The following is a 54,840-nucleotide window of genomic DNA, read 5'->3' on the forward strand; positions in this document are numbered from 1 at the left end:
ATGTTGGGGAGACACGGATCGTAGCTGGCGGATTCCAGCCCTCCGCGAGGGTTCTGCGGCATGCAGCAGGCTTTCGTCGCATCCGCCTCGCGCTTCGGGGCGAACCAGTCGGACGTCCACTCCCAGACGTTCCCGATCATGTCGTAGAGACCGTATCCGTTGGGCGGAAAGGCCCTGACGGGCGACGTGCGGGCGTATCCGTCGAGCTTGTGATTGACGGTCGGAAACGATCCTTGCCCGTCCATTGCCCATAGTCCCGCTGGTCGGGCACGAACTCGGCAAATGTGCGATGCCCGATCGCCGCCACGAACTCGGCAAACTGTGCGTTGGTGACAGGGGTCTCGTCGATGAAGAAGCCCTCGACGCTGACACGATGGGCCGGCTTTTCTTCGGGGTAGCGATGATCCGAGCCCATCCAGAAGATTCCGGCTCGCACGAAGATCATGCCATCTCGCGCACGCTCCGATGACGCATCCGTCTGAGCCGTCTCTGCCTGCATAGCCAGCCTTCCCGTCAACCTACATCAAGAACGCCAGCACACTCGTGAGCCGACCGGACGACGCCGTCACTGCCCGGATAGAGCTGCGGCCTCGGCTGGGCGCGCATCGGTCGCTGCAGACACGATCGCGGCCCGATCGGCAGGCGGATTCCGTTGCGCGCATTTCGTGCATGGGCAGCCTGCTCGTCTTGCCATTTCGCGCCAATCGGGACCGGCTACGCTCCGCCTCCGCCGGTCGCGAATCCCCCCGACGTTCGGCCCTGTGAAAAGCGTCGATCCGGTGATCGCAGCGAGGTCCGATGGCTGATATCCCTTTGACGCGCGGCCAGTTCCTGCTGCCCTTCGTCAGCATCCTCGACGATATCGGCGCTCCGACGGAGACGCTTCTGGAGAGGTCGCGGCTGCCATCGTCCCTGGCCGAAAAGAGCGATCTCTGCCTGCCGCTCCTGCCGGCGCTGCGCTTCGTCGAGACGGCCCAGAGAAGCCAGGGCATCGAGGATAAACGCACATGTCCCGGCACGCCGCGCAGGATGAAGAGGTCCGAGAGGACGTCGATGACATCGCTCGACCTGAGCCTGCGATCGATGCGGATCGCCAGGCATTCCCGGGTGAACTCGTCGATCACGCCTGCGAAAACGCGAAGCGTTTGTCGCGAGCATGCGAAACTTCCGGCCATTGTGCGTGCGATCCTCGACAAAGTCGGACGACCAGACATGCATTGGCCGCGGCCGCACACAGGATCCGTCGTTCAGCCAGAGGCGCCCCTTCTTCGGCTGCTTCTGAGGCGCTTTGAGCCCTTCTCGCCGCCAGATCCGCTCGACGCGCTTGACGTTCACCGCCCAGCCCGCCGCGTGCAGCAGGGCTGCGACCCGCTGATAGCCGTAGCGCCCATATGAGGTGGCGAGCGCGACGAGCAGCCTCCGCGAGGATCGGTTTCTCAAGCGTCAGGTCCGAGACGGGCTTGCGCAGCCGCTCGTTCTCCTTCTCGAGGTCCTTCAATCGCTTCAACTGGTTGCTCTTCAGGCTGCCGTACTCCTTGCGCTAGCGGTCGTCAGTATGGCCCGGGTCGCTTGTGCTATCGGGCACCCCCGGGACAACAGCCTATCGACCTGCCCAAGCTTCGCGACGATCGCTTCCGGCTTGTGCTTCCTCTGCGCCGTCGCGGCATCTGGTCCTGTCCTGGAAACCCATCGAGGCCACGTGCCATTCTTGGGACATCCGGAGCCGCGAGAAGGACGGATGTCGTGCCGAAAAAAACGACGATGCATCGAGCGAACCCGGGCCACTCAACGCGGCAAGCCAATCCTTGCCCGCTCTGCGACGACGTCTCGCAACGCTGCCATGACAGACTGGGCCGGAAAGGAAGGCTCCGTATCCGTGCGGATCGTCAATCCTACGGGTCCGTTCGTGTCGTCGGTATCGACTGGCAGGACCGCGAGGGTGCCACTTGCGGCATCCTCCGCAACAACGCCCTCGGAAATGACCCAGATCGCATCCGTTCCGAGAAGGTAATTGCGGGCGAAGGCGTCGGAGACGGTCTCGATGACGCCGCCGGAAGGGTTGATCGTCCGGGCAATAAAATAGCGTTCGACGATCGGGTGAATGACGGAGCCCGGGGGAGGGACCAGCAGCTGGTAATGTCCGACATCCGCGATGTCGAACTGCTCATCTGCCAATAACGGATGCCCGGGGCGAACCGCCAAGGCAATGCGCTCTGAATAGAGATACTCGAATGCCAGGCCACCCATCGCTTCGGGGGAGGCCATTCGCCCGACCACGAGGTCGATGTCGCCCAGACGCAGTTGCGAGATCAGGACATCGTTCGATCCAGTAACGATGCGAAGCCTCAGGTTTGGGAGATGTTGCGACAGCTTCGCCAATGCTGCAGGCAGAATCCGTGCAGACACGGTCGGCAGCGCGCCGAGCGTGAACGCGGCTTGCTCTCCGCCGGCACCCTGGGCGACGGTCCGGATGCCTTGCTTCAATGCAACCAGGCTCGAGGTTGCGTAGCGCAGGAAGATGTCGCCGACCGGCGTGAGCACCATCGAACGACGTTTCGGCTCGAACAAGGCGGCGCCAAGAGCATCTTCCAATTCATGGATCGTTTTCGAGACCGCCGGCTGGCTCAAGCCCAGAACGGAGGCCGCCTTCACGGCGCTTTTCAGGCGGGCGACCTCGATAAAGCAGGAAAGGTGGCGAAGCTTGACGCGCCCATCGAGCTGAAGCGATCGACTCTGGCTCATTACAATAACCTGTGGGTTATCTAAGGATTTAAAAATGCCATTTAACATAATCAATCAAATGACGCATGATATTGAGACTGTCGAAACGCAATCAGCTTCGGGCGCGTCGATGATCGTGGCCGCGTCCCGCCGATTGCGTTGCCGGCACGTTCGCTGAAGCTTGTTTCCCAGCATTTGAAGGAGCACGTCCATGCCTGACGGGCCAGACAGGTTTGCCAAGGGCATGGCGACCCGTCGATCTGTTCTCGGCGATCGATATGTCGATGCTGCGGTGGCAGGCACGGATGCGTTTACGGCCGATTTTCAGGCTCTGATCACCGAAGCTGCGTGGGGCACCGTTTGGTCGCGCGACACGATCAGCAAGCGCGAACGTTCGATGCTGACGATCGCCTTGCTGGCCGCCCTCGGCCATCACGACGAGGTCGCGATGCATGTCAGGGCGACACGCAATACCGGCGCCAGCATTGAGGATATCAAGGAAGCGCTGCTGCATGTCGCGATCTATGCCGGCGTGCCGGCAGCCAACCATGCTTTCAAGATCGCAAGGGCGACGCTCGCCGAGATGGCCGAAGAAGCTGCGAGATGAACCGCGCCGGGTCTTGCCTCCGGGCTCGAAACGGCGGTCCCTGAATTGAGCAGGATCAAGATAAGCGAGCGGGAATTGTCGCAGGATGACGACGTGCTGCGGCAGCAGCTCATAGGGAGGGGGCGCTCGGATGCGCAATGAGAATTCGACCTATCAGGGAGGTTCCTTCTACCAGAGGGACCGCAGTTGGCATCCGCCGGCTTTCACCCCGGAATACAAGACCTCGGTGTTGCGGTCGCCCAAGCATGCTCTGCTCTCGCTCGGCAATACGCTCTCCGAGATGACCGGGCCGGTCTTCGGTCACAATATGCTTGGGCCGCTCGATAACGACCTGATCCTCAACTACGTCCAGACTGGTGAGCCGATCGGGCCTCGCATCATCGTGCACGGCCAGGTTCTGGATGAAGATGCGCGTCCCGTGCGCGGCGCGCTGGTCGAGTTCTGGCAGGCCAATGCCGGCGGCCGCTACCGCCATAAGAAGGAAAGCTACCTAGCCGCGATCGATCAGAATTTCGGGGGATGCGGGCGCACGATTACGGATGACGAAGGGCGCTATTGGCTCCGAACCATCAAGCCCGGCCCTTATCCCTGGCCGAACGGCGTCAACGACTGGCGCCCGGCACATATCCACTTCTCGATCTTCGGCCACGCCTTTGCCCAGCGCCTTATCACCCAAATGTACTTCGAAGGCGACCCGATGATCTGGCAGTGCCCAATCGTGATGGGGATTCCGAGCCGGGAAGCCGTCGAACAGCTGGTTGCGGCGCTTGACCGGCAGGCGACGCTGCCGATGGATACCATGGCTTACAAGTTCGACATCGTTCTGCGCGGACGGCGCTCGACGCTGTTCGAGAACCGGATGGAGGGCAACTGATGGTCCAGCCGTTTCGCCGCCTGAAGGAAAGCCCCTCGCAGACCGCCGGCCCTTACGTTCAGATCGGAGCGACTCCGAACTTTTGCGGCATTGAAGGGGTCTTCCCGCACGATCTCGGCTCGCAGCAACTTTCGCCCAAGGTAAGGGGGCAGCGCATCGTCGTCACCGGGCGCGTGCTCGATGGATCGGGGACTCCGGTCAAGGATGCCCTCATCGAGATTTGGCAGGCCGACGCGCGGGGGATTTATGCTGGGCCTGGGGAGTGCAGAGGTGAAGCCGATCCCGAATTCCCCGGCTGGTTTCGCCAGCCCGTCGATGGCGCGACGGGCGTTTATCGCTTCGAGACGATCAAGCCCGGTATCGTGCCCTATTTCGATGGCCGCCCGATGGCGCCGCACATCACCTTCTGGATCGTAGCGCGCGGCATCAATATCGGTCTGCATACCCGGCTCTATTTCGGCGACGAGGCCGAGGCTAACGCCGCCGACCCGATCCTCGCACGCATCGAGCATCGTTTCCGGGTGCCGACATTGATTGCGACTCTCGATGATGCAGATGCCGTCCCGACTTACAGGTTCGATATTTGCCTTCAGGGAGAGAACGAGACCGTTTTCTTCGACATCTGAGGCGGCCGCCATTGCCCGGTGCCTCAGTGAGCAGAGATGGAATGAGCGAGGCGGAGGGCAGGCCACCTTGCTCCACGCGCTCTGGCAAGCACGGCAGCGCTCCCCGGGAGGGATCTGCCATGGCGCTGCGCACCATGGGGCGCGCTGATGCTCGTGCTATCGTGCCTGCGTCGGCGGCTCTGGCCGCCGCATGACGGAGCTGTAGAGCTCGTCGTCGAGTGGCGCTCGGCTATAGACGTTGTTCACGCGCACGACCTGGCTGAGCATCTCCAGGAACTTCTCCCGCTCCTCATGGGGGAGGGGCGCCAGGATGCGCTTCTCGCAGCGGTCTATGAGGGGAATGACCTTCTTGAGGGTCGCCTTGCCTTCCGGGGTGGCATTGAGCAGCTGTTTGCGCCGGTCGGTTTCGGAGCGTTGACGGGTAATGAGGCCCTTCTCTTCCAGCCGGTCCAATACCTTGACGAGCGTGGTCCGGTCGAATGCGATCATGCTCGATAGCGTCGCCTGATCGATGCCGGGCACTTCGGCGATGATGTCGAGGGCAGCGTACTGCACCGTGGTCAAGCCCAGCTCCTTCGTCTCCTCCAGAAAGATGGCGACCGCGATCTGGTTGAGGCGCCGGATCAGGTGCCCCGCCCGGGAGTAGAAGACTTCAAGCGACATGTTTGCCTCAGCCCCATCGGCTCGGTGGGCAATCCTTGCCCCGTTTGCATCTCAACCGATAGCAGACGCAGTTCGGGCCGGGCAATGATATTTAGGTCGTGTACATATAATTCGTATGCATATACAATTTCATTGCGCCAAGGACCCTCCGTGCCTATGGCGGTGGAGGAAACGAACATGAAAATCTGCCGTTTCAATGAGGGGCGCATCGGCCTGGTGAGGGACGATGCCATCCATGACATCACCGCCGAGGCAGCGGCCCTGATGGCTCAGGTCGAGGGTGTAGGCGACCCGTTCATCCGCTGCCTGGATGCGCTTGCAAGGGAGATCGCGCCCAAGGCCGACCAGTTTCCCGTGCTGCGGCTCCAGGATGTCGCGCTTCGCGCGCCGGTTGCCGCGCCCGGCAAGATTGTGGCCGCTCCCGTGAACTACCAGGCCCATATCTTCGAGATGCAGGCATCGAACATCTCGCCTGGTCACAACATCCCCGATATCGCGCGCGCCGGGCTCTTCCTGAAGGCGACGTCTTCGCTGGTGGGGGCGGGCGATGGCATTGCCATACGCTTCCCCCAGCGCCGGACCGATCATGAGATCGAGCTTGTCGCGATCATCGGCGCAACGGCCTCAAATGTCACAGAAGAGCGGGCGCTGGATCATGTTGCCGGCTATTGCATGGGGCTCGACATCACGCTGCGCGGAACCGAGGACCGCAGTTTCCGCAAATCCATCGACAGCTACTCGGTTCTGGGTCCCTGGCTGACGACGCGTGACGAGATTGCCGATCCAGATGCCTTGACCATCACCCTTCAGAACAACGGCGACCATCGCCAGACGGCGGAAACGTCGGATCTCCTGTTCGGCGTCCGTCGGTTGATCGCCTTCGCATCGAGCTTCTACACGCTCTACCCGGGCGATGTCCTCTATACCGGTACCCCCCAGGGCGTCGGTCCGATCGTCCCCGGAGACCGCTTGCTCGCCAGCTGCCCGGAACTCGGGACGATGAGCGTGGCTGTTCGCGCCTTTGCTGCTTGAGCGCGGCGCGCCGCTTGTCAGATGCGGTAGGCCTCTGCCGTTGCAGGATGAAACAATTCCTCGACTGTCACGCGGCGCGCCGAAAGTCCCTGGCGGTGATGGTGGTCCAGGAAATTCTCGAGCACATGCCGGTTCGCCGCGACGCCATAGGACCAGAAATCGCTGCCGAGGAGATCGCGCGCCGCTTGCAACTGCTCTTCGACGAAGGGCAGGGTGATTTTGGTGGCCGAAGTGTCTGAAAGCTGGCCAAGGGCCATTGCCTTCGACTGTTCAAACGCCTTGAGGCAGGCGGCCGGCAGCCAATCGTGATGCTCCACGATATCGCGGCGGATTCCGAGCAGGTGCATGATCGGAAAGATTCGGGTGCGGCGATAGAAATCCGACGCAGCGGCGACGGGATCGGCGAACAGCCGGGCGACATTCGGGTGGCCGCGGTCGAAGCAGGATGGTGCTCGCGGGCCGATGAAGGCATCGATCTCGCCGGCTTCGAGCATCGCATTGAGCGATTTGCCCTCTGGCGCGGCATCGATTCTGATCTCGGGCGGCAGCTCGATCTTGATCTTCTCCGGACGGCCCGACGTTTCGATGCCACCGCGTATCCAGTGGATGTCGGCCGGCTTCACGCCGTAGTCATCCTCCAGCAAGGCACGTGCCCAAACGCAGGCCGAGAGCTGGTATTCCGGCAGCCCGATCCTGCGCCCTTTCAGATCCTCGGGCGCGGCGATGCCGCGGTCGGTGCGGATGTAGATCGAGGTATGACGAAAGGCGCGCGACAGGAACGCCGGCACGGCGACATAGGGACTCTCGCCCCGTGAAACTTTCACGACATAGCTCGAAAACGACATCTCGCTGATGTCGAACTCGGCATGTCGGAAGGCCCGAAAGAAGATCTCTTCCGGCGACAGCGTCATGAAGACGGGGTCTACCCCATCGATCTGCACGCGGCCGTCGATCAGGGGCCGATTTCGGTCGTAATCTCCGATCGCGACGGAGAGTTTGAGTTTTGCCATAACGTTCCTCCGGGATTTTGTGCGCTGGTCAGGCGAGCGGGCGGGCAAGCCGGTAGGCGTCGTCGATGAGCTTGACGGAGCGCCAGCAGTCTCGCACCGAGACCAGCGGTGGTTTGCCCGCTCGCCAACGCGCGAGCGCGTCCTCGAGCGCTGTGTAGGAGGGGTTGCGCGGGGGCATGCCGTCCAAGCTCTCCTCGGAATCGCCCAGCACGAGCCGCATCGCTCCGTCCTTCGACATCAGCAGCGCATTGCGGCCGCAGATTTTCCACTCGCCATCAGCGCCATCGAGAAAGCGGTCGCGGCTGGGAAGCGCCGACGCGCCTTCCGCCGTGCGGCGCGGATAGGCGTTTCCGGTTTCAAGCGTACCGAGGATGCCGCTCGTCGAGCGGAACGTCACCGAGGCATAATCCTCGACCTTCTCGCCAAGGGCGCGGTTGCTGAGCTGGGCGGATTCGATCTCAAACTCTTCGCCGAGCAGGTCGAGAAAGACATCGAAGCCGTGAGTCGCGAGGTTTCGCAGGCAGCCGCCGCCCGATTGAGCCGGGTCGAGCATCCATGACGAGTTCCACCGTCGGTAGCGCTCGGACGAAAAGCGGTTCATGCGCACATAGACGTGGGAGAGCGGGCCGAACGCGCCGGCATCCAGCAATGCGCGTGCTTTCGAGTGAAACGGCGCGAAACGCTGGACCATGGGAACGGTGGCGAAAACGCCATTGGCCTCGGTCTTGTCCGCGATGCGCTCGACTTCGATGGCATTGAGGCCCATTGGCTTTTCCATGAGGAACGGAATCCGCTCCTCGGCGAGAAACAGGGCCACCGCGGCCATGTCGCAATGGCGTCCCAGCGCGAGCACGAAGTCCGGCCGCGTCTCCGCGATCATCGCCTTGTAGTCGGCGAATACGGGGGCGCCTCCGATCTCGCCGGCGCGATGTGCGGCGATTGACTGATCGGCATCCTGGACGCCGACAATGCTCACGCCCGGCATCGCCGCGAACTGGCGCAGATAGGCCGGGTCGTAGATGGCGTGCCAATGGCTCACCCCAATGGCAGCAATGCGAGTTGTCATCCGTTCCTCCATATGCGTCGATTTGCGCTTATTAATGGGATGTGTACCAATCACTTTTCATCAGCGCAAGCCCACGAATTTTCCGTTCTACGTTATTTTGCCTTTTGATTTCAGCGCATTGGAACAAAATTGGCACGCGGACAGGGGACTCTTGACATATAGGATGTATGCTGATGATCTGTGCGCAACATCAAGAGTCGACGAGCGGCCTGGTTCAGATTTTGGAGGATCTTCGGATGGCACATGAAGCTGAAGCGAAGCGCGACGCACGAGAGACGGCGATCGGTGACGCGGCCGATCTCGTCGCGACGCTCGAAGCGTCGAATGTTCAGCCGCTTTGGGACCGCTACAAGCGGCTGAACACGCGCGAGCCGCAATATTACGAGCCGATGATCTGGCACTGGGAGATGATGGAGAAGTTTGCCGACCGCGCGGCGAACGAGATCAGCATGGAGGAGGCCGAGCGCCGCGCCCTGCTGCTGACGCATCCCGCGTTTCCCGGCACGGTTTTCACCACTCCCACGCTCGCCGGCGGCGTGCAGATTCTCGAACCCGGCGAGGCCGCTCCGGCCCATCGCCACACGCTTGCTGCGCTCAGGCTCGCCATGATCGGCGACGAGGCAGTGACCGTCGTCGACGGCAAGCCGTGCCCGATGAAGCCCGGCGACCTGATCCTGACGCCGGCCTGGAGCTGGCACGAGCATCATCACAACGGCAAGAACCGCGCGGTCTGGTTCGACGGTCTCGATTACCCGCTCGCGCGCCAGCTCGGCACTGTATTCTTCGAGGTCGGCCCCGGCCCGGTGCCGGAGCGCGGTCTTGCCCATATGGATGACGGCTCGCTCGCCGAAGGCGGCATCCTGCCCGAAGGTGACGGCAAATGCGTGCCGTATTCGCCGCTCTACCGCTATGCGTGGGAGCGGGTCTCCAAGGCGCTTGAAGCAATGACGCCCTTTGCCGACGGCTCGCGCAAGATCCGCTATCTCAATCCAGTCGACGGCGGCCCGGTGATGCCAACCATCGACTGCTTCGCCCAGCGCCTTGAGCCCGGCCGCAAGACGACGGCCATGCGCACCACGGCCACGGCGATCGTCGTGGTCATCGAGGGCGAGGGCGAGAGCAAGATCGGCGACAAGACGTTCCACTGGAAGCAGCACGACTGCTTCACCCTGCCGCGCTGGCTCTGGATCGAGCATCTCGCGACGCAGGGCCCGGCCACCTTGTTCCTGATGACGGATCGTGAACTCACCTCGCGCATCGGCCATCTGCGCGAGGAAACGCGTGACTGAGCCCTTGGGCCGGCGCTGCCAAGGAGATGGATGCATGACCGACACCACGCCTGAAGTCCTGATCATCGGCGCCGGCATCGGCGGGCTGACCTTTGCGCTCGCGCTGCACAGAGCCGGCATCTCATGCCGGCTCTATGAGGCGGCGCCGGAGTTCAAGCCGCTGGGCGTCGGGCTCAATCTACTCCCGCATGCGATCCGCGATCTGGCGGAGCTCGGCCTGCTCGATCAGCTCCTGGCCAAAGGCATCGCGACGCGCGAATACTGCTTTTACACCAAGCATGGCCAGCTTGTTTACGAAGAGCCGCGCGGCCGGCAAGCTGGCTACGACGTCCCGCAGGTGTCGATCCATCGAGCCGATCTGCATGATGTTCTCGTGGGCGCCGTCCGCGAACGGCTTGGGGACGATGCGATCGTGATGGGCCGCAAATGCGTCGCGGTCGACCAGGATGACGACAGCGCCATCATCAGCTTTCTGGACGGAGCCACGGGCCAGCCGCTGCCGCCGGTGCGGGCTCCGATCGCGGTGGCCTGCGATGGCGTTCACTCGGCCGCCCGCAAGCAGTTTCACCCGGAGGAAGCAAAACCACGCTACCAGGGCACGACGCAGTATCGCGGCGCAACCCGGTGGACGCCGTTCAAGACTGGCGCCAGCATGGCCTATGTCGGCACTTACGAAACCGGAAAGCTGATCACCTATCCGGTGCGCGACAATATCGACGGCAAGGGCGGCCAGCTGATCAACTGGGTCATCGAGGTCGCCCGTGACGACGAGCCGACCCGTGACTGGAACCGCCAGAGCCGGGCCGAGGAGTTCATCGACGGCTTCGAGCATGCGACGTTCGACTGGCTCGACATTCCCGCGATGCTGCGTGGTGCCGACGTCATCCTCGAGTATCCGATGCTCGATCAGGACCCGCTGTCATTCTGGACTGTGGGCCGGATCACGCTGCTCGGGGATGCGGCGCATCCGATGATGCCGCGTGGTTCCAATGGCGCCGCTCAAGCGATCATCGACGCCAACACGCTCGCAGAACTCCTGGAGAAGCGTTCCGACCGGCTGGAAGCTCTGAAGGAATACGAAGCGATCCGCCTCGGAGCCACGTCGAAGGTCGTGCTCGCCAATCGCGAGGTCGCGCCCGACGCAATCCTGCGCGTCATCGAGGAGCGCACGGGCGGCAAGCGGTTCGACAGAATCGAGGACGTTATTTCACATGACGAACTGGTTGCGTGGCAGGAGCGCTACCGCAAGGTCGCAGGATTCAGCACCGAGGATATGAAGAAGCCGCGGCAGCTGGTTTAGACGCGCAAGGCGCGACAAGACGCCGGCGAGTTGGAGGAACGATCCCATGTCCTTGTTGGGCAATGCCGCCGTGGCGATCTGGTGCGACCTGGAGCCGGGCACGGAGGCCGCACATGACGTCTGGCATTCGCAGGAACATGTCCCGGAACGTCTCGGAGTACCGGGCTTCCTGCGTGCGCGGCGTGGAATTTCCGCTGCGGCGGGCTCTGGCCAGCGCTTCGTGCTCTACGAGATCGACACGCTGCAGACCCTGACGTCCCCCGCCTATCTCCAGTGCCTCAACAATCCGTCCGCCTGGACGACGCGCACCATGCCGACCGTGCGCAAGCTCAGCCGCACCGCCTGTCGCGTGTCGGCGAGCCTCGGTACAGGCGCGGGGAGCTTCCTGCTCACAGGCAGATTTGCGGGGCGGGAAGGGATAGAGGCGGACATTGCTCGGCTCGCCGAACGGCTGCCTGCCATCGCCAACCTGCCCGGCATTTCAGGAGCACATCTGCTCGCATGCGAGGCTGCCGGCACGCGCATGGATACCGCCGAGCAAAGGCTGCGGCGGGGGGCGGATGATCAAGCCGATTGGATCCTGGTCGTTGAGGCCTATGATCGCGCGGCCCTGGACATGGTGCAGGCGGGGGAGACCCGCGCAGCAGCACCGCACGCTGGAGAAGCCGGCAGCAAAGCTGCCTTCAGCCGCTTCGAGATCAGCTTCGTCATGGTGCCCGGCGATCTGCCGGTCAGCGAGGTAATCAAGGAGGCGGCCGTAAGTCACGCCTGAACGGTTCGCCTGCAGTTCAAGAATCGGCAAAAGCCGCCAATCCTCGGGAGGGTATAATGAAGATCAATCGACGCGCTGCGCTCATCGCGGCCGGATGCGCACTCATGCCAGGCTGGGCTGCCAGCCAGTCGTTTCCGTCTCGTCCCATAATCGTCATCGTGCCGTTTCCGCCGGGCGGCATTGCAGATCAGACGATCCGGCTCGCGGCCGAGAGGGTATCGCTCAGCATTGGCCAGCCCGTGATCGTCGACAACAAGCCGGGCGGGGGCGGGCAGGTGGGGGCGGCGGCCGTCAAGTCAGCGGCGCACGACGGCCATACGCTGTTCCTCGCCAATGTCGGCACCCACGCGATCAACGCTTCGCTGTACAAGAAGCTGTCATATGATCCGGTCGCGGACTTCACGCCGGTGGTCCAGATGTTCTCCTTCCCGCACCTTCTCGCGGTGCCGGTCAACAGCCCCTACAAATCCGTCGCGGACCTTGTGGCGAAGGCCAAGGCGGATCCCGGCAAGGTGACCTTCGCGTCTCAGGGCGTCGGCTCGGGAGGACATCTGCTCGGCGAGATGTTCAAGTCCGGGAACAAGATCGACATCGTGCACGTGCCTTACAGGGGAACGGCGCAAGCCATGCCGGATCTGGTAGCCGGCCGTGTCACCTTTATGTTCGACGGGATTCCGGGAGCCGGGCCGCAGGTTCTGGACGGCAAGCTGCGCGCGCTCGCCATCACCGATTTCAAGCGCTCTCCCTTGATGCCCGACGTGCCCACCGTGGCGGAAGCGGGCTATCCGGGCTTGGAACTCAATGCCTGGTTCGGTCTGGTCGCGCCGACGGGAACACCCGAGCCGGTTGTGGCCAGGCTCAGGGAAGAGTTCTCCAAGGCGATGAACGATCCGTCCGTCTCCGAGAAGATCGGCAAGTTCGGCGTGAACATCGAAACCGGTACGCCGAGCGAGTTTGCGGCCTTCATGGCGGCGGAAACCAAACGCCTCGGCGTGATCGTCAGGGAATCCGGCGCGCAGGCCGAGTAGCCGCGACGCGGGTCCGGGGAGATTCGGGCACGTCTCGCAGCAAGCTCTTGGAGTGTGAAACATGCGGATAGCAATCACGCAAAGCTGCGTCGCCGGCCTGCTTTTCGCGTTGTTCGGCGTGGCAGGGCTTTGGTTCATTCGTGATCTCGGCGTCGGCTCGGCGCTGCGCATGGGGCCAGGGTATCTGCCCAAGCTCATGTGTTGGCTCCTGATCGCATCCGGGGCGATTATCGCGGCAAACGGTCTTGTCAGGGGCAGCCCCACAATCGGGCGCCTTCAGCTTCGGCCGGCTGCCTGCATCGTCGGCAGCATCGTCGCCTTCGCCCTGCTGATCGATCGCGCGGGCCTCGTTTCTGCGACTTTCGCGGGTGTCACCATCGGCGCGCTGGGCGGGCACGAGTTCCGTCTGCGCGAGGCACTGCTTCTGTCGGCCGGTCTGGCGGCGTTGTTTTCGCTCGTGTTCGTCTACGTGCTCGGTCTGACAATCAAGATCTTCCCGTTCTGAAGGGCGTGGCGATGGAAATCTTCGATAATCTGGTGCTTGGGCTCGGCGTCGCGATGACGCTGGAGAACCTCCTGTTCTGCTTCATCGGAGCTCTGCTCGGCACGTTGATCGGCGTACTGCCTGGCATTGGTCCAGTCGCGACCATGGCGATGCTCCTGCCGATTACCTTCTACCTGTCGCCGACCGCCGCCCTGATCATGCTGGCGGGAATCTATTACGGCGCGCAGTACGGCGGATCGACCACGGCCATCCTGGTGAATATTCCGGGAGAGGCGACCTCCGTCGTCACTGCGCTCGATGGCCATGCGATGGCGCGTAACGGGAGGGCCGGCGCGGCATTGGCGGTCGCGGCGCTCGGTTCCTTCTTCGCCGGCACGGTCTCGACGCTGCTGATCGCTATCGCCAGTCCGCCGCTGGCCCGGGTCGCTCTGGAGTTCGGGCCGGCCGAGTACTTTTCGCTGATGATCCTGGGCCTTGTCGGTGCTGTCGTTCTTGCCCAGGGCTCTATCCTCAACGCCATCGCGATGACGATCCTCGGATTGCTGCTCGGGCTGGTCGGTACGGACCTCAATACCGGCGACCCCCGCATGACTTTCGGCGTGCCGGAGCTCATGGACGGCATCGGCTTCATGCCGATTGCGATGGGCATGTTCGCCGTCGCCGAGATCATCATCAATCTCGAAAAGAAGCAGAGCGCGACGCCGAGCAGCGTCATTGGCAGCCTGATGCCGACGAAGGAGGAGTTCCGGGCCTCTGTCGGACCGGTTCTCCGAGGCACGGCGCTCGGTTCGGCGCTCGGCGTGCTTCCCGGCGGCGGCGCGCTGCTCGCTTCCTTTGCTGCCTACTCGCTTGAAAAGAAACTGGCCAAGGACCCTTCACGTTTTGGCAAGGGGGCGATCGAGGGGGTGGCGTCGCCCGAATCGGCGAATAACGCCGGAGCGCAGACGTCCTTCATCCCGATGTTGACGCTGGGGATTCCGTCCAATCCGGTCATGGCGATGATGCTCGGCGCGCTGATGATCCACGGCATCGCGCCGGGGCCTGGAGTGATGACGAGCCAGCCCGCGCTATTTTGGGGCCTCATCGCCTCGATGTGGGTCGGCAATCTGATGTTGCTCGTCATCAATCTGCCGCTGGTCGGCATTTGGGTCAGGCTGGTGATGGTGCCCTACCGGCTGCTCTTTCCATCGATCCTGCTGCTCTGCGCGGTCGGCGTCTACGGCGTGAACAATTCGGCGTTCGAGGCGGGCTTGACCGCGCTGTTCGGCATCCTCGGTTACGTCTTCCACAAGCTCGGCTGCGAGCCGGCACCACTGTTGCTTGGCTTCATCCTCGGACCGATGATGGAGGAGAACCTGCGGCGCGCGCTCATCCTCTCGGCAGGCGATCCCGTCGTGTTCCTCACCCAGCCGATCAGCCTGGTGCTCCTGCTGATTGCGGCGGTCCTGCTCGCCCTTGTGATCCTGCCAAACTTCCGGACAGGCCGGGAGAAGGTGTTCCAGGACGCCTGACAGTCCTGGCTGCGGCCTGTGCAGGCCAGTCGAGCGCTCGATGTTCCCCGTCTGCCGCGATGTGCAACGATCTCTCTGGGCGTGTGGCGGCTCCGCGACATGCCCCTGCCATCGTGACGGTTACCGATCGTCCGCGCCGGCTCCCCTGCATAGGCGAGCACTGCGGTTCGGCGGGCATGACATGCTGATCGGAGGGCCGCTCGTAGCCGGCTGCTGGCGGCTTGGTCGCCGGTGTCCATCGCCGCGTTCGCAGCGCGGGCGTCTCCGGCGGAACTGTCGTGATTGAGGCTGCGGGCAGCGACATCGATGTCGCTACTCGCAGTCGATTCCGACGCGACATGCAGGATCCCCGTGCCACGAGCCGCTTGGCTCATGCGGGCGTCCGGTGTTCGCATCATGTCCGTGATGCCGCATGCCAGCCGTTCCACCGGCGAAGGCATGTTGCCGACTTCGGGCATTCCGGGATGCCCGACGCCGTCGAGCATGACGAGGATGCTCGTCTCCTATCGGCATCGAGGCGGGGCCGTCGATGTGCCGGCGAAAATCCCGGAGGTGTTCGAAGATGACGGGCAGCCCTTTCCATTTGAGGAAGGCGGCCAGGGGCCGACGCTTCGATGACCGCGCCGGCCGGGTGCGAGATTACCCCGCAGACGATGACAAGGAGCAGGTGACTGCCGACTTTGTCGATGTCGTTCGCTGCCCTGGCCGTAATGGATCGCGCCAGATCGGGGCGGAGGTGCGGGGCCCCGTCGAATGGTTATTTCAGGGCGGCCAAGCCGGCAGCGGCAATCTTGCCGTCTTCGTCAGACTGCGCGCCCGATACGCCGATTGCTCCAATCGTAACGCCGTCCTTGACGATGACGAGGCCGCCTTCGAGCGGAACGATGCCGCGCAAGGCGAGTAGCCGGACACCCAGCCCGCCCTTGGCCAATGCGTCTTCCGAACCCTTGGTGTTGCCGCGATAGAGGCAAGCGGAGCGCGCCTTATCCTCTGCGACGGCGATGCCTCCGAGGTTGGCATTGTCGATCCGATGCAAGGCAACAAGATTGCAGCCGGAATCGACGATCGCCACCGACACCAGCCAGCTATTCTTTTTGGCTTCTGCCTCGGCTCCGGAGATCATTACCTTGGCCTGTTCGAGGGAGATTGGCGCTCCATAGGGTGCGCGCTGCGCTTGGGCCGCACAGGGAACAGCCAGCGCGAGGGCTAGGGACGCAGCGAGGGTGAACTTCATTGTAGGCTCCTGGACGGAAGGTCGGATAACGAAGAGCGCGCGCTCACTGCCGCTCCGCTCGGTCGACCAGGATTTGTCCGCTCCTGACCGCAACTCGACGGTACTGAGGGGCGGAATCGCCGACAATCGTCGGAACTGGAACGCATTGTTCCAAATATGGGTGGATGAGGGTGTGAATGCTTGATCTCAACGACCTGTATTTCTTCGCGCAAGTCGTCGACCATAAGGGCTTCACGACTGCCTCGCGGGCGCTGGGTGTACCGAAATCGAATCTCAGCAGGCGTATCCTCAGGCTCGAAGAGGCCCTCGGGGTTAGGCTGATCAATCGCGGCTCGCGCCATTTCGTGGTGACGCAGATCGGCGCCGAATTCTATCAGCGCTGTCGCGCAGTTGTGATCGAGGCCGAGGAAGCGCAACAGGTCGTCACGAGGAGGCTGGCTGAACCCGCTGGCCGGGTGAGGTTCAGTTGCCCCACACTGCTCGCGCAACATGTGATCGCGGGGCTCCTGCCGCGCTTCATGCGCGATCATCCCAAGGTTGAAATCGTGGAGCGCCTTGTCGGCGTCGATTCAGATCTGATTGACGAGGGTTTCGATCTGGCACTCCGGGCGCATGGCGAAGCGTTGCCGAGCTCCGAACTGATCCAGCGGGTCGTCTGCGAAATTCAACTCATTCTTGTTGCAAGCCCGGCTTTCCTGACGCGGACCGGCCGACCGCGGGAACCGGAAGACCTGGAGGGCCGGGATGGGTTGGCCCGCAACGTGCTCTTCGAGGGACAGTCGTGGCGCCTCGAGCATCGCGATGGGCGCATTGCGACGGTCGGCTATCGCCCGGTCTTCTTCAGCAATGATTGGCTGACGCTTCGCGAAATCGCCGGCCAAGACTTTGGCGTCGCAGCAATCCCGGCTTATGCCTGCCGCGAAGCGATCGCGAGCGGATTGCTCGAACGCGTACTTCCCGACTGGCGCGCAGATCGCGCCACGCTCTCCATCCTGACACCGTCGCGTCGCGGCACTCTGCCGGCGGTGCGCGCGTTCTTGGATTTTCTGCTGAAGAACATACCCGCGGAGATCACGGTGTGATCGCGCTACGGCGTCGTCCTGCCCCCGGAAATCGATCCGGGCCGCGTGCCATTTCTCGGGCATCCTGAGCCGCAAGAAGGACGGATGTCGTGCCTCGGCCCCGATTTACGGACAGGCGAACCGCCTTTGCCCATCGCCAGGCTATTATTCTCAAATCAGTTTCATAACGTCCTTATAGAGACTGTCGACCGCGTAGCGTTCAGACGTAATTCCCTGTCGAAGGCAGTATGCCATCATCTTTTCAAGGGATGATTGCATTGTTGCGGCTCCATTGATGTTCGGTGTATCCGGGTCTCCCGGAGCGGCATCTGCGCTCCGCGCGAGGAGCCTCAGGATCTCCCGAACCGCGTCCGGCTCATCCGCGACGAGCTGGTCGGATACGACCGCGACATGGTTGATCTGGTAATAGCCGAAGCGCCGATGCCAGGCCTCGGGATCGCGAGGCAGGCCATCGTCGATGACGGAGTTGAGCCCGGCACGTTCGTTGGGCACGAGGAGCGCGGCATCGAGCTCTCCCGTCAGCAGCATCTCTCGAAGTCCGGGTGCGGCCGGAGCGCGCCGGACCGTCGCCGGAGGATTGGCCGAGGGCAGATGCGGCTCCTCGACCGTGACCCATTCGATGGCGTCCGCCGGGACGTCCCAAAGTTCATCAAGCAGGCCGCGGACCCAGGCGGGGCTGGTTTGCGCATAGGCTCTGACGCCGATGCGCTTGCCGGCGAGCTGCGTGGGAGAAAGGTTCCCCCGGCGCTGGTCGTGGACGAGGGCGGGGTGCTGAACGCGGTGGTTGAGCGTGACCGGCAGCAGGCTGAGAGGCAAACCGGCCTCATACGCCTGCAGGAAGGTCACCAGGGCGAGTTCGCCGAATGCGAAACCGGGGTCGTTGAGGAATTGCTTGAAGCCGTCCTGGATCGGCCGGGCCTGGACATAGGAAATGTCGAACATGTCGGAGCGCAGCGCGCCGCTCTTGAGCGCCTTGGTGCGCGGCGTGTCATCCAACAGCGCTTTCAGCACGGGCCGCGACCGCGATGATGTGGAGATCATGATTGTCTGGACTCCCGTTTGAACGCTGGGTTGCTAGGTCGAGCTGCGCGCGTGCACGAGGCTGGTTTCGCGATCGATCCTATGCCGCGAACAACACGGCTCCGTCCGAGGGGACCCAGAGATAAACTTTCGAGGACGCGACGTCGGCGTGCGATTCCACCTTCGCGATCGATCCGGCGACCTCGAGCTCGTATTGGAAGCGGGCGCCCAGATAGCTGCAGGACAGCACGCGCGCCGACAGAACTGCACCATCCTCGTCCGGTCGCTGTTCCTTCGATTGCAGCAACCGCATCCTGTCCGGGCGAACCGAAATGCGAACCGAACTTTCGAGCGGCAGATTCCTGTGGCTCTTCAGGCGCAGGAACTGGTCCTCGCCGATGCTTACGACGTTGCCGTTGGCGGTGTCGTTCCCGACGATCCGGCCCGGGAAGAAGCTGCTGGTGCCGATGAAGTCTGCCACGAACGGGTCGGCGGGGCTGGCGTAGATCTCCTGCGGGGTGCCGATCTGGACGATGCGGCCCTTGTTCATGACCACGATCCGGTCGCTGAGCGCCAGCGCCTCGCTCTGGTCATGGGTGACATAGATCGTGGTCAGCCGGACCTGATCCTTGAGTTGGCCGAGCCAGACGCGAGCGCGTTCGCGCAGCTTGGCGTCAAGATTGGAGAGCGGTTCGTCGAGGAGCAGGACGTCCGGCTTGTAGACCAGCGTGCGGGCGAGGGCGACGCGCTGCTGCTGTCCGCCGGAAAGCTCATGCGGATAGCGATCGGCATAGCTTTCCATTTCCACGAGGGAGAGCGCCTGGGAAACCCGCTGATCCCGCTCGGCGCCCCTGACTCTCCTGAGCTTGAGCGGAAAGGCGACATTGTCGCGCACGCTCATATGGGGCCACAACGCATAGGACTGGAAGACGAGCCCAAAATTGCGCTGCTCCGCCGGCAGGGAAAAGCCGTTTTGCCCATCGAACAGCACAGTCTCGCTGGTGCTGATCGAGCCCTCCGTTGGCTGGTCGAGTCCCGCAACCGCTGCAAGGGTCGTCGACTTGCCGCAGCCCGATGGGCCGAGAAGGGTCACGAACTCGCCATCGGCGATGTGAAGATTGAAGTCGCTGAGGGCCGTGACGTCGCCGAAGCGCTTGGTCAGTCCTTGGATGATGAGCTCAGTCATAAAGCTTGACCTTGAAGAGCGTCCGCGCAGCGAAGATGAACAGCACTGTCAGCAGGATCTGGACCGTCGCCAGAGCCGACAATGTGCCCATCTCGCCGAGGACCCAGTATTGCAGGAGCGTCGTTCCGATGACCTCGCTGCCGGGCGCGATCAGGAAGATGGCGATCGAGTATTCTTTCAGGAAATGGATGAAGAGGATCGCGAAGCCCGAGAATATCGCCGGCTTGATGAGGCGCAGGATGATCGCCCGGACCGCCGTCAGCCAGTCCGCGCCGACGACGCGGGCAGCGCGGTCCAGGTCCGGGCCGATCTGCAGGAGGGCAGGCGAGAGGCTCGCGAAGGCAGTGGGGATATAGCGCATCGTATAGGCCACCATCAGGACGACGATGCTGTTGCGGAGCCAGCCGAGCGGCGGGATGAAGACCATCGCATAGAAGAAGCCGATGCCGGCGATCAGGCCCGGGATCGCGCGCGGGAACAGTGCGACATATTCAAGCGCGCGCCGGAATTGGAAGTCGGAGCGGTGAACGACGAGGGTCAAGGCGGCGATGAAGGCAATCGCGACAGCGCTGCCGACGATCGCGATGACGAGGGTATTGCCGATTGCCCGGAGATTGGCCTCCGATGAGAAGACCGCGCCGAAATTGTCGAGCGTCAGGACGTCCGCGAGCGGTACGAGCGGGCTGAGGAAGCGCGTAAAGGCGCGCAGCACGAGCACCCCGAGGGGAAGCACGATGAACAGAGTCGTGTAGGTGAAGAGGAAGCCGAAGGCGATCCAGCGCATCGCGCCGAGATCGAAGAGCCGCTTGCGCGATGCCTTGCCGCCGACGGTGACGTAACGGCGCGCATTGCGCAGCATCCGTCCTTGCAGGAAGACGAGGATGGACACGATGATCAGGAGAAGCGTCGCGGCCGTCGCAACCAGGCCGTAGTTCGGGCGCGGGGCCGCCACTCCCTGCGAATAGAGATAGGTCGTCAGAAGCGTGATGCCGCCCGGCTCGCCGAAGATGAGGGGGATCGACAGCATCTCCAGGGAGCTGGTGAAGCTGAGCACGCTGCCATAGAGGATCGCCGGCGTGAGCAGCGGCAAGGTGATCGAGACAAGCGTGCGCACCGCACCCGCGCCGCAGCTGCGTGCTGCGTCTTCGAGGGCGGGATCGGCGAGCTTGGTCGAGCCCAGGCAATAGAGCGCCGCCAGCGGTGATTGCGAGATGCCGGCGACGAGCGCCATGCCGCCCAGCGAATACAGGTTCCAAGGCTGCTCGCCGACAATCCCCTGCACCCACAGGGTGATGTAACCGGCCGGTCCGTACATCAGGAACCATCCGAACGACAGGATGAGATGGGAGATGAACAAGGGCCAAAGCAGCATGCTGCCGAAGAGGCGCCTCCCCGGCACGTTCGTGCGGCCGATCAGGACGGCGCTGACGACGCCCAAGAACTGCGACACGACCGTCGAAATGAAGGCGAAGACCAGCGTGTTGTAGATGATCGTGCCGAAGCCTTCCGAGCCGAACAGGTCAAAGTAGTTCTTGATGCTGAGCTGCGCCTGATCGTCGTAGAGCGGCCGGTCCAGCACGGACTGGTACAACAGCGGCAGGATCGGCCCTGCGACCAGGACCAACGCCATGACGGCGATGACATATTGCAGGATGACGCTGCGCGCGGGGTGGTTCGCCAGTCCCGATGCGAGTCCGGTCCGGCGCTGCATCGCGCGTGCGTCGAACACGGGGATGTCTAGGTGGCTCATGACGGTTCCATTCGTTTCGTACCGTCGGTCAAGCGCGGTTGGCTTCGCGCCATTTCCGCACGAAGGATTCGTGATCGCTCACCAGACCGCGGTCGTAGTTGACCAGGATCGTATTTCCCGAGCCGATTTCCCTTTCGATCTGCGAGAAGGTCTCGGCGCCGCCGACGCTCTCTGACGTGACAGACGGTCTGACGGGCGTGCGCGAGCCTGCCGCCAGCGCCCTCTGCCCGGTCTCCGACAGCATGAAGTCGAGGAGCAGCTTCGCCGAATTTGGACGGGCCGACTTGATGGGAATGCCGAGGCCGCGGAAGACCATCGGCGTGCCATCGCTGATGTAGCTCATGCCGACAATGCGCGCGCGTGCCGGATCGCGGACCGCGGTGCGGGCGGCCGACGATCCGCAGAAATAGGCCAGGACGTATTCGCCGGTGGTCACCTTCTCGACCATCGGACCAGCCGAGCGTTCGAACCGCGTCTCCGGCCCGAGCGTGCGGTACCAGTCCCAGACCTTGTCGCCATGATGCTTGGCGAAAAAGTAGTGGGCATTGTAGCCGTAGGACGTCAGGTTGGCGCTGTAGCTCGTCAGCTTGCGGCGAAATATGCCCGGGTTGGCCTTCACCTTCTCGACAAGGTCGGCGAAACTGGTCGGCCAGAGCTTCTCGGGCAGAAGCGCCTTGTTCCAGAGGAAGACGAGCGGGTCGAGCGCGGCGGTATAGAGCCCCGGGCTCGGCAGACTCCAGACCGGATAGGCACTGGCCTCGGGCGACGCGTAGGCCAGGATCTGCTTGCGATCGATCATGTCGATCCAGGCGTCGGGCGCCACGGTGACGATGAGATCCGCCGTGCGGCTCCCGGTCGCGGATTCCGCGAAGTAGCGCTCCATCGCCTCGTTGGCGTTGATGTCCAATGTCTGGACGGAGATCCAGGGATACGCCGCCTTGAAGGCCTCAAGCGTCGGGCGCCATTGGCCCGGCGACATATTCGAATAGGCGATCAGATCCGGCTCGCCACGCGATGCCTCGATGATCTTCGCATAATCAGGCGGATAGTTCGCAGCTGCGCTCTGCGCCGTAGCCCTGGTCGTGGACATGGCCAGTCCGGCTGCACCCATCTGCAAGAAACAACGTCTGTCCATCATTGGTCATCCTCCCGTTTTTTTATCGTTGGAGATGTCTAGTCGGATCGGTGAGCTTATCGCTCCTTCGCGGAAACGTATTTCAGGCCTGCCCGCTCGAGTGCAGGTCTCATCGCGTAGATATCGAGGCCCAGTTCACCGGCCGCGAGGCGGGCACGTCTTTCGCACTCGCCGGCGATACGTTTGCGGGCCGCAATGAGCACTGCTTCGGCGCGCGGACGCGGCAACACCAGGACCCCGTCGTCATCGGCCACGACAACATCGCCGGGCTGTACCTGGGTACCGGCGCAGACCACCGGAACGTTCACCGATCCCAGCGTCGCCTTCACCGTGCCGCGTGCGGAGATCGCGCGGGACCAGACCGGGAATCCCATGTCCGTCAGCGAGCTCACGTCGCGGACGCCGGCGTCGATGACCAGCCCTCTCACGCCGCGAGCCCGAAGGGAGGTCGCAAGCAGATCGCCGAACATCCCGTCGGTATTTGCGACAGTGCAGGCGACCACGAGGATGTCGCCGGGCTCGCATTGCTCGACGGCGACATGCAGCATCCAGTTGTCGCCGGGCTGTGCGAGGACCGTCACCGCGGAGCCGGCGATCGAGGCCCCGGCAAAGATCGGCCTCATCGACGGGTCCATCAAGCCCGGCACACGGCCGGCTGCCTCATGCGACGTGGCGACGCCACACGTGCCGAGTTCGTCGATGACTGCTCCGTCGGCGCGTTCGATATCGGTGACGACGACGCCGAGTTCACTCATGCGAAGGCCTCCACAGCCTCGGGATATGCGGAACTGTAGGCCTCGCCATAGGTCATCGGCTGCCCGGAGTTGCGCCCACCCTGCATGCCGCGATTGAGGGCCACGCGCTCATAGTAGTCCCAAAGATGCCGCTGGGCCGGCAGCGCCTCGAAGGCCTTGCGTTTCACCTCCCAGACGTCGGTGATGTTGAGAATGCGGTCGGGCCGGAAGCCACATTGCTCGGGCTGATGCGGTTCAAAGGCGTAGAGCTGAGGTGCATTGTAGCTGACCGATGGGCCCGGCTTGTGACCGGCCGCCTGCGCCACGATGCGGGCCTCGCGGGCAAAGCGGGCGGCCTCTGGATGGTCGACATTGTAAGGGTCGGCATCTGCGTGCGTGAGCACGAAGGAGGGCTTGAGTTCACGATAGATGTCGATCATCCGATCGAGCATGGCCGAGGTCAGATGCAGCGGGTAATCGCCGGCGTCGAAAAACTCGATCTCGGCGCCGAGAACCGCCGCAGCAGCCTCGGCCTCGACCTGACGCGCGCGTTTGCAAGCTTCGAGCGTCATGCCCGGTTGTTTCCATGCGCCCTGACTTTCGCCGCGCTCGCCGAAGGAAAGGCAGACGATCTTCATGCGCACACCTCGGCGGGCATGCAGGGCAATCGCGCCGCCGGCGCGCCATACGAAATCGCCGGGGTGGGCGCTGACCACCAAACCGCTTGCAGGCGCCGTCATATCTCGTTCCCCAATGCTGTTCCGCTTGGATCGGCTGAAGACAAAAGCGAGCTGAGTTCGGCGCCTGCGATCACACCCGCCTGGTTCATGCGGGCGATCTCGTGGGGCGTGTAGCCGATCTCTGCCAGGATCTCGGCGGTATGCTCGCCGAGCTTTGGCGGCTGGCGCTCGATGCCGGGGCGCTCGCCATTGAAACCGACGGGCAGGGCAGGCAGGCCGAAGGTCTCGATATCCCCGGTGAGCTTGGTCACGGCGACATCGAGCAAGCCTCCGCTGGCGGTCAGATGCGCGTCGGCGAAGAGATCGGTGGGCTTGCCGACGGGCGCGAAGGGGATCGATGCCGCTACGCAGCGTTCCTCGACCATTGCCCGGTCATGTGGGAGGAGGGCTTCCTGAATGCGTGGCAGCAGCCAGCTCCGCTCGGCATTGCGCAACGCATTGGTCGCCAGGCGCGGATCGCCGGCGAGTTCCTGCAGGCCGAACATCTCGATGAAGCGGCTCCATTGCATATTGCTGGTCACGCCGATGAAGACCTGCTCATCGCCGGCGACGTCGAACACGTTGTAGATGGCCCACGCCCCGTGCCTAATCGGCATCGGGCGGGGATCGTTGCCCGTCGCGGCAAAACCCGCCATGTGCGTCAGCATCAGGAAGGCCCCGGTTTCGAACAGGGCACTGCCGATCTTCTGCCCCTTGCCGGTGCGATCGCGCTCCGGCAGTGCTGCCAGGACGGCGGTGACCCCGAAGATTCCGCCCAATATGTCAGTGATCGACGAACCGGCCCGAAGCGGTCGCCCAGGCGGGCCGGTCATATAGGCGAGGCCGGTCTGGAACTGGATGACCTCGTCGAGCGCTGGCCGCTTCTCGTAGGGACCCGCAAGAAAGCCTTTCAAGGCAAGATAGAGCAGACGTGGATTGACGGTTCTCAGGTCTTCGTAGCCGCAGCCCAGCCGCTCCATCGTTCCCGGACCGTAGTTTTCGATGACGACATCCGCGTCGGCGGCGAGGCGATGAACGGTCTTGCGCCCCTCCGCGCTCTTCAGGTCGACCGCGAAGCTGCGCTTGTTGCGGTTGAAGCCCGGAAAGAATCCAGCGCCAAAGCCCGGCAGGCTGCGGGTGTGGTCGCCTTCCGGCGCTGGCTCGATTTTGACGACATCGGCACCGAGATCGGCGAGCAGGAGGCCCGCCGTCGGCCCCATGATCATATGGCTGAATTCGAGGACCTTGAGCCCTCGCAACGGCTTGGCGGACATCAGGCGGAACCTCGCAGCGCATCGAGCGAACCGGCATGGATCAGTTCGCTGGGGAGGGTGTGGCCGACGATGGCCTCGGCCATCCGCCCCACCTCGATCAGGGCATCCAGGTCGACGCCCGTCTCGACGCCGATTTCGTGGCAGAGAAGGACGAGTTCCTCTGTGCTGATGTTGCCGGCCGCGCCCTTCTGGCCCGCAAAGGGGCAGCCGCCGAGTCCTCCGACCGTGGAGTCGAAGAAATCGACACCCATTTTCAGGCCTGCATAGGCGTTTGCTACCGCCAGGCCGCGGGTGTCATGGAGATGGAGCGTGATGCGCTTGTCCGGCCATTCCGATCGAACCTCGCCGACAAGCGCCTCGACGCGCGGCGGCGTCGCCCAGCCCATCGTATCCGACAGGGAAATACGCTCGATCTCGACACCGGCTTCGGCGGCCACGGCAAAGCCATCCTTCAGGGTCGCGATTACCCGCTCGCGCGGCACGTCTCCCTGATAATTGCAGCCGAAGGCAGCCATCACGCCGACCCGCTTGACCGGGACACCGCGGGCGATGTGGAGAGCCGTCTGCTTGCGGCTGGCCTCGACCTGTTCAGCGTGGCTGCGATTGAGATTCTTGCGCGTGAAAGCTTCCGAAGCYGTCAGCGAGATCGAGCCGTAGAGCGTGAGCCTGTCACCGGCTGCGAGCGCTCGGTCGAGACCTTTCTCGTTGAACCACAGCGCCGTGTAGCTGACGCCGTCCTTCGGCTTCATCTGGGCGACGACTTGGTCGGCGTCGGCCCAGCCGGGGACGACCCGCGGATTGACGAAAGAGCAGACCTGGATGCGCTTGAGGCCGGTCTCGGCAAGCGCCTCGATCAGCCGAACCTTGTCGGCTGTTGCGATCGGACCCGGCTCGATCTGAAAGCCCTCGCGCGGGCCTTCCTCGTGTATCTCGATGGAGGCTGGAAGATCAGCCATAACCCCGAAAACCTCCCGAATTTCTCAGCGGCCAGAGGCGCCGCCTGTTGATTGCCGCCAATTTGCGTATCGGGAGCGATATCGTCCAATATATTTTGAGGTGCCGTGTGAAAGCTTGTACGTATCACTCGGCCGACGTCATCGAGGCAGGTGTCCATGGAAATTCGGCATGTCCGCTACTTTCTCGCGGTGGCGGAGGAAGCAAGCTTTCGTCGCGCGGCAGAGCGGCTGAACATCAGCCAGCCCCCGCTGAGCAGCCAGATTCGCGACCTTGAGCAAGAGCTCGGAACGACGCTGTTCCATCGTTCCGCGCAGGGCGTCGAGTTGACGATGGCCGGTAAATTCCTGCTGGAGCCCCTCCGGGATCTCCTCGATCGATTCAACAACACTCTCGCCTTGGCAAAATCCGCCGGGCGCGGTGAAGCTGGTCGGCTCCGCATCGGCTTCCTGGCGTCGGTTTCAATGCACGAAATGTTCCCGCGCATCCTGAGAGCGTTCCGCCAGCGCTATCCCGATGTCGTCCTCGACATGTCTCATCTGCCGACCGGGACGCAGCTTGAGATGCTGGCGAATGATCAGCTCGATCTCGGTTTTTTGCGCCCGCTAATGCCAAGTTCGCCGTTGCGGAACATCCAGATGATCGAGTTATGGCGCGACAGGCTCGAGATTTTCTTCTCGGCCGACCATCCGCTTTCTCGCAGCGATGGCGCGGTCGACCTGGAGGCTCTTGCGGATGAGGCCTTCGTCACGTTCAAGCGGCAGGTCGGCAGCGGCTTGTTCGAGCATACGCTGGCGCTCTGCAAAGGCGCCGGTTTCGTCCCACGGGTGGTGCAGCAGAGCAGTGACGGCGGCGCGTTGCTCGGCTTCGTCGGCGCGGGGCTCGGTGTCGCCATCCTGCCGCGGGTCTACGCCACCAGAGGCTTGCCCGGAGTTGGTCATCGCGAGCTACGTGCGCGCGATGCGAATACCGGAATCGCCTTGGCGAGGACCTTGAACAAGCCGGCGCCTCTCGCGGAGCGCTTCCTTCGACTCGTCGAAGAGGTTCGTGACGCAGGTTCCGATGATCTAATGAAGCCAATCCCAGGTTGAGCAGTGTCGGAATGGCAGGCGCTGCCTTTCGTCCTGTTGCGCCCCGAATTTAGGCGGCGGCGGAGAATGCCGGGCCGCCTGCCCTGCCATGAACGGCGGCTGTTCTGTCAGGCCAGCCGCGCGACCAGATTTTCCAGCGCTTCCTGCCGGCCGCTCCTCGGCGATGGGCCGGCGCCGCTTGCTTCGGCGCGCGCTGCCAGAGCACTCAAGGCAGTCTCGCCTGCGAGGATCTTCTGTCCTTCGGCGCCGGACCAGCCGGCATAGCGTGCCTCCCGCTGCGCATCGAGCGTCCCGTCCTGCACGATTCGCTCCGCGATCAGCAGCGCGCGCGCCATCGTGTCGATGCCGCCGACATGGGCGTGCAGCAAATCCGCGACGTCGACGCTCTGACGGCGGATTTTGGCGTCGAAGTTGAAGCCGCCATTGCCCAGGCCGCCATGCCTGACGATCTCCAGCATCGCCAGCGAAAGATCCTGGGCATTGTTGGGGAATTGGTCGGTGTCCCAGCCGTTCTGTGGGTCGCCGCGATTCATGTCGATCGAGCCGAGCAGGCCGAACGCCGCAGCCGTCGCGATCTCATGCTCGAAGGAGTGACCCGCCAGCGTCGCGTGGTTGGCCTCGATGTTGAGCTTCACTTCGCCCAGCAGCTTGTGCCGGGCAAGGAAGCCGTAGACCGTCGCGACGTCGCGATCGTACTGATGCTTGGTCGGCTCCATCGGCTTCGGCTCGATCAGGATCGTGCCCTTGAAGCCGATGCGATGCTTATGCTCGACGACGAGGTTGAGGAAGCGGCCGAGTTGGGCGTCCTCGCGGGCGAGATCGGTGTTCAGCAAGGTGTCATAGCCCTCGCGCCCGCCCCAGAGCACGTAGTTTCGGCCGCCGAGCCGCTGCGTCGCCTCCAGCGCATGCTTCACCTGGCCGGCGGCGAAGACGAACACGTCGGGGTCGGGATTCGTGGCCGCGCCGGCCATGTAGCGGGGATGGCTGAACAGGTTGGCGGTGCCCCAGAGCAGCCTGATGCCGGTCCGCTGCATATGCGCCTCGACACGCTCCAGCACGCGGTCGAGCATGGCGTTGCTCTGGCGCAGGCTTTCGCCTTCCGGCGCGACGTCGCGGTCGTGGAAGCAGAAGAATGGCAGGCCGAGGCGTTCGAGGAAGGCGAAGGCCGCGTCGGCCTTGTCGAGAGCGGCCTCGAGCGGGGCACCGGAGAACCAGGGCCGTTCCAGGGTCGGTCCGCCGAAGGGGTCGAGGCCGTTGGCGACAAAGGAATGCCAGTAGGCGACGGCCGGGGACAGCCAGTCTTCCATGCTGCGCCCCAGCACCTGCCGGTTCTTGTCGTAGTAACGCAGGGCGAAGGGATCGCTCGCTTCGGAGCCGACGAAGCGGATGTATGGGAGTTGGTCGAAGACGGTCATGATATGCGTCCCGTATCCGCGAAGAGCCGATGAAGGGTGGGGTAGAGAGAACGATAGATCGCGCGGCGCCGTGACAGCGCTTCCGCAAGCCCGGGCTCCGGCGCGTACCGCGCGGTCACCGGCGGACGCGCCGCGGCATCCGCTAGGCTGGCATCGCCGGCCGCGACCCGCGCCAGGCGCGCGGCTCCGAGCGCCGGACCGACCTCGCTGCCGGCGACGGTGTGCAGGGGGCGGCCGAGCACGCTCGCCAGGAGCCCCAGCCAGAATGGGCTGCGTGCGCCGCCGCCGATCGCGGTGAGCTCCGCGATCGGCCCGCCGCGCGCCTCGAGCGCGTCGAGGCCGTCGGCGAGGGCGAAGGCAACCCCCTCCAGAACGGCGCGCGTCAGCGCGGCACGGCCGGTTTCGCCGGAAAGACCGAAGAAGACGCCGGCTGCGGCCGGATCGTTATGCGGGGTCCGTTCGCCCGAAAGATAGGGCAGGAAGACCAGCCGCTCCTGCGCCGGCGCGCTTTCCGCCTCGCGCAGCAGGCTGGCTTCATCGGCGCCGAGCAGCCGGGACAGCCAGGCGAGCGAGGCCGCGGCAGAGAGGGTGACGGACATGCGATGCCAAGTCTGCGGCACGCAATGGCAGAAGGCGTGCACCGTCCGCTCCGGATCGGCCACATGGCCGGAATCGCTGACGAAAATGACGCCGGAGGTGCCGAGCGAGAGCAAGGCGTTGCCGGGATGGACGCAGCCGATGCCGAGCGCCCCCGCCGCATTGTCGCCGCCGCCGCCGGCAACGGGGATACCGGCCGGCAGGCCGAGAGCGCGGGCAGCGCCCGGCTGCAGCCTGCCCGAGACCTGCGTGCCTTCGACGAGGTGCGGCATCCGGGTTTCGTCGAGGCCGCAGGCTGCCAGCATCGCCGGTGACCAGCGCCGGGCGGCGGTGTCGAGCCAGAGCGTGCCGGAGGCGTCTGACATGTCCGAGGCGAGCTCCCCCGTCAGCTCGCGCCGCAGCCAGTCCTTGGGCAGGAGCACGGTGGCGATCTGTGCGAATAGCTCGGGCTCGTGCTTTCGTACCCAGAGCAGCTTCGGAGCCGTGAAGCCAGGCATGGCGAGATTGCCCGTGATGGTACGGCTTCTAGGCTCCGACGCTTCCAGCTCGTGGCATTCGGCCGCGCTGCGCCCGTCGTTCCACAGGATGGCCGGGCGCAGCACCTGTCCGGCGCGGTCCAGCAGCACCGCACCGTGCATCTGGCCGGCGAGCCCGATCCCGCCCACCCCGGAAAGGTCATGGCTGCGTGCGAGCTCGGCCGTGGCTCGGCAGGTGGCGTCCCACCAGTCAGCCGGTCGCTGCTCGCTCCAGAGCGGCTGCAGCGCGGCGACGGTCAGAGGGGCCGTGGCATGCCCGACGAGACCGCCGTCCTCGCCGGTCAGCACAGCCTTGACGCCGGAAGTCCCCAGGTCGATCCCGATATGCATCAGGCCTCGACGGGTTTCCAGGCCGAGTTCGCAGCGCTGGAGGCGACCGCCGCGGCGATGAAGGCCATGCCACGCAGACCTGCGGCGATGCCCGGCACCAGCATGCTGGCCGGATCGGGAGATCGCTTCTCCAATCGCGCGAAGATCTGCTCCGCCGCGTCGCGATAGAGCTGCGCGAAGCCCTCGAGATAGCCCTCCGGGTGCCCGGCGGGGATGCGGCTGGCATGGGCCGCTGCTGTGCCGGCGCCGGCCCCGGCGCGCCGGATGGTGCGGGGAGGCTCGCCATGGGGGGCGAACAACAGGCGATTGGGCTCTTCCTGCGCCCATTCAAGCCCGGCCTTGTCGCCATAGATCCGCAAGCGCAGTGCGTTCTCGTTGCCCGGCGCGACCTGGGATGACCAGAGCATTCCGCGCGCGCCGCCCGCGAAACGCAGCAGCAACTGCGCGTCGTCGTCCAGCCTCCGGCCGGGGACGAAGCATGTCAGTTGCGCCGCGACAGCCTCGCAGCTGAGGCCGCTGACGAACTCGGCGAGATTGAAGGCGTGGGTCCCCAGATCGCCGAGGCCGCCGGCGGCGCCGGCGCGCGCCGGATCGGTGCGCCAGGCCGCTTGCTTCTGGCCGGTTTCCTCCAGCCGGGTCGTCAGCCAATCCTGCGGATATTCCGCCTGCACGACGCGGATCGTGCCGAGCTCGCCCGACTCCACCATCTCGCGGGCCTGCCGGACCATCGGATAGCCGGTGTAGTTGTGGGTCAGGAAGAGCAGGCCGCCGCCTCGGGCCGTCGCCGCAGCGATGGCTGCGGCATCCTCGTTGCGATGGGCGAGGGGCTTGTCGCAGATGACATGGATGCCTCGCTCAGCGAACGCGCAGGCTGGCCCGGCATGCATGTGGTTTGGCGTGACGATGGCGACGACGTCGATGCCATCCTGCCGCGAAGCTTCCCGCTCGGCCATCTCGGCGAAGTCTGCGTAGCTGCGCTCGGGAGCGATGTGGAGTTCGGCTGCGCTCGCCGCAGCCCGGGCCGGGTCCGACGAAAGCGCCCCTGCCACGAGTTCGTAGCGGTCGTCGAGCCGGGCGGCGATGCGATGCACTGCTCCGATGAAAGCGCCCTGGCCGCCACCCACCATCCCGAGGCGCAGCCGGCGGCGCACCGTACCGTTGCTCTTGCCCTCGATTGCCATCAGCCGATCCCCAGCAGCAAGCGGTTGGTGGCCTCGTCGACGCCGCTGGCCGCGAAGTCGTCGAAGGCTCGTTCCACGGCCTTGATCAGGTGGCTGGCGATGAACGGGGCCCCTTCGGCTGCGCCTTGCTCGGAATCCTTGATGCAGCACTCCCATTCGAGCACGGCCCAGCCGTCGAAGCCGTATTGGGTCAACTTCGAAAAGATCCCGCCGAAATCGACCTGACCATCGCCCAGGGAGCGGAAGCGCCCGGCGCGCTGTGCCCAGGGCTGGAAGCCGGAATAGACGCCTTGCCGGCCACTCGGATTGAACTCGGCGTCCTTCACGTGGAACATCCGGATCCGCTCGCGATAGATGTCGATGAAGGCGAGATAGTCGAGCTGCTGCAGCAGGAAGTGGCTGGGATCGTAGAGGATGTTGCAGCGCGGGTGGTTGCCGACCTGCTCGAGGAACATCTCGAAGGTGACACCGTCGTGCAGATCCTCGCCGGGATGGATCTCGTAACAGAGATCGACCCCGGCCTTGTCGAAGGCGTCGAGGATCGGGCGCCAACGCTTCGCCAGTTCGGCGAACGCCGTCTCGACCAGCCCCGCCGGGCGCTGCGGCCAGGGATAGACGAAGGGCCAGGCCAGTCCTCCTGAGAAGGTGGCATGGGCGGTCAGCCCGAGATTGTGCGAAGCCTGCGCTGCGAGCAGCAGTTGTTCGACCGCCCATGCTTGTCGGGCCTTCGGATTGCCGCGCACTGCCGGCGCGGCGAAGCCGTCGAAGGCGAGGTCATAGGCGGGATGGACAGCCACGAGCTGGCCCTGGAGATGGGTCGACAGCTCGGTCAGCTCGACGCCCGCCTCGGCCAGGACGCCCTTGACCTCGTCGCAGTAGGTCTTGCTTTCGGCCGCCTTGCGCAAGTCGAAAAGCCTGGCGTCCCAGCTGGGAATCTGGACGCCCTTGTAGCCGTGCCCCGCCGCCCAGCGGGCGATGCCGGGCAGGCTGTCGAATGGCGCCCCGTCGCCCGCGAACTGGGCAAGAAAGATGGCTGGCCCCTTGATCGTCTTCATCCTTGATCCTCCCGTGGTGTCAGCGGGCGCCCTGAAGGCGCTTCAGATGGGATTGGCGACGAAAGCGCTGCCGCGGCACTGCTTGAGGTAATTCAGCGCGTGAACCTGGCCGGTCATCTCAAGCTCGCCCCTGTAAACGGGGTCGTGCCAGCCCTCGATGTCGATCGAGCCTTCGTATCCACCCAGGCGCAGCTCGCTGATGACGTCGGTCCAGTTGGTGTCGCCGAAGCCAGGAGTGCGGTGGAAGGCAAAGGGCAGCTTGCCGAAGATCCCGTTCTTGCGCACCACGTCCCAGCGCACGGTCGCGTCCTTGCCATGGACGTGGAAGATCTTCGGGGCCCATTTGCGCAGCTGCGGCAGCGGATCGATCAGGTAGAAGAGCTGGTGGCACGGCTCCCATTCGAGGCCGAGATTCGCGTTCGGAAGCGCGTCGAACATCAGCTCCCAGGCATCGGGATTATGCGCGATGTTCCAGTCGCCGGTCTCCCAGGTGCCGCCGTGCATCGGACAGTTCTCGAAGGCGATCCGCACGCCCTTGTCGGCGGCCCGGCGGGCAAGCTCGCCCCAGACTTGCTTGAAGCGCGGCAGGCTGTCCGGCAGCGGCTTGCCGCGCAGGCGGCCGGTAAAGCCGGTGACAGTCGTCGCGCCAAAGAGATGCGCGTTGTCGATCAGCTTGATCCAGCCCTCATGGGTCTCGCGGTCGATCTCGGTGTCTTCGAGCGGGTTGCCGAAAAGGGCGAGGGTCGGGATCGTCACATCGGCGTCCCCGATCGCCTCCTTCACCTGCTCGGCGAGGCGCGGCAGATCGTGACGGACATGCTGCCACCACATCAGCTGCAGGCTTTCGAAGCCGTGCGGCAGGATCTGGCGGATGTAATCGGGAGCTTCGCTCCGATTGCAGCGAACCATGGTGCCGATGCGGTTCTTCAATTGGGCGTTGGTCATGGCGGTCAATCCAGGGTTGGCGGTCAATTCAGGTCGAGAAGGGTGACGAGCTGTCCGGTCTCGGCGCTTTCGATGGCGGCGAAGACCATGGCGAGGCTTTTGATGTTTTCCGGCCCCGCGGTTTCGGGTGGGATGCCGGTGCGGATCGCCGCGACGAAATCTTCGATGACGCCGCGATGGCCGCCGACCCGGTCGCGCGGATCAAGCTCCGGGACGGGCACGCTTTCGCATTCGGAGAAGAAGCCGGGGCCGCGTATCACTTCGGCGCGGATTTCGTCGGCGCCGTCCCAGAGCAGGGTGCCGCGCGACCCGGTGATGCGCCAGGCGCTTTCCCAGCTCGTGCGTAGGCCTTCGGCACACCAGCTGCCGCGGTAGTTGAAGATCACGCCGCCGGCCATCTCGAACACGGCGATGGCGGCGGCGTCATGGGCATACCAGTACGGTCATGTGCGGGTAGAGCGCGTAGGACTGGAAGACCATTGCGACGTCGCGATGCATCGGTGCGACGTCGTTGACCTTCTCTTTGCCGATGAAGATATCGCCGCCGCTGATGTCCTCGAGCCCGGCGACCATGCGTAGCAAGGTCGACTTTCCGCAGCCGGACGGCCCGACGAGTGTGATGAATTCCTTGTCCGCGACATCGAGATCGACGTCCTGGAGGATACGGAGTGATCCGAAGTCCTTGCGGACTGCGCGCATCGTGACGGAGGCCATGTCAGCCCCTCGCTGAAGCGGGGGCGTGTTCTGCTACGTCGAAAGCCATCCCTCTGTCCTCACTTGGTGTTTTCCGTCCCTGGAAACCGCGTGCCTGTTCACGGCATGTTGTCGCGGATGAAGATGTCGATGCGGATCCGCTCCTGATCCGGCATCAACGGTTCCTTCAGGCAATGCGCGAGAAGCACCCGCGCCGCCGATCGGATTTCGTGGCCGGCATCCTGGTTGATGCAGGCATCCATGGTGCCGCGCACGAGGAAGCGGCGCGTATGCGGGGTGAGCTCGTGCCCGATAAAGATCACCTCGGCGGCGCGGCCGCTTGCCTCCAATGCTGCGGCTACGCCCCGATTGCCGGCCCCCATGTTGTAGAGACCGACAAGGTCCGGCATCTGCAGAAATTCTTCGACGATTGCCCGGTTGCGCTCGTTGTCGTCGCGTCCTTCTTGTGGAGGTTGCGCACATAGTTCCGGATATTCGCTTTCCAGCACCTGCGTGAAACCGAAGCGGCGCTCCGCGTGATCGCGCAGTGCCAGCGAGCCGGCGATCAGGCCGATGCGGCCCGTGCGGCGGGCGGCAAAGCGTCCCATCAGGGTTGCTGCGGTGCGGCCGGCGGCGGCGTTGTCGATGCCGATATAGCGAAGACGATTGGCCGTCGGTGCGTCCGAGACCAGCGTCACCACCGCTTTGCCAGCCGCCGCGAGATCGTCCAGCGCGGCACGGACGCGGGGATGGTCCAGCGCGATGGTCGCGATGCCGTCATAGCGTTCGCCCAGGCTCTCCAGCAGCGTGGCAAGGATGTCCGGATCAAAGACGTCGGCTTCCCGTACATCCACGAAGGCACGCTGGCTTTCCAGCCATTTCGCGGTCTCGGCGAGCTGGCTCGACAACAGCTCCACGAAGCTCGTCCGGCTCGCGGGCAGCACGAAGCAGAAGCGCAGCGATTTGCTGCCGCGAGCGAGCCGCACGGCAGCGGGGTCAGGGCGATAGTTCAGCTTGCTGATAGCGGCCTCGACGCGCCCGATCGTGCGGTCGTGCACGCCAGGGCGGCCGTTGATGACGCGATCCACCGTGGCGAGCGAAACGCCCGCCTCTTGGGCAACGTCTTCCAGGGTCACGCGATCGAAAGAGGAATTCATGCCGGCAGCATGACCTCAGATATTGAGGTGCGCAACTCATTTTTTGAAGTGTCGCGGGTCTCGCAAATATATGTGTCGTTGCCGGCGAGGCCCCGGTGCACGGATCATGTCGAGGAGGGAGGGGAAATCGGCTGTTTCGATCGCGTTGCGCAAACGCAAGTCGATGGGTTGGAAATGCGCTGGCGATCTTACGATCGATGTCATTCTGCTTATGTTATAAAAAATTGAATTAATTATCATTTTTAATGATGATGCGCGCCCCGTTGGGCGCCGTCCGCGTACAGGACTGCGAATGCCGCGGTCTTGAGAACTCCCATGCTGACGGCGGCGATGACCCGCTCCGGATCCGAGCGGAGCCTACCGACAAAATGTCGGGATGCCGCCGACGAGCGCGCCGCTGATCTGCCCCCGGGAGGCCATGACCGTGAGGGCGGCGGCAGCGAAGTCCGCGTCGCGATGGGCCGGGTTCGTGTCGCGGGAGACGGCTGCGAAGAGATCGATGTCGTCGCGGCCGACAATCCGCGCCAGCGCAGCGTTATCGCCGATGGCGAGCTCGTCGAAGGTGCGGTTTCTCGGAAGAGGCTGCTCCATTCGCAGCCTCATCGTTGCAGGACATAGCTGCCGGGGGCGTCGGCGAGAGGCGCATATCCCGTCGCCGGGGCGCCCATGGCGGGGGCGGGTACGCGCTCGGAGGTGGAGCGAGCCGCAAGCCATTCCAGCCAGGCCGTCCACCATGATCCTTCCCTGAGCTCGGCCGCGGGCAACCACTCGTCCGGGCCGCTCAGGACGTCGCCGTGATAGCGCGTCGCCATGCGGAAGCGACGGTTTGGCCGCCCCGGTTCGCTGACGATGCCGGCATTGTGGCCCCCGCTCGTCAGCACGAAGGTGACTTCGACATCCGTCAGCAGGTGGATCTTGTAGACCGAGCGCCATGGCGCGACGTGGTCGCGCTCCGTCCCCACGCAGAAGATCGGCGCGCGGATATTCTGGAGCACCGCCGGCCGGCCCGCGACCAGGAAGCGGCCGCTCGCCAGCTCGTTGTCGAGATAGAGGCGCCGCAGGTATTCCGCATGCATGCGATAGGGCATGCGGGTCGAATCCGCGTTCCAGGCCATGATGTCGAACATCGGGCTGCGCTCGCCCATCAGGTAGTCGTGGACGACCCGCGACCAGACGAGATCGTTGGAACGCAGCAGCTGGAAGGCCCCGGCCATCTGGTCGGCGGAGAGATAGCCGCGGTTCCACATCATGCTCTCGAGGAAGTGGAGCTGGCTCGGATCGATGAAGAGCGCGAGCTCGCCGGGCTCGGTGAAGTCGGTCTGGGCGGCGAGCAGCGTCAGCGAGGCCAGCCTGTCGTCGCCGGAGCGCGCCATCGCGGCGGCGGCGATCGACAGCAGGGTTCCGCCGAGGCAATAGCCGGCCGCGTGGATCTTGCGTTCCGGGACGATGGCGCCGACCGCGTCGAGCGCGGCCATCAGGCTCTCGCGGTAATCCTCCATGGCGAGGTCGCGATCCTCCGCCGTGGGATTGCGCCAGGAGACGCAGAAGACGGTGTGACCGTTCTCGACCAAAAAGCGGACCAGCGAATTCCCCGGCGACAGATCGAGGATGTAGTACTTCATGATCCAGGCCGGCACGATCAGGATCGGCTCGGCTACGACGCTCTCCGTCGCCGGCGCGTACTGGATCAGCTCGATCAGCTTGTCACGGAAGACGACCTTCCCCGGCGTCACCGCAACATCGCGCCCGACGACGAAGTTCTCGGTGCCCACGGGCGGCTGGCCGCTCGCCTGCCGCCCGACATCCTCGATCCAGTGGCGGAAGCCCTGGACGAAATTGGCGCCGCCCGTCTCCATCGCCTTCGCCATCACCTGGGGATTGGTGAAAGGCAGGTTGGAGGGCGAGAACATGTCGAGCATCTGGCGGGCGGCGAAGGACACCACGTCTTGATGATGCGGCGTGACCCCCGGAACCTCGTGGGTGGCGTTGTGCCACCATTGCTGGCCGAGCAGGAATGCCTGAGCCCAGTAGGAATAGGGCGGCCGATGCCAGCTCTCGTCGCTGAACCGGTTATCGCCCGGCAAAGGCTCGATGCAGGCGGGCGCGTCCGGCTGCATGAGGGCCGTCGCCATATGGGCGGCGAGTCGGCTCGCCTTTCTGCCGGCCTTGTAGGTCAGCTCCATGCGCTTGCCTGGTGCCGCCGCGAGATGCAGCATCCAGTCGAAATACGCGAGCGCCAAGGCGGCGGGCGAAAGCCCCCCGGTCAGTTGCGCGCCGAGCGCCTCCCGCATCCGGTCGATCGAGTGGAAGGCTTCGAGGCCTAGGGAATCGGCGGCTGGCGTGACGTCAGGCTTCATGCCGAGCTTCCCCAGAAGACGCCAGAGCGCCGCATTTTTCACCGCCCTCGAGACACAGCCGGAGAATTTGCTCCAGCAGGCTTCGCAGCCTGTCCCGGCCGCTGCGATCAAGGCGGCCGATGGAGAGAATATCATCGAAGACTGCCAAACCGCCGAAGCATGCGAGAATCATCGCCACACGCTCCGGCTGTGCTGGTCCTAGTTTTTCGGTGAGGTGGGTCGAAAAGCGAAGGCGCACGAAATCGCGCAGAACGGGCCCCGCGCGCTCATGGCCGAGCGAGCGCACGACAATATCCATGGGATCGATGAGCCCGAGCTTCGGGTCGAGACGTGGCGCAAAGAACAACGCCGCGAGGCTGACTGCTGGATCCGGTGCATCGAGCGCCTCGTCGAAGCGGCTGTCGAAGGCAGCTTCGAGCGTGCTTGCAAACAATTCCTCTTTCGATCCGAACGAACGGTGGACCAGCGCGACATCGACTCCGGCGCTGCCGGCAATGTCGCGAAGCTTCGTGCCTTCGTAGGAATGCTGCGAGAAATGCAGCATTGCGGCCTGCAAGATCCGCTCGCGCGTCCGTTGCGCAGATCGCTTCTTCGTTTCGGCCATCATCGCAGAAGCTCTAACCATTGCGCGAAAAATTCTACCAAAAGAATACCAACCGTCGTTGACTCAAATCAAGGTATCGCGAATGAAGGTGCGATCGCACGACGCGCTGGCCCCAATCTTGCGCTTCTATCGCCCGCTACGACTGTGCCGGCCCGAATTGAAACAGTGTGTATCGCGTGGGGCCACTATGAGTTCAAAGCCCGATCGTCTGCCTCTCATGAAGTGCCGCCATTCGAGCTGGCCATGAACATGACGCAGCATATCAACCCAAATCACGACCAGTGCGTCATTTTTCTCAAATGCGCCTTGCTTTGCGTTACCGAGAAAAATCCTGAAGACGAGCGTTTACGAAAGGCGATTGAGCTCGTCTTGGACGCTGCAAGCCATGCTGAGAGCGTTCCGCCTCCTTCAAACGTCGTCCAGTTCTGCCGAAGGGATGCGCGCCTCAACGACTGAACACTTCGCGCGCTTGCGCGGCGTGGGGTACAACACGCGGATGCGGCCGGTACCGGGGTTGGACCAGTGCGCCCCGCGCCATGCAACCCTGAGCGCATTCCAGCTCAAAACGCCGGCCGCCGAAAATTGCGGCCGGCATGCTGCGTGTCAGTCGAGCAATACCGCGCCGAAATTCGAGCGCGGGTCCATATCGGCGACAGGGCGTCCGGTCGGCTCCGTCGCCCAGCCGCCCTCGCGGCGCAGCCAGCGACCGGTGCCGGGCTTCCCGTGCAGCGCGCCGTCAGCCACGACCTCCGCGCCCCTGACGAGGACACGCTCGGGCCAGCCGGTGACGCTGCGGCCGGCGAAGGGCGTGAAGCCGGTGCGGTCGTGCATCGCCTCGTCGGTGATGGTCACCGCTTTCTGCGGGTCCCAGATCGCGATGTCGGCGTCGTAGCCGGGGAGCAGGGCGCCCTTGCCGGGGAGGTTGTAGATCTTGGCCGGCGCCGTCGCCGTCAGGTCGACGAAGGCCTCGAGCCCGCGCCCGGCGAATTCCGGCCGCCCCTTCGATACCAGCGCATCGAAGAGCAGGGGCAATCGCGTCTCCAGGCCCGGCAGGCCGTTGGCGATCTGCTTGAAATTCGGGTTCGGGCCGGCCGAGAGCTTGCCGGTCTCGTCGAAGCGATAGGGCGCGTGGTCGGAGGAAACCGTCTGGATGTCGCCGAGCGCCAGCGCCTGCCAGAGCGCATCCTGATCCGCCTGCTCGCGCGGCGGTGGCGAGCACATCCATTTCGCGCCTTCCAGGCCGGGCTTGTCGAGATCGTGCCGGGTCAGGAAGAGATATTGCGGGCAGGTCTCTGAGAAGACCTTGAGGCCGCGACCGCGCGCATCGCGGATCGCCTGCGCGCCTTCGGCGGTCGAAACATGGAAGATCATGATCGGCTGGTCGAGCAGTTCGGCCGCCGTGATCAGGCGGTTGAAGGCCTCGGCCTCGGAGCCGCGCGGATGGCTGATCGCGTGGTATTTCGGCGCGACATAGCCCTTCTCGACGAGCTTCCTGCCCATCCAGGAGATCATGCCGTGGTTCTCGGCGTGTACGCAGACCAGCGCGCGGTTCTGCCTGGCGGTCAGCAGCAAATCGAGCAGCGGCTCGTCGTCGACCTTGATCAGGTCATAGGTCATGAAGACCTTGATCGAGGCATGGCCCTCACGGATCAGCGCCGGCAGATCCTGCTGGACCGTCTTGGCGTCGGGATTGGCGACGATGAGATGGAAGGCGTAGTCGATCAGCGCGCCGCGCCGGGCGAGGGCCGAATAATCATCGACGACCTTGCGGAGATCGAGGCCGCGATGCTGGGCGGCGAAGGAGATCAGCGTCGTGTTGCCGCCGAAGGCGGCCGAGGTCGTGGCGCTCTCGAAGGTGTCGGCATTGAGCAGCCCGCCGGCGGAGACCTGCTCGACATGGGCATGGGTGTCGATGCCGCCCGGCAGGACGAGCTTGCCGCTGGCGTCGATTTCGCGGGTGCCCGGCGCGAGGCCCTGGCCGAGCGCGGCGATCTTGCCGTCCTTGATCGCGACATCGGATCGGAAGCTGCCGGTCGCGGAGCCGACCGTGCCGCCGCGAATGACCAGATCGTAGTTTGCCGTCATATGTTCTCGTCCTTCTCAGCGCACCATAATGGTGCCGATCGCCATGGCGACCGCAGCTTGCGTCGGGTCGATCACCGGGATGCCGAGCGCATCCTCCAGCGGCCTGCGATGGCGTGCCATGCCGGCGCAGCCCATGATGATGGCGCCGGCGCCGTGATCGTCCCGGAGTTCGAGTCCGACCGTGATCATCCGCTGCAGCGTGCCCTCGCCGGATGCGCTTTCAGCTACAGACATTTCGAGCGGTCGCTCGCCGGCAAGCCTGTCCATCAGCCCCATCTGGCGGAGATAGCGGATATGGCGCGGGATGGAGCGCGACTTGATCGCGATGACGCCGAAGCGGTCCGCCCGCGTCAAGGCGGTGAGCACGCCGCATTCGGCGATGCCGAAGACCGGGCTCGCTGCACCTTCGCGGGCGACATGGAGGCCGGGGTCCGAATAGCAGGCGATGACGAAGGCGTCGACGCCGTCGGCAGTCTCGATCCGGCGGCGCAGGGGAAGGGCGACGCTCTCGACATGCTCCTGCGTCTCGATGCCGATCGGGCCCTCGGTCAGCGTCTCGCAGACCAGTTCCGGTCCCTCGGCGAAGGCGAGGGGCGCCAGCGCCTGCCGCAGCCCTTCGGTGACAACTTCGTTCGAATTGGGGTTGATGACGAGGATGCGGGGGCGGCGGCTCATCGGCGGAATCCGGAGATGATGGGCAGATCGTTCAGCATGGCATTGCTCACCGGCTCAGGCGACCTCTCTTGCCACCCAGTCGGCCAGGATGGTGCAGGCGGCAAGGAAGTCGTCGATCTCCATTGCCTCCAGCGGATTGTGGCTGCCATGCTCGTTGCGCACGAACAGCATGGCGATGGGCACGCCGGCCGTGGCGAAGGCGGCGGAATCATGCGAGGCCGGGCTGCCGAGCGGCATGGTCGCGATGCTCTGCTGGGCGGCGGCGGCTTCCAGCCCTGCGGCGATGCCGGGGTCGACCGGTCCGACGGCGGCACTGGCGCGCGTGCCGAGCTCGAAGGTCACGCGCCGGTGCCTCTCGATCTCGCGGATTTCCGCCAGCATCTTCGCCTCGACCCGTTCCAGCACGGCGGCATCGTAGGCGCGCACGTCGAGGCTGAAGGCGAAGCTGCCCGGAACCGTGGTCAGGCCGTGGACGGCCGGATCGGTATGGAAGCGGCCGAGCGTGACCGCCATCGGGAAGCCGGCGGCTTCCTCTTCCTGCCAGAGCCGGTCGAGCCGCATGGCGAATTCGGCGCCGGCCATGGCGGCGTCGCGGCGGAAGCGTCGGGGCGTCCCGACATGGTCGTGCCGCCCCAAGATGCGCGCGTCGGGGTAACGGAAATTGCCCGGTACGCCGGTGCAGATCGCGACCGGCAGGCCTGATTCCACCAGACTGGGCGCCTGCTCGATATGGACTTCGAGGAAGGCGCGGATCGCGGCGGGATCGAGATGGCGCTCACGCCGGCGGATCGCCGCGGAGTTGCCGCCGCAGGCGTCGATGCTTGCGGCGAGCGCGCGGCCATCATCGATGCGTCTGACCTCCAGCGCCCCATCAGGCAGAGTGCCGAGCGCCGAGCGGCTGCCGATATAGGAGACTTGGAACCAGACGCTCTCTTCGGCCCGCACGCCCATTGCCGTGACGTCGCAGCGCGGCTGGATGCCCAGTGCGCGCAAGGTCTCGATGACGACGAGCCCGGCGATGACGCCCGCTGCGCCGTCGAAATTGCCGCCATGCGGCACGCTGTCGAGATGAGAGCCCATCAGGATGCGCGGAGCCACGGCGTCGCGGCCGGTCAGGGTGACATAGGTGTTTGCGGCGAAGTCGTGGGTGACAGCGAGCCCCCGGGCCTTGCCGTGCTCCATAAGCAGGCGGTGGCCGAAATCCTCTCCCGCGCCATAGGTGTCGCGGGTGATGCCGGGCTCGTCGCGGCTGCCGGCCGCCAGCCGTTCTAACAGAGCCTCCACCCAGCCGCGCTGCGCGGCGACGGCCGCGGCGATGGCCGTTTCGGCGTGGGGCGTCCTGGCGGTGGCAGTCATATCGGTCCGGTCGGGTGTGGGCGCAGCCCTGTCACACGCCCGGCCTTGAAGCGGCGATGATCGAGCATGCGCGTGGTCTTATGATATTTGCCGCCGGGAGGCAGCCGGGAAACCTTGGGCCAACCCGCGCAGCCAGACAATGGCGCTGTCTATGCGGATTTCCGGGGTGACATTCGCGCGTTGAATAGCACGGGCGTGCTCAGCCCTGCCCGAGCTTGGCGGCCGTTTCGGCGGCGATCAGCCTGACCTCGCGCAGGAAGGCGTCGGCCGCGCGCGAGATCGGCCGCTTGCGTGAGCGCACGACCGAAGCCATCACCTCGGAGGCGGGGGAGAAGGGGCGGATGGCCAGGTCGTAATGGCCGCTGAAGACGGGAGAAAGGGGGTCGACCACGGCGACGCCGACACCGTTTTCCGCGAGCACGCAGGCCGTGTTGCAGTAGCGGACCTCGACCGAAAAGCGGAACGGCACGTCGGCCTGGGCGAAGGCACGACGGACGATGGTGCCCATCCGGGTGCCCTGTTCGAGGGCGATATAGGGCACCTCCCGCAGGTCGTCCGGCGTGATCGTCGGTTTCGAGGCCAAGGGATGGTCGGGGCGCATGACGCAGACCATGCTGCCGGTGAAGAACGTCTCGGCATCGAGCCCGCGATCGTCATCCAGGCCCATGACGAAGCCGAGCTCAGCGGTTCCGTTCTCGACGCTCTCCAGGACATGCTCGAAGCGCCGGACGTCGAAGGACACCCGCACTTTCGGGCGCTTGGCGAGGTAGTTGCGCAGCGCCGCGGGCAGGACGCCGTAGCCCAGCGGTGGCGTCGCGATGATGCGGATATGGCCGGCCCGGTTCTCCTTGATGTCCTGCACCCGGGCCTCGAAGGCTGCGTGCAGGGCGAAGATCGGCTCGGAATCCTTGTAGAGCGAACGTGCTTCTGCGGTTGGGAACAGGCGGTTGTTGACGCGCTCGAACAGCGGGAAGCCGACCTGGCTTTCGAGATGCTTGATCGCGTTGCTGACCGCGGGCTGCGACAGCTTCAGCTCCTGCGCGGCGCGAACCGTCGTCTCGCAGCGGACGACGGCCCGCAGAAGCTCGATCTGGCGGAGGTTCATATGATCGCCCCGAATAGAGTGTGCTCACACTATTCGTTCAGCAAATCATAAGCCAGTCTCCCGTCCGTCATTGCGAGCGCGGCGAAGCAATCCAGGGGGACTGGGTTCAAGCGTTCGACCTAGTCCCCCTGGATTGTTTGGTTGCTTAGCTCCTCGACCGTGTAGCCGTTGCGGGTGAACCAGCGGCCGTTGCGGTACATCGGCGCCATCACCGTGCGCAGCCCGCTCGCCGCCGCGCGGTCGAGCCAGCCATCGCTCGGGAAGGAGAGGTCGACCAGCGTGGTGACGCCCGACATCAGCAGCTCCGACCAGGCGACGTGGTTGAGATGCGGGATGCCCTCCGCATCGGCGCGGAACAGCCAGAGGAATTCGTAGAGCGAGGAATTGTAGAGCTTCGGCGTGCCGATCTCGTCGGTCATGCCCTTGTTGCCGGGCTCGCTCGACGGGTGGGAGTGGATGTCGACGAGGCCGGGCATGACCATGAAGCCCCTGCCGTCGATCTCGCGCGTAACCTCGCCCGTGTAGCCTTCGCCGAGATGCAGGATGCCGTTCGCGTCGAAGACCACATCGAGATTGCGGCGATAGACATGGTCGTCGGCGGCCGGATCATAGGCGATGACGATGTCGGCCTTGCGGATGCGGGTGGTCATGGCTGGGTTGCCTGCTCGCTGAATTCTCCACCTCGGGTCATCCCGGACAAGCGGCGAAGCCGCGCTGATCCGGGATCCATGCCTGAACCGTTCGGCCGGCCAGGGGTAGTCCGGGGCCGGGGCGGAGGGGTTGGCGATACGGTGGGGGAAATCTGTGAGCATCACAGGCGTCTTTCGCGAAAGAGCGCCCCCGCCGGATGGCCGAGGCGCGACGGAAGCGGTGGGTGCGTGATCGGTTCTTGGTTTCGCCGTTACCCGGCTGCCGGAAGATGTCCTTCGGCTGAAATCTTGGCGGTCATGGCTGTTCCCCGTTTTGTCGGCTGGCGAGATCGCGGGGCCTGGAAGGCAGTCGCGTTCGGCAGCCGGGCGTCCTGATGATCGGCGCAACGGCGATCTTAGCGGGCGCGTTCCGGAACGGGTTGGCGGCGCGCTATGATTTATTTCCGGCCGCTATTCGGCATGCTTATAGGCGCGTCGGCGAAAGCGAGCAGGATCGCAGGATGCGAGGGGCTGCCCGGACCCTCTTCAATTCATCGGAGTTATGGCAGCGCCGAAAAACTGATAGCCGGCCGAATTGCCTGCAAGCCCGCTGTGGTGTCTCTGAATCCGTCGGGCATCGACGAAGGGGACCACAATGAAACTTGCCTTGAAGATGGCTCTCGCCGCAGCCGCTGTTGCATTGGCCTCCGGAGCGCAGGCTCAGACGCTGAAGACGGTGAAGGCCCGTGGCGTGCTGAACTGCGGCATCGGCACCGGGCTCGCCGGCTTCGGTCTCGCCGATGCGACCGGAACCTGGCGCGGCGTCAATATCGAGTTCTGCGATTCGCTGGCGGCTGCGATCTTCAGCGATCCGGCGAAGGTGAAGTTCGTCTCCCTGTCCTCGAAGGACCGCTTCACGGCTCTGCAGGCGGGCGAAAGCGATGTCGTCGCCGCGACGACGACATGGACCATGTCGCGCGACGTTCAGGTCGGCCTGAATTTCCGTGCGGTATTTTACTATGACGGCCAGGGCTTCATGGTGAAGAAGTCGACCGGCATCAAATCTGCGAAGGAACTCAGCGGCGCTTCGATCTGCATCCAGCAGGGCACGACCACGGAGCTGAACACAGCGGACTACTTCCGGAAGAACAACATGAAGTTCGAGCCGGTGACCTTCGCCACCAACAACGAGGCGACGGAGGCTTACGAGGCCGGGCGTTGCGACGCCTTCACCACCGACCAGTCCGGCCTCTACTCCGAGCGCCTGCGCTTCAAGGACGCCTCGGAGCACGTCGTGCTGCCGGAGACGATTTCCAAGGAACCGCTGGGCTATGCCGTGCGCCATGGCGACGACCAGTGGTTCGATATCGTCAGCTGGGCCCAATACGCGCTCGTGACGGCTGAGGAGCTGGGTGTCACCCAGGCCAATGTCGACGAGATGCGCGAGAAGTCCGACAATCCCGATATCAAGCGCCTGCTCGGCAAGGAGGGCTCTTTCGGCCAGTCGCTCGGGCTGGATAACGACTGGGCCTATCGCATCATCAAGACGGCGGGAAATTACGGCGAGGTTTTCGAGCGCAATCTCGGGCAGCAGTCGCCGCTCAAGATCGCGCGCGGACAGAACGCGCTGTGGATGAATGGCGGTCTGCAATACGCGCCGCCGATCCGCTAAGCTGGCTGCCTGCGACGGAGACCTCCGCCGGAGAAGAGATCACCTCGGAAAAGCGGCGTGCCCCTGACGGGTGCACGCCGCTTTTTGCGTAGGGCAGGCCGCCCCGCTCAGCGGTTCGCCAGCATCATCTTGCCGAGGGCGCCCGCCACCAGCGCCTGCTCGCTCGGCGGCAGCATGGCGACGAGGCGCCGCTCCGTCTCGGCATGGTCCCGCATGGCCGGTTCGACCAGAAGGCGGCCTTGTTCGGTGAGTTCGACGATGACGCCGCGGCCGTCGCTCTCATCGGCCATGCGGCGGATATGGCCCGTTTTCTCCAGACGGCGGAGCAGGTTCGAAAGCCCGCCCGAGGTCAGGATCAGCGTATCGAGCAAGGCCTTGGGCGACATGCGGTAGGGCGCGCCCTGCACGCGCAGCGTCGCAAGCACGGCGAAGGCCGGGTATTTCAGCCTATGGCGCGCGAGGCTGCGGTTGATCGCAGTCTGAAACACCTCGTTGAGATGGAGGAGCCGGCCGACGATCCCCTTTCCGGAGCAGTCGATTTCCGGGAATTCGCGCCGCCAGCGCTGCATGCCCGCGCCGACGCGGTCGTTCTGCCAGAGCGCATCGGGCGTCTCGAAAGTCAGGTTTCGCGCTGCCTCGTTGCGCATTCAGATCCTCCAGAACAGCCCTTTCCGACCACGGCGGAGCGCGCGATGCAAGCATGCGACGTCGCGACTGCCAGCTCAAGATATCTTTCATTTATCTTTCTTGAAAGACAAATCGAGCCATGTCATGCTCCCGTCCGGCCGATGGGAGGGGAATTCCGTCGACTGAGGGAAAGCGCGCCGACAGCGGTGCACAGCGCCACGGGCAACAGACGGGAACAAGCAATCATGCGTCAGATGTTTCGTCATGCGACTGCCATCGCCGCCCTCGGCGTCGCACTCGCCTCGAATGCCAAGGCCGAGGAACTCGTCGTCGGCGCCTTCGGCGGTTCCTTTGCCGACAACGTAAAGGCCTGTCACGTCGCAGCCTTCGAGAAGGCGACGGGTGCGACAGTCTCGCTGAAGCTCGGCAATTCCTCGCAATTCGCCGCGGCGCTGCGCGCCACTGCCGGCAAGCCGGACATGGACATCGTCTATATCGACAACTCGCTGGCGGCGCAGACCGCCAACGAGAAGCTCAACGAGACGATCGACCGCAAGAAGCTGAAGAACGCGGCCGATGTGATCCCGACCGCCTGGGGCAACGACGACAACTACGTCGTCGCCATGGTGAGCGCGACCACGCTCGTCTACAACCCGAAGCTGGTGAAGACGCCGCCGACCTCCTGGCTCGACCTCGCCGACCCGGCCTATGCCGGCAAATACGCCATCGGCGATATCAGCGGCACGGCGGGCCTGCAGTTCCTGCTCGCGCTGAACAAGCTCAAGGGCGGCACCCTCGACAACATCGACCCCGGCATTGCCGCGATCAAGCCGATCGCGAAGGGCTCGGCCGTGCTCTACACCCAGGCCGACCAGCTCCTGTCGCTGTTCGAGCGCGAGGAGATCGCCATCGCGCCCTGGTACCCGGATCGTGCCGGCGTCGCGATCGACAAGGGGCTCTCGCTCGCCGTCGCCTACCCGAAGGAGGGCGCGGTCGGCATCCTGCCGGCGGTGATCATCCCGAAAGGCTCGGCCAAGACCGAGCTCGCCTACAAGTTCCTCGACCAGATCCTGTCGGCCGAAGGCCAGGGCTGCTTCTCGGAGCGTGCCTATATCGGCGCGGTGAACAGCAAGGTTCAGCTTTCGGACAAGCTCAAGAAGATCGTTCCGAATGGCGAGAGCCTGGAGAGGGCCTGGTTCGTCGATCCGGAAGTGATCGCCAAGAACAGCGCGACCTGGACGCGCCGCTGGCAGCGCGAAGTCGCGCGCTGAGCCACGCTTCACCGGGAGAGGATGGGCGATGGGTTCGCTGACCTTCGAGGGGCTGGGAAAGTCCTATGGCGAGGTCGAAGTCGTCAGGGACGCGTCCCTGACGATCGCCGAGGGCGAATTCGTCTCGCTGCTCGGCCCTTCCGGCTGCGGCAAGACCACGATCCTGCGCATGGTTGCGGGGCTCGTCGAGCCGAGCCGCGGGCGCATCCTGATCGGCCGCGACGACGTTACGGCCCTGCCGCCCAACAAGCGCGGGCTCGGTCTCGTCTTCCAGTCCTATGCCCTGTTTCCGCATATGACCGTGTTCGAGAACGTCGCCTTTGGCCTGCGCCGTCGCAAGATCGCCGGCGCCGAGCTCGACAAGCGCGTCAGGGAAGCGCTCGGCATGGTCCGGCTCGCCGCCCTCAGTGAGCGCTATCCACGCCAGCTCTCCGGTGGCCAGCAGCAGCGCGTTGCCATCGCCCGCGCGCTGGCGCCGCATCCGCGCGTGCTGCTCTTCGACGAGCCGCTGTCCAATCTCGATGCGCAATTGCGCGACGAGATGCAGATCGAACTGAAGCGCCTGCAGCGCAATCTCGGCATCACCACGCTCTTCGTCACCCATGATCAGGGCGAAGCGCTATCGATGTCGGACCGCGTCGGCGTGATGGCCAAGGGCGTGATGCAGCAATTCGCGACGCCGGAAGATATCTATCACCGCCCGGCGACCGGCTTCGTCGCGAGCTTTATCGGCAAGCCGAACCGCTTCGCCGGCTCCGTCGCGATGAGGGAGGCGGCTGGCGGGCGTCTCGCCGTCGGCGGCGTCGCGATTCCCGCGGCGCGCATCGACCAGCCGGCCGGCGCGAAGGTCGATGTCGTCATCCGGCAGGAGGCGGTGGCGATCCGCGGCGGCTTGGCCCGGCCCTGCGAGATCGCCGGCGAGGTGGTGCTGCGCTCCTTCAGCGGGGCGCGGGTGCAATATGTCGTTCGCTTGGCCGAGGGCGTCGAGATCGTCGCCGAGACGGCATCGCATGGACCGGAAGCGGCTTTGGCTGCAGGCGCCCCCGTTGCGCTCGCCATCGACCCGGCAGCCGTCTTCGCGATGCCGCCCGAAGGCTCCACGTCATGATGTCGCGGCGGCAAGGGCTCCTGCTGATCGCGCCGCTGCTGCTGGTGCTGGCGGGGTTCTTCCTCGTGCCGGTGCTGATGCTGCTGCCGATGAGCTTCGGCGTCTACGAGCCCGGAGCCGGCCTGGTCAAAGGTGCATGGACGCTCGAGAACTACACGCGGATCATCACCGACGAGTATTATCGCGAGGTCGTCTGGCGCACGCTGGGCTTGGGCCTGTCCGTCACGCTGATCTGCCTGCTGCTCGGCTATCCGCTGGCCTATCTGATCGCACGCGGGCCCGAGCGCTGGCGCGTGCCGCTGATCCTGCTCGTCATCTTCCCGATGCTGCTCAATCTCGTGGTGCGCTCCTTCGGCTGGATCGCGCTGCTCGCCAATCGCGGCCTCATCAACAACCTCTTGATGCAGCTCGGCCTGATCGGCGCACCGGTGAAGCTGCTCTTCAACTTCATCGGCCTCTTCATCGGGCTCACGCATATCTACCTGCCCTTCATGGTGCTGATGTTGGTCGCGGCAATCCGCAACGTCCCGCGCGACGTCGAATCCGCGGCGGCGACACTCGGCTCCAGCCGCGCCCATGTCTTCATGGCGGTGACGCTGCCGCTCTCGGCGCCCGGCATCCTCGCCGGCTCGATCCTCGTCTTCGTGCTGACGATCAGCGCGCTGGTGACGCCGCGCATGCTGGGCGGCCCGACCTATCAGGTCATGGCGACGCTGATCTACGACGAATACATGCAGCTTCTCGACTGGCCGAGCGGCTCGGCGCTCTCCTTCGCGCTGACCTTCATGGCGGTGGCTATCATCTGGCTGTCGAGCCGGCTGACCAAACGCTGGGCGGGCATGGCATGAGCGACGCTGCCGAAAACCGGCCCGGCTGGGGGCTGACGGCCACGGCCTTCGCGGTCGTCGCCTTCCTGCAATTGCCGGTGATCGTCGTCGTGCTGGCGGCGTTCTCGACGACCTCCTACCTGACCATCCCGCCGCAGGGGCTGACGCTCGCCTGGTTCGGCAAGGTGCTGAGCGACCCGGCCTATCTCTCCGCCATCCGCATGAGCCTGATCCTGGCCTGCGGCTCGACGCTGATCTCGCTCTTGCTCGGCGTCGCGGCGGCCTATGCGCTGTTCCGCAAGGTTCTGCCGGGTTCGGAGGCGATCACCTCGTTCCTCATGGCACCGCTCGTGATGCCTGCGGTGGTCGTCGGCGTCGCGCTGCTGCAGTTCTACAGCATGAGCGGCCTGCGCGGTTCGCTCGTCGGCCTGCTGATGGCCCATGTCGTCATCACCGTGCCCTATGTCGTGCGCTCGGCGCTGGCGAGCCTGTCGGGCCTCGACCTTGCCGTCGAGGAGGCCGCGCGGGTGCTCGGCGCGAGCGGTTTCGAGGCCTTCCGCCTCGTCACGCTGCCGCTCATCGCGCCGGGGCTGGTGGCAGGCGCGCTGTTCTCCTTCATCACCTCGCTCGACAACGTGCCGGTCACGATCTTCCTGATCAGCGCCAGCCAGACGACGCTGCCGGTGCTGATCTTCTCCTCGGTGGAAATGGGCATCGATCCCAGTGTCGCCGCCGTCTCGACGCTGCTCATCCTCGCCACCGGCATCGTGCTTCTCCTTGCCGAGCGCCGCTTCGGCTTCCACCGCTTTGTCTGAACGGAACTGTCATGCCGCTGACCTCCAAGGGTTTCCCGCTCTTCCTGACCTTCGATCTCGACGCCGAGACGATGTGGACCGGTCGCGACCCGGCCTATGCCGACCGGCCGATCCTGATGTCGCAGGGCGCCTATGGCTGGAAGGTCGGCACGGGTCGCGTGCTCGACCTGCTCGACCGCTATGGCATCAAGGCGACCTTCTTCGTGCCGGGCCTGATTATCGACCAGCGCGAGGGGCTGATGGAGGAGATCCTGAAGCGCGGCCACGAGCTCGCCCATCACAGCTACAGCCACACCTGGATCCTCAACCTCTCGCCCGAAGAGGAGCGCGAGGAGATGGAGAAGGGCTTCCAGTCGATCAAGCGCGTCAGCGGCCGCGCGCCGCGGGGCTGGCGCTCGCCGGCGGCCGAGATCAGCCCGATCACCATGCCGATGCTGGTCGAATACGGCTTCGACTATTCCTCCAATTTCTTCGACGACGACTCGCCCTATCTCCATACGGTCCAGGGCAAGGAGACGAAGATCGTCGAACTGCCCTTCCGCTGGGTGCTCGATGACGCGCCCTTCTTCCAGTACTCGATCGTGCTGCCCGGCCGCACCATGCAGGCGCCCTCGGCCCTGCTCGAAGCCTGGAAGGGCGAGTTCGACGTGCTCTATGCCGAGGACCGGATGATGATGGTCGGCATGCATCCCGAGATGATCGGCCAGCCCTCGCGCATCAAGGCGCTGGAAGGGCTGATCGAGCACGCGCTGAAGCATCCGAATGTCTGGATCGGCCGCTGCGACGAGATGGTCGACGACATGCGCCCCGGCCTCGAGAAGGCGCGTGCGGAGGCCAAGGCATGAGTGGCCCGCTCGCCGGCCGGCGCATCCTGATCACCGGCGCGGCCAAGGGCATCGGCCTTGCCACTGGCGAACGCTTCGTCAAGGAGGGCGCGCAAGTTGCAGCACTCGACCGTGACGCCAGGGCGCTGGCGCAGCTGGCGGAAAGGTTTGAGGCAGACAAGCTTGCGATCTTCGAGGTCGATGTGTCCGATCCCGCTTCAGTCGGCGCGGCCGTCGCCAAAGCTGCCGCAGCGCTCGGCGGCCTTGACGGCGTCGTCAACTCGGCGGGGATCGACCTCATCTCCGATATCGAGGCCATGGCGCTCGCCGACTGGAATCGCATCATTGCGGTCAACCTGACCGGTCCGATGCTGGTGGCGCAGGCCGCCTATCCGCATCTCAAGGCGGCGGGCGGCGGCACCATCGTCAACGTCTCGTCGGGCGCCGGCCTCTCGCCGCTGAAGCATCGCACCGCCTATTGCGCTTCCAAGGCCGGCTTGCAGATGGCGGCCAAGGCGCTCGCCATGGAAGCGGCGGAATTCGGCATCCGCGTCAACACGATCTGCCCCGGCGCGGTCGAGACCGAGCTGTTCCGCACGAGCATCGATGCTGCGCCCGATCCCGCCGCGGCCTATGAGGCCGTGCGCGCCCGCTATGCGCTCCAGCGCGTGGCGTCGCCCGAGGAGATCGCCGCGGCGATCCTGTGGCTGACGAGCGCGGAATCCTCCTATGTCACCGGCACGGCCATCGCGGTCGATGGCGGCCGAACTTTCCACTGATAGCGATGGCCTTCGAAACCGACCTGTCGTCATTGCGAGCGCAGCGAAGCAATCCAGGGGGACGTAGAGCTCTGCCGCTCCTGGATTGCTTCGCTGCGCTCGCAATGACGGCAAATCGGCATCGGTTCATCTCGAGAGCCGTCGGTATGACAGGAACAGGGAGCCGGCCATGACGAGCGGACGCTTCACCGGCAAGGTCGTCGCCATCACCGGTGCGGCACACGGCATCGGTGCGGCGACGGCACGGCGCTTCCTCGACGAAGGCGCGCAGGTCGCCGTGATCGACCGTGAGGCCGACGGCTTCGCGGAGAGCTTCGCCGGCCAGCCGGGCGACCGCCTTCTGACCATGGCGGGTGACTGCACCGATGCGGCCGTGCTCGCCGATTTCCATGCCCGCACGGTTGCGGCCTTCGGCCCTGTCGACATCCTCTTCAACAACGTCGGCCAGAGCGGGCGCGAGCGCGCCGCGCCGTTCCACGAGTCGCAGGAAGAAGTCTGGCGTTTCGTGCTGGAGGTCTCGCTCTTCACCGCGATGCGGATGAGCCGCCTCGTCGTGCCCTCCATGCGCGAGCGCGGCGGGCGCATCGTCAACATGTCGAGCGACGCGGCGCTCGTCGGCGACGCCGGCCTCACCGATTACGCTGCCGCCAAGATGGGCATCATCGGCTTCACCCGCTCGCTCGCCCGCGAGCTCGCGCCGCATCGCGTCACCGTCAATGCGGTCGCGCCCGGAGCCATCCGCACCCGCGCCCATGACAGGCTGACGCCGGCGGTGATCGAGAAGATCAAGGCGACGACGCCGGCCGGCTTCATCGCCGAGCCGGAGGATGTCGCCGGCTGCGTCGCCTTCCTCGCCTGCGACGATGCCCGCTACGTCACCGGCCAGACGCTGCTGATCGATGGCGGCCGCTGGATGATCTGAGGACAGCCATGACCGATATCGCCGATCTCTCCGCCGTCGATCTCGCCGCCGCGATCCGGGCCAGGACCGTCTCGCCGGTCGAAGCGGTCGAGGCCGCGCTTGCCCGTATCGAGGAGGACGCCGGGCTCAACGCCTTCATGGCCGTCTGCGCCGAGCGGGCTCGCTCCGAGGCGAAGGAGGCAGAAGCGAAGGTGATGCGCGGCGAGCCGCTCGGCGCGCTCCACGGCATCCCGTTCTCGGTCAAGGACCTGACCAATACAGAGGGCGTCGCGACCACGCAGGGTTCGGCCCTCTTTGCCGGCAATGTTCCGAAGGCCGATGCGGTCGCGGTCGCCCGCGCACGGGCCGCTGGCGCCATTCTGATCGGCAAGACGACGACGCCGGAGTTCGGTCACAAGCCCTTCACTGAGGGTCCCTTCTTCGGCCGCACCCTCAATCCGCATAGCCACGCCCATACCTGCGGCGGCTCTTCGGGCGGAGCCGCGGTTGCGGTCGCCGCCGGCATGGGACAGCTCGCCCTCGGCAGCGATGGCGGCGGCTCGATCCGCATTCCCGCGGCCTGCTGCGGGGTCGTCGGCCTGAAGGCGACTCTGGGTGCCATTCCCAACCTGCAGGCTCCAGATCTCTTCGGCGCGAACTCCTTCGTCGGGCCGATGGCGCGTGATGTCGCCGATACGCGGCTAATGTTCGACGTCCTGCGTGGCCCCGACCGGCGTGACCCCTACGGTCAGGTGCCGGGCTTCCCGGAGCGCCGGCTCGGCGAGGGCGAGAAGCCGCGCATCGGCTTCCTCCTGCGCTGTGGCAATATCCTCGATCCGGATGTCGAGGCGGCGGTCGTCGCGGCCATGAAACGGGCGGAAGCGCTCGGCTGGGTCGTCGAGCCGATCGAGCTCGATCTGGTTTCGCTCGAGCCGCATTTTCTCGTCTTCCTGCGCTCGCTGCTGCTGGCACGGCTTGGCGGCCATGCCGAGAAAACGCCGGAGAAGCTCGATCCGACGCTGCTCGCCACGATCGAGGCCGGTCGCGCCTATAGCGCCGCCGAACTCTGCCAGGCCCAGTTCGCGCGGACCGATTGCTTCGCCAAGGTGCAGGACATCCTCTCGCGCTTCGACCTGATCGCCTCTCCGACCTTGTCGGCACCGGCACTACCGGTCGGCCTCGATCCGCTCGGCCCGATCGAGATCGCAGGCAAGCCGGCGGGGACGACCCGCGGCGCATGGTACCCCTACACCTTCCCGTTCAACCTTACGGGCCATCCGGCCTTGTCGCTCCCCTGCGGCTTCAGCCGCGACAAGCTGCCGATCGGCCTCCAGCTCGTCGGCCGCTGGCATGAGGATGGCTACCTGCAGGATGTCGCGGCGCGGTTGGAGTGCGTGCTCGACCCCTTCGTCGGTTCGCGGGATCGCGCGGTCGCCGGACCGGCGGTTCGGGGCTCGGCCTGACGATCGCCCCGGCCGGCGCTCGACCGCGTGACGGGGCGATCACATGGGAGAACCGCCGAGGCGGCCTCCGCGTCACCGATGCTCGCGTGCGCGGCTGAGGGCAGTGCTTCCCGCCCCCGTGTGACCTGCCTCGACTGAGCGCGCGAAGCGGGGCGTTTGGAACGCCCGTCGGAAACCACACCCAAAGAGAGCGGCTGCCCCTTTCGGCCTGCTTTCGTTGCTGGATGGGGACTGGGCTGGCTTGAGTATTGTGCCTTGGGGCCCCTCGCCGATTTGACCTTCCTCATCGTCACGAGCGGGCTGACGCGATAAGCTCCTTCTCCCATTCTTGTCTTGGCTGAGATCGTCGGGGCCAAAGCATGAGCGATCCGAAGGAAGTCGAGCTGAAGCTGGTTTGCGAGCCGTCCGACCTGGCTGCGTTGCGAGAGTGGCCACGTCTTGCCGCTGAGGCGCGGAGCACGGATCAATTGGAGTCGGTCTACTTCGACACCTCCGAGCGCCTGCTGCAGGCTTGCGGTTACGTTCTGCGGGTGAGGCAAACCGGTGATGGCCACGTCCAGACGGTGAAGGCAGGTGGTGACGGGCTGATCGAGCGGCGCGAATGGGAGGAGCCGGTCGATGGTCCCGAGCCCGATCGCGATGCCCTGCGC

53 protein-coding genes and 3 pseudogenes (1 of these 56 only partly in view) are annotated in these 54,840 nt (G+C 64.9%); 24 read left to right on the top strand and 32 right to left on the bottom strand.

Going from position 1 to position 54,840, the window contains the following annotated elements; genetic code table 11:
- The 3 genes and pseudogenes from AC1DIN_RS16965 to pcaQ form a co-directional block, all read right to left on the bottom strand.
- Window positions 1-445, bottom strand: a pseudogene (locus AC1DIN_RS16965) (formylglycine-generating enzyme family protein); the annotation flags it as partial.
- A gap of 541 nt (window positions 446-986) precedes the next feature.
- A pseudogene (locus AC1DIN_RS16970) lies at window positions 987-1,629 on the bottom strand (IS3 family transposase); the annotation flags it as partial.
- A gap of 156 nt (window positions 1,630-1,785) precedes the next feature.
- Window positions 1,786-2,742 carry a pca operon transcription factor PcaQ gene (gene pcaQ, locus AC1DIN_RS16975; RefSeq protein WP_476810630.1) on the bottom strand — a complete coding sequence of 319 codons (957 nt, stop codon included), beginning with the start codon at window positions 2,740-2,742 and terminating at the stop codon, window positions 1,786-1,788.
- Between the two features lie 190 nt (window positions 2,743-2,932).
- Here pcaQ and pcaC point away from each other — a divergent pair, with 190 nt between their 5' ends.
- From pcaC to pcaG, 3 genes are all read left to right on the top strand, one after another.
- Window positions 2,933-3,328: a 4-carboxymuconolactone decarboxylase gene (pcaC, locus tag AC1DIN_RS16980; RefSeq protein WP_476810631.1), complete on the top strand. Its 396-nt coding sequence runs from the start codon at window positions 2,933-2,935 to the stop codon at window positions 3,326-3,328.
- 130 nt (window positions 3,329-3,458) lie between these two features.
- A complete protein-coding gene (gene pcaH / locus AC1DIN_RS16985) occupies window positions 3,459-4,202 on the top strand; it encodes a protocatechuate 3,4-dioxygenase subunit beta (RefSeq protein WP_441472682.1) in 744 nt (247 codons plus the stop codon).
- Window positions 4,202-4,828 carry a protocatechuate 3,4-dioxygenase subunit alpha gene (gene pcaG / locus AC1DIN_RS16990; protein ID WP_476810632.1) on the top strand — a complete coding sequence of 209 codons (627 nt, stop codon included), beginning with the start codon at window positions 4,202-4,204 and terminating at the stop codon, window positions 4,826-4,828. Before pcaH ends, pcaG begins: the two co-directional genes overlap by 1 nt.
- Before the next feature lie 156 nt (window positions 4,829-4,984).
- Here pcaG and AC1DIN_RS16995 read toward each other — a convergent pair whose 3' ends face one another.
- Complete coding sequence (locus tag AC1DIN_RS16995) at window positions 4,985-5,491, bottom strand: MarR family winged helix-turn-helix transcriptional regulator (RefSeq protein ID WP_441472684.1); 507 nt, start codon at window positions 5,489-5,491, stop codon at window positions 4,985-4,987.
- A 177-nt stretch (window positions 5,492-5,668) separates the two neighbouring features.
- Here AC1DIN_RS16995 and AC1DIN_RS17000 point away from each other — a divergent pair, with 177 nt between their 5' ends.
- Window positions 5,669-6,523 (top strand): fumarylacetoacetate hydrolase family protein, encoded by an 855-nt coding sequence (locus tag AC1DIN_RS17000; RefSeq protein WP_476810633.1) that lies wholly within the window; start codon window positions 5,669-5,671, stop codon window positions 6,521-6,523.
- Window positions 6,524-6,540: 17 nt separating this feature from the next.
- Here AC1DIN_RS17000 and AC1DIN_RS17005 read toward each other — a convergent pair whose 3' ends face one another.
- Together AC1DIN_RS17005 and AC1DIN_RS17010 are read right to left on the bottom strand one after the other, a co-directional pair.
- A complete protein-coding gene (locus AC1DIN_RS17005; protein WP_476810634.1) occupies window positions 6,541-7,533 on the bottom strand; it encodes an ABC transporter substrate-binding protein in 993 nt (330 codons plus the stop codon).
- Window positions 7,534-7,561: 28 nt separating this feature from the next.
- Window positions 7,562-8,599 carry a Gfo/Idh/MocA family protein gene (locus AC1DIN_RS17010; protein ID WP_476810635.1) on the bottom strand — a complete coding sequence of 346 codons (1,038 nt, stop codon included), beginning with the start codon at window positions 8,597-8,599 and terminating at the stop codon, window positions 7,562-7,564.
- Window positions 8,600-8,835: 236 nt separating this feature from the next.
- Between AC1DIN_RS17010 and AC1DIN_RS17015 the strand changes: the two genes are divergently transcribed.
- The 7 genes from AC1DIN_RS17015 to AC1DIN_RS17045 all read left to right on the top strand — a co-directional run bounded on the left by AC1DIN_RS17015 (window position 8,836) and on the right by AC1DIN_RS17045 (window position 15,622).
- Complete coding sequence (locus AC1DIN_RS17015) at window positions 8,836-9,888, top strand: cupin domain-containing protein (RefSeq protein WP_476810636.1); 1,053 nt, start codon at window positions 8,836-8,838, stop codon at window positions 9,886-9,888.
- 34 nt (window positions 9,889-9,922) lie between these two features.
- On the top strand, window positions 9,923-11,188 hold the full coding sequence (locus AC1DIN_RS17020; RefSeq protein ID WP_476810637.1) for a flavin-dependent oxidoreductase: 1,266 nt from the start codon (window positions 9,923-9,925) through the stop codon (window positions 11,186-11,188).
- 46 nt (window positions 11,189-11,234) lie between these two features.
- Window positions 11,235-11,960, top strand: coding sequence for a hypothetical protein (locus AC1DIN_RS17025; protein ID WP_476810638.1), 726 nt, complete (start codon window positions 11,235-11,237; stop codon window positions 11,958-11,960).
- 104 nt (window positions 11,961-12,064) lie between these two features.
- Window positions 12,065-12,988, top strand: coding sequence for a Bug family tripartite tricarboxylate transporter substrate binding protein (locus AC1DIN_RS17030; RefSeq protein ID WP_441472691.1), 924 nt, complete (start codon window positions 12,065-12,067; stop codon window positions 12,986-12,988).
- Between the two features lie 61 nt (window positions 12,989-13,049).
- A complete protein-coding gene (locus AC1DIN_RS17035; protein ID WP_476810639.1) occupies window positions 13,050-13,493 on the top strand; it encodes a tripartite tricarboxylate transporter TctB family protein in 444 nt (147 codons plus the stop codon).
- Between the two features lie 11 nt (window positions 13,494-13,504).
- On the top strand, window positions 13,505-15,004 hold the full coding sequence (locus AC1DIN_RS17040; RefSeq protein ID WP_476810640.1) for a tripartite tricarboxylate transporter permease: 1,500 nt from the start codon (window positions 13,505-13,507) through the stop codon (window positions 15,002-15,004).
- Window positions 15,005-15,400: 396 nt separating this feature from the next.
- Window positions 15,401-15,622, top strand: a complete 222-nt coding sequence (locus AC1DIN_RS17045) for a hypothetical protein (protein WP_476810641.1) — start codon at window positions 15,401-15,403, stop codon at window positions 15,620-15,622.
- 139 nt (window positions 15,623-15,761) lie between these two features.
- On the opposite strand, the gene AC1DIN_RS17050 is transcribed toward AC1DIN_RS17045, so the two are convergent.
- A complete protein-coding gene (locus AC1DIN_RS17050; RefSeq protein ID WP_441472695.1) occupies window positions 15,762-16,238 on the bottom strand; it encodes a GlcG/HbpS family heme-binding protein in 477 nt (158 codons plus the stop codon).
- Between the two features lie 176 nt (window positions 16,239-16,414).
- Between AC1DIN_RS17050 and AC1DIN_RS17055 the strand changes: the two genes are divergently transcribed.
- Window positions 16,415-17,320 carry a LysR substrate-binding domain-containing protein gene (locus tag AC1DIN_RS17055; RefSeq protein WP_441472696.1) on the top strand — a complete coding sequence of 302 codons (906 nt, stop codon included), beginning with the start codon at window positions 16,415-16,417 and terminating at the stop codon, window positions 17,318-17,320.
- A gap of 150 nt (window positions 17,321-17,470) precedes the next feature.
- On the opposite strand, the gene AC1DIN_RS17060 is transcribed toward AC1DIN_RS17055, so the two are convergent.
- From AC1DIN_RS17060 to AC1DIN_RS17095, 8 genes are all read right to left on the bottom strand, one after another.
- Complete coding sequence (locus AC1DIN_RS17060) at window positions 17,471-18,331, bottom strand: type 2 periplasmic-binding domain-containing protein (RefSeq protein ID WP_476810642.1); 861 nt, start codon at window positions 18,329-18,331, stop codon at window positions 17,471-17,473.
- Between the two features lie 109 nt (window positions 18,332-18,440).
- Complete coding sequence (locus AC1DIN_RS17065) at window positions 18,441-19,526, bottom strand: ABC transporter ATP-binding protein (RefSeq protein WP_476810643.1); 1,086 nt, start codon at window positions 19,524-19,526, stop codon at window positions 18,441-18,443.
- Window positions 19,519-21,276 carry an ABC transporter permease gene (locus AC1DIN_RS17070; RefSeq protein ID WP_441472699.1) on the bottom strand — a complete coding sequence of 586 codons (1,758 nt, stop codon included), beginning with the start codon at window positions 21,274-21,276 and terminating at the stop codon, window positions 19,519-19,521. The genes AC1DIN_RS17065 and AC1DIN_RS17070 overlap by 8 nt, the downstream gene beginning before the upstream one ends.
- Before the next feature lie 28 nt (window positions 21,277-21,304).
- Complete coding sequence (locus AC1DIN_RS17075) at window positions 21,305-22,366, bottom strand: ABC transporter substrate-binding protein (protein WP_476810644.1); 1,062 nt, start codon at window positions 22,364-22,366, stop codon at window positions 21,305-21,307.
- Between the two features lie 101 nt (window positions 22,367-22,467).
- A complete protein-coding gene (locus tag AC1DIN_RS17080; RefSeq protein ID WP_476810645.1) occupies window positions 22,468-23,166 on the bottom strand; it encodes a 4-carboxy-4-hydroxy-2-oxoadipate aldolase/oxaloacetate decarboxylase in 699 nt (232 codons plus the stop codon).
- Window positions 23,163-23,885: a PIG-L deacetylase family protein gene (locus AC1DIN_RS17085; RefSeq protein WP_476810646.1), complete on the bottom strand. Its 723-nt coding sequence runs from the start codon at window positions 23,883-23,885 to the stop codon at window positions 23,163-23,165. Before AC1DIN_RS17085 ends, AC1DIN_RS17080 begins: the two co-directional genes overlap by 4 nt.
- Window positions 23,882-25,138: a CaiB/BaiF CoA transferase family protein gene (locus AC1DIN_RS17090; RefSeq protein WP_476766747.1), complete on the bottom strand. Its 1,257-nt coding sequence runs from the start codon at window positions 25,136-25,138 to the stop codon at window positions 23,882-23,884. The genes AC1DIN_RS17085 and AC1DIN_RS17090 overlap by 4 nt, the downstream gene beginning before the upstream one ends.
- Entirely contained in the window at window positions 25,138-26,094 is a 957-nt protein-coding gene (locus tag AC1DIN_RS17095; RefSeq protein WP_476810647.1) for a hydroxymethylglutaryl-CoA lyase, read from the bottom strand. The genes AC1DIN_RS17090 and AC1DIN_RS17095 overlap by 1 nt, the downstream gene beginning before the upstream one ends.
- 156 nt (window positions 26,095-26,250) lie before the next feature.
- Between AC1DIN_RS17095 and AC1DIN_RS17100 the strand changes: the two genes are divergently transcribed.
- Complete coding sequence (locus tag AC1DIN_RS17100; RefSeq protein ID WP_476810648.1) at window positions 26,251-27,183, top strand: LysR substrate-binding domain-containing protein; 933 nt, start codon at window positions 26,251-26,253, stop codon at window positions 27,181-27,183.
- A 107-nt stretch (window positions 27,184-27,290) separates the two neighbouring features.
- On the opposite strand, the gene xylA is transcribed toward AC1DIN_RS17100, so the two are convergent.
- From xylA to AC1DIN_RS17155, 11 genes and pseudogenes are all read right to left on the bottom strand, one after another.
- Complete coding sequence (xylA, locus tag AC1DIN_RS17105) at window positions 27,291-28,598, bottom strand: xylose isomerase (protein ID WP_476810649.1); 1,308 nt, start codon at window positions 28,596-28,598, stop codon at window positions 27,291-27,293.
- Window positions 28,595-30,061 (bottom strand): xylulokinase, encoded by a 1,467-nt coding sequence (gene xylB, locus AC1DIN_RS17110; RefSeq protein WP_476810650.1) that lies wholly within the window; start codon window positions 30,059-30,061, stop codon window positions 28,595-28,597. Before xylB ends, xylA begins: the two co-directional genes overlap by 4 nt.
- Window positions 30,061-31,242, bottom strand: coding sequence for a Gfo/Idh/MocA family protein (locus AC1DIN_RS17115; RefSeq protein ID WP_476810651.1), 1,182 nt, complete (start codon window positions 31,240-31,242; stop codon window positions 30,061-30,063). Before AC1DIN_RS17115 ends, xylB begins: the two co-directional genes overlap by 1 nt.
- Entirely contained in the window at window positions 31,242-32,297 is a 1,056-nt protein-coding gene (locus AC1DIN_RS17120) for a sugar phosphate isomerase/epimerase family protein (protein WP_476810652.1), read from the bottom strand. Before AC1DIN_RS17120 ends, AC1DIN_RS17115 begins: the two co-directional genes overlap by 1 nt.
- Window positions 32,298-32,339: 42 nt before the next feature.
- Window positions 32,340-33,242 carry a sugar phosphate isomerase/epimerase family protein gene (locus tag AC1DIN_RS17125; protein WP_476810653.1) on the bottom strand — a complete coding sequence of 301 codons (903 nt, stop codon included), beginning with the start codon at window positions 33,240-33,242 and terminating at the stop codon, window positions 32,340-32,342.
- A 23-nt stretch (window positions 33,243-33,265) separates the two neighbouring features.
- On the bottom strand, window positions 33,266-33,649 hold the full coding sequence (locus tag AC1DIN_RS17130; RefSeq protein ID WP_476810654.1) for a Gfo/Idh/MocA family oxidoreductase: 384 nt from the start codon (window positions 33,647-33,649) through the stop codon (window positions 33,266-33,268).
- A gap of 31 nt (window positions 33,650-33,680) precedes the next feature.
- Window positions 33,681-33,956 (bottom strand): annotated as a pseudogene (locus AC1DIN_RS17135) (ATP-binding cassette domain-containing protein); the annotation flags it as partial.
- A 98-nt stretch (window positions 33,957-34,054) separates the two neighbouring features.
- Window positions 34,055-35,092 carry a LacI family DNA-binding transcriptional regulator gene (locus AC1DIN_RS17140; protein ID WP_476810655.1) on the bottom strand — a complete coding sequence of 346 codons (1,038 nt, stop codon included), beginning with the start codon at window positions 35,090-35,092 and terminating at the stop codon, window positions 34,055-34,057.
- A 357-nt stretch (window positions 35,093-35,449) separates the two neighbouring features.
- Entirely contained in the window at window positions 35,450-35,683 is a 234-nt protein-coding gene (locus AC1DIN_RS17145; RefSeq protein ID WP_476810656.1) for a hypothetical protein, read from the bottom strand.
- A gap of 8 nt (window positions 35,684-35,691) precedes the next feature.
- Window positions 35,692-37,449, bottom strand: a complete 1,758-nt coding sequence (locus tag AC1DIN_RS17150; RefSeq protein ID WP_476810657.1) for a PHA/PHB synthase family protein — start codon at window positions 37,447-37,449, stop codon at window positions 35,692-35,694.
- Window positions 37,439-38,056: a TetR family transcriptional regulator gene (locus tag AC1DIN_RS17155; protein ID WP_476766751.1), complete on the bottom strand. Its 618-nt coding sequence runs from the start codon at window positions 38,054-38,056 to the stop codon at window positions 37,439-37,441. Before AC1DIN_RS17155 ends, AC1DIN_RS17150 begins: the two co-directional genes overlap by 11 nt.
- 240 nt (window positions 38,057-38,296) lie before the next feature.
- Between AC1DIN_RS17155 and AC1DIN_RS17160 the strand changes: the two genes are divergently transcribed.
- Window positions 38,297-38,509, top strand: a complete 213-nt coding sequence (locus AC1DIN_RS17160; protein ID WP_476810658.1) for a hypothetical protein — start codon at window positions 38,297-38,299, stop codon at window positions 38,507-38,509.
- Window positions 38,510-38,656: 147 nt separating this feature from the next.
- On the opposite strand, the gene hydA is transcribed toward AC1DIN_RS17160, so the two are convergent.
- The 5 genes from hydA to AC1DIN_RS17185 all read right to left on the bottom strand — a co-directional run bounded on the left by hydA (window position 38,657) and on the right by AC1DIN_RS17185 (window position 43,924).
- The gene (hydA, locus tag AC1DIN_RS17165) at window positions 38,657-40,138 is read right to left on the bottom strand and encodes a dihydropyrimidinase (protein WP_476810659.1); all 1,482 of its coding nucleotides are present in this window, start codon (window positions 40,136-40,138) and stop codon (window positions 38,657-38,659) included.
- Between the two features lie 15 nt (window positions 40,139-40,153).
- The gene (locus tag AC1DIN_RS17170) at window positions 40,154-40,813 is read right to left on the bottom strand and encodes an aspartate/glutamate racemase family protein (protein ID WP_476810660.1); all 660 of its coding nucleotides are present in this window, start codon (window positions 40,811-40,813) and stop codon (window positions 40,154-40,156) included.
- 54 nt (window positions 40,814-40,867) lie between these two features.
- On the bottom strand, window positions 40,868-42,169 hold the full coding sequence (locus AC1DIN_RS17175; protein ID WP_476810661.1) for a hydantoinase/carbamoylase family amidase: 1,302 nt from the start codon (window positions 42,167-42,169) through the stop codon (window positions 40,868-40,870).
- Window positions 42,170-42,368: 199 nt separating this feature from the next.
- Entirely contained in the window at window positions 42,369-43,274 is a 906-nt protein-coding gene (locus AC1DIN_RS17180) for a LysR family transcriptional regulator (RefSeq protein WP_476810662.1), read from the bottom strand.
- Between the two features lie 119 nt (window positions 43,275-43,393).
- Window positions 43,394-43,924, bottom strand: a complete 531-nt coding sequence (locus tag AC1DIN_RS17185) for a hypothetical protein (protein ID WP_476810663.1) — start codon at window positions 43,922-43,924, stop codon at window positions 43,394-43,396.
- Between the two features lie 634 nt (window positions 43,925-44,558).
- Here AC1DIN_RS17185 and AC1DIN_RS17190 point away from each other — a divergent pair.
- Window positions 44,559-45,575: an amino acid ABC transporter substrate-binding protein gene (locus AC1DIN_RS17190; protein ID WP_476810664.1), complete on the top strand. Its 1,017-nt coding sequence runs from the start codon at window positions 44,559-44,561 to the stop codon at window positions 45,573-45,575.
- 107 nt (window positions 45,576-45,682) lie between these two features.
- Here the strand turns inward: AC1DIN_RS17190 and AC1DIN_RS17195 are convergent, their stop codons facing one another.
- A complete protein-coding gene (locus tag AC1DIN_RS17195) occupies window positions 45,683-46,222 on the bottom strand; it encodes a MarR family winged helix-turn-helix transcriptional regulator (protein ID WP_476810665.1) in 540 nt (179 codons plus the stop codon).
- A 225-nt stretch (window positions 46,223-46,447) separates the two neighbouring features.
- On the opposite strand from AC1DIN_RS17195, the gene AC1DIN_RS17200 reads away from it, so the two are divergent.
- The 9 genes from AC1DIN_RS17200 to AC1DIN_RS17240 all read left to right on the top strand — a co-directional run.
- Entirely contained in the window at window positions 46,448-47,473 is a 1,026-nt protein-coding gene (locus tag AC1DIN_RS17200; RefSeq protein ID WP_476810666.1) for an ABC transporter substrate-binding protein, read from the top strand.
- Between the two features lie 28 nt (window positions 47,474-47,501).
- The gene (locus AC1DIN_RS17205; protein WP_476810667.1) at window positions 47,502-48,581 is read left to right on the top strand and encodes an ABC transporter ATP-binding protein; all 1,080 of its coding nucleotides are present in this window, start codon (window positions 47,502-47,504) and stop codon (window positions 48,579-48,581) included.
- Window positions 48,578-49,429 (top strand): ABC transporter permease, encoded by an 852-nt coding sequence (locus tag AC1DIN_RS17210; RefSeq protein WP_476810668.1) that lies wholly within the window; start codon window positions 48,578-48,580, stop codon window positions 49,427-49,429. Before AC1DIN_RS17205 ends, AC1DIN_RS17210 begins: the two co-directional genes overlap by 4 nt.
- The gene (locus tag AC1DIN_RS17215) at window positions 49,426-50,223 is read left to right on the top strand and encodes an ABC transporter permease (RefSeq protein ID WP_476810669.1); all 798 of its coding nucleotides are present in this window, start codon (window positions 49,426-49,428) and stop codon (window positions 50,221-50,223) included. Before AC1DIN_RS17210 ends, AC1DIN_RS17215 begins: the two co-directional genes overlap by 4 nt.
- Window positions 50,224-50,234: 11 nt before the next feature.
- Window positions 50,235-51,068 (top strand): polysaccharide deacetylase family protein, encoded by an 834-nt coding sequence (locus AC1DIN_RS17220; RefSeq protein WP_476810670.1) that lies wholly within the window; start codon window positions 50,235-50,237, stop codon window positions 51,066-51,068.
- A complete protein-coding gene (locus tag AC1DIN_RS17225) occupies window positions 51,065-51,826 on the top strand; it encodes an SDR family NAD(P)-dependent oxidoreductase (protein WP_476810671.1) in 762 nt (253 codons plus the stop codon). Before AC1DIN_RS17220 ends, AC1DIN_RS17225 begins: the two co-directional genes overlap by 4 nt.
- Before the next feature lie 169 nt (window positions 51,827-51,995).
- Entirely contained in the window at window positions 51,996-52,748 is a 753-nt protein-coding gene (locus tag AC1DIN_RS17230) for an SDR family NAD(P)-dependent oxidoreductase (protein WP_476810672.1), read from the top strand.
- 8 nt (window positions 52,749-52,756) lie between these two features.
- Window positions 52,757-54,190: an amidase gene (locus tag AC1DIN_RS17235; RefSeq protein ID WP_476810673.1), complete on the top strand. Its 1,434-nt coding sequence runs from the start codon at window positions 52,757-52,759 to the stop codon at window positions 54,188-54,190.
- A 359-nt stretch (window positions 54,191-54,549) separates the two neighbouring features.
- Window positions 54,550-54,840, top strand: partial view of a CYTH and CHAD domain-containing protein gene (locus AC1DIN_RS17240; RefSeq protein WP_476810674.1) — the start only. 1,242 nt of this gene lie beyond the right edge of the window; only the first 291 of its 1,533 coding nucleotides appear in the window; it begins with the start codon at window positions 54,550-54,552; the stop codon falls past the right edge of the window.

This window comes from Allobosea sp. 05T438, from assembly GCF_056396025.1.

What these genes read in the sequence shown, in the direction of transcription:
- pcaQ (WP_476810630.1), bottom strand. Translation starts at nt 2,742, where the DNA reads ATGAGCCAGAGTCGATCGCTTCAGCTCGATGGGCGCGTCAAGCTTCGC.
- pcaC (WP_476810631.1), top strand. Translation starts at nt 2,933, where the DNA reads ATGCCTGACGGGCCAGACAGGTTTGCCAAGGGCATGGCGACCCGTCGA.
- pcaH (WP_441472682.1), top strand. Translation starts at nt 3,459, where the DNA reads ATGCGCAATGAGAATTCGACCTATCAGGGAGGTTCCTTCTACCAGAGG.
- pcaG (WP_476810632.1), top strand. Translation starts at nt 4,202, where the DNA reads ATGGTCCAGCCGTTTCGCCGCCTGAAGGAAAGCCCCTCGCAGACCGCC.
- AC1DIN_RS16995 (WP_441472684.1), bottom strand. Translation starts at nt 5,491, where the DNA reads ATGTCGCTTGAAGTCTTCTACTCCCGGGCGGGGCACCTGATCCGGCGC.
- AC1DIN_RS17000 (WP_476810633.1), top strand. Translation starts at nt 5,669, where the DNA reads ATGAAAATCTGCCGTTTCAATGAGGGGCGCATCGGCCTGGTGAGGGAC.
- AC1DIN_RS17005 (WP_476810634.1), bottom strand. Translation starts at nt 7,533, where the DNA reads ATGGCAAAACTCAAACTCTCCGTCGCGATCGGAGATTACGACCGAAAT.
- AC1DIN_RS17010 (WP_476810635.1), bottom strand. Translation starts at nt 8,599, where the DNA reads ATGACAACTCGCATTGCTGCCATTGGGGTGAGCCATTGGCACGCCATC.
- AC1DIN_RS17015 (WP_476810636.1), top strand. Translation starts at nt 8,836, where the DNA reads ATGGCACATGAAGCTGAAGCGAAGCGCGACGCACGAGAGACGGCGATC.
- AC1DIN_RS17020 (WP_476810637.1), top strand. Translation starts at nt 9,923, where the DNA reads ATGACCGACACCACGCCTGAAGTCCTGATCATCGGCGCCGGCATCGGC.
- AC1DIN_RS17025 (WP_476810638.1), top strand. Translation starts at nt 11,235, where the DNA reads ATGTCCTTGTTGGGCAATGCCGCCGTGGCGATCTGGTGCGACCTGGAG.
- AC1DIN_RS17030 (WP_441472691.1), top strand. Translation starts at nt 12,065, where the DNA reads ATGCCAGGCTGGGCTGCCAGCCAGTCGTTTCCGTCTCGTCCCATAATC.
- AC1DIN_RS17035 (WP_476810639.1), top strand. Translation starts at nt 13,050, where the DNA reads ATGCGGATAGCAATCACGCAAAGCTGCGTCGCCGGCCTGCTTTTCGCG.
- AC1DIN_RS17040 (WP_476810640.1), top strand. Translation starts at nt 13,505, where the DNA reads ATGGAAATCTTCGATAATCTGGTGCTTGGGCTCGGCGTCGCGATGACG.
- AC1DIN_RS17045 (WP_476810641.1), top strand. Translation starts at nt 15,401, where the DNA reads ATGTCCGTGATGCCGCATGCCAGCCGTTCCACCGGCGAAGGCATGTTG.
- AC1DIN_RS17050 (WP_441472695.1), bottom strand. Translation starts at nt 16,238, where the DNA reads ATGAAGTTCACCCTCGCTGCGTCCCTAGCCCTCGCGCTGGCTGTTCCC.
- AC1DIN_RS17055 (WP_441472696.1), top strand. Translation starts at nt 16,415, where the DNA reads ATGCTTGATCTCAACGACCTGTATTTCTTCGCGCAAGTCGTCGACCAT.
- AC1DIN_RS17065 (WP_476810643.1), bottom strand. Translation starts at nt 19,526, where the DNA reads ATGACTGAGCTCATCATCCAAGGACTGACCAAGCGCTTCGGCGACGTC.
- AC1DIN_RS17070 (WP_441472699.1), bottom strand. Translation starts at nt 21,276, where the DNA reads ATGAGCCACCTAGACATCCCCGTGTTCGACGCACGCGCGATGCAGCGC.
- AC1DIN_RS17075 (WP_476810644.1), bottom strand. Translation starts at nt 22,366, where the DNA reads ATGTCCACGACCAGGGCTACGGCGCAGAGCGCAGCTGCGAACTATCCG.
- AC1DIN_RS17080 (WP_476810645.1), bottom strand. Translation starts at nt 23,166, where the DNA reads ATGAGTGAACTCGGCGTCGTCGTCACCGATATCGAACGCGCCGACGGA.
- AC1DIN_RS17085 (WP_476810646.1), bottom strand. Translation starts at nt 23,885, where the DNA reads ATGACGGCGCCTGCAAGCGGTTTGGTGGTCAGCGCCCACCCCGGCGAT.
- AC1DIN_RS17090 (WP_476766747.1), bottom strand. Translation starts at nt 25,138, where the DNA reads ATGTCCGCCAAGCCGTTGCGAGGGCTCAAGGTCCTCGAATTCAGCCAT.
- AC1DIN_RS17100 (WP_476810648.1), top strand. Translation starts at nt 26,251, where the DNA reads ATGGAAATTCGGCATGTCCGCTACTTTCTCGCGGTGGCGGAGGAAGCA.
- xylA (WP_476810649.1), bottom strand. Translation starts at nt 28,598, where the DNA reads ATGACCGTCTTCGACCAACTCCCATACATCCGCTTCGTCGGCTCCGAA.
- xylB (WP_476810650.1), bottom strand. Translation starts at nt 30,061, where the DNA reads ATGCATATCGGGATCGACCTGGGGACTTCCGGCGTCAAGGCTGTGCTG.
- AC1DIN_RS17115 (WP_476810651.1), bottom strand. Translation starts at nt 31,242, where the DNA reads ATGGCAATCGAGGGCAAGAGCAACGGTACGGTGCGCCGCCGGCTGCGC.
- AC1DIN_RS17120 (WP_476810652.1), bottom strand. Translation starts at nt 32,297, where the DNA reads ATGAAGACGATCAAGGGGCCAGCCATCTTTCTTGCCCAGTTCGCGGGC.
- AC1DIN_RS17125 (WP_476810653.1), bottom strand. Translation starts at nt 33,242, where the DNA reads ATGACCAACGCCCAATTGAAGAACCGCATCGGCACCATGGTTCGCTGC.
- AC1DIN_RS17140 (WP_476810655.1), bottom strand. Translation starts at nt 35,092, where the DNA reads ATGAATTCCTCTTTCGATCGCGTGACCCTGGAAGACGTTGCCCAAGAG.
- AC1DIN_RS17145 (WP_476810656.1), bottom strand. Translation starts at nt 35,683, where the DNA reads ATGGAGCAGCCTCTTCCGAGAAACCGCACCTTCGACGAGCTCGCCATC.
- AC1DIN_RS17150 (WP_476810657.1), bottom strand. Translation starts at nt 37,449, where the DNA reads ATGAAGCCTGACGTCACGCCAGCCGCCGATTCCCTAGGCCTCGAAGCC.
- AC1DIN_RS17155 (WP_476766751.1), bottom strand. Translation starts at nt 38,056, where the DNA reads ATGATGGCCGAAACGAAGAAGCGATCTGCGCAACGGACGCGCGAGCGG.
- AC1DIN_RS17160 (WP_476810658.1), top strand. Translation starts at nt 38,297, where the DNA reads ATGAACATGACGCAGCATATCAACCCAAATCACGACCAGTGCGTCATT.
- hydA (WP_476810659.1), bottom strand. Translation starts at nt 40,138, where the DNA reads ATGACGGCAAACTACGATCTGGTCATTCGCGGCGGCACGGTCGGCTCC.
- AC1DIN_RS17170 (WP_476810660.1), bottom strand. Translation starts at nt 40,813, where the DNA reads ATGAGCCGCCGCCCCCGCATCCTCGTCATCAACCCCAATTCGAACGAA.
- AC1DIN_RS17175 (WP_476810661.1), bottom strand. Translation starts at nt 42,169, where the DNA reads ATGACTGCCACCGCCAGGACGCCCCACGCCGAAACGGCCATCGCCGCG.
- AC1DIN_RS17180 (WP_476810662.1), bottom strand. Translation starts at nt 43,274, where the DNA reads ATGAACCTCCGCCAGATCGAGCTTCTGCGGGCCGTCGTCCGCTGCGAG.
- AC1DIN_RS17185 (WP_476810663.1), bottom strand. Translation starts at nt 43,924, where the DNA reads ATGACCACCCGCATCCGCAAGGCCGACATCGTCATCGCCTATGATCCG.
- AC1DIN_RS17190 (WP_476810664.1), top strand. Translation starts at nt 44,559, where the DNA reads ATGAAACTTGCCTTGAAGATGGCTCTCGCCGCAGCCGCTGTTGCATTG.
- AC1DIN_RS17195 (WP_476810665.1), bottom strand. Translation starts at nt 46,222, where the DNA reads ATGCGCAACGAGGCAGCGCGAAACCTGACTTTCGAGACGCCCGATGCG.
- AC1DIN_RS17200 (WP_476810666.1), top strand. Translation starts at nt 46,448, where the DNA reads ATGCGTCAGATGTTTCGTCATGCGACTGCCATCGCCGCCCTCGGCGTC.
- AC1DIN_RS17205 (WP_476810667.1), top strand. Translation starts at nt 47,502, where the DNA reads ATGGGTTCGCTGACCTTCGAGGGGCTGGGAAAGTCCTATGGCGAGGTC.
- AC1DIN_RS17210 (WP_476810668.1), top strand. Translation starts at nt 48,578, where the DNA reads ATGATGTCGCGGCGGCAAGGGCTCCTGCTGATCGCGCCGCTGCTGCTG.
- AC1DIN_RS17215 (WP_476810669.1), top strand. Translation starts at nt 49,426, where the DNA reads ATGAGCGACGCTGCCGAAAACCGGCCCGGCTGGGGGCTGACGGCCACG.
- AC1DIN_RS17220 (WP_476810670.1), top strand. Translation starts at nt 50,235, where the DNA reads ATGCCGCTGACCTCCAAGGGTTTCCCGCTCTTCCTGACCTTCGATCTC.
- AC1DIN_RS17225 (WP_476810671.1), top strand. Translation starts at nt 51,065, where the DNA reads ATGAGTGGCCCGCTCGCCGGCCGGCGCATCCTGATCACCGGCGCGGCC.
- AC1DIN_RS17230 (WP_476810672.1), top strand. Translation starts at nt 51,996, where the DNA reads ATGACGAGCGGACGCTTCACCGGCAAGGTCGTCGCCATCACCGGTGCG.
- AC1DIN_RS17235 (WP_476810673.1), top strand. Translation starts at nt 52,757, where the DNA reads ATGACCGATATCGCCGATCTCTCCGCCGTCGATCTCGCCGCCGCGATC.